This window comes from Roseovarius halophilus (ex Wu et al. 2025) (genome assembly GCF_047086965.1).
This window is the reverse complement of the sequence record NZ_JBKOTX010000028.1, coordinates 1-43,772: the sequence shown is the minus strand read 5'-3', so window position 1 is coordinate 43,772 and position 43,772 is coordinate 1. Positions and strand designations below refer to the sequence as shown.

45 protein-coding genes and 1 pseudogene are annotated in these 43,772 nt (G+C 64.2%); 22 read left to right on the top strand and 24 right to left on the bottom strand.

Going from position 1 to position 43,772, the window contains the following annotated elements:
- The 4 genes from odhB to ACH107_RS08195 form a co-directional block, all read left to right on the top strand.
- On the top strand, positions 1-740 hold a 740-nt coding region (gene odhB, locus ACH107_RS08210; protein WP_412505405.1), incomplete at its 5' end, for a 2-oxoglutarate dehydrogenase complex dihydrolipoyllysine-residue succinyltransferase.
- Positions 741-1,222: 482 nt separating this feature from the next.
- The gene (locus ACH107_RS08205) at positions 1,223-1,633 is read left to right on the top strand and encodes an MAPEG family protein (RefSeq protein WP_412505404.1); all 411 of its coding nucleotides are present in this window, start codon (positions 1,223-1,225) and stop codon (positions 1,631-1,633) included.
- A 246-nt stretch (positions 1,634-1,879) separates the two neighbouring features.
- Entirely contained in the window at positions 1,880-3,274 is a 1,395-nt protein-coding gene (lpdA, locus tag ACH107_RS08200) for a dihydrolipoyl dehydrogenase (RefSeq protein WP_412505403.1), read from the top strand.
- Between the two features lie 64 nt (positions 3,275-3,338).
- Complete coding sequence (locus ACH107_RS08195; protein ID WP_412505402.1) at positions 3,339-4,556, top strand: glycosyltransferase; 1,218 nt, start codon at positions 3,339-3,341, stop codon at positions 4,554-4,556.
- A gap of 23 nt (positions 4,557-4,579) precedes the next feature.
- On the opposite strand, the gene ACH107_RS08190 is transcribed toward ACH107_RS08195, so the two are convergent.
- The 3 genes from ACH107_RS08190 to ACH107_RS08180 are packed head-to-tail and all read right to left on the bottom strand — an operon-like array spanning position 4,580 to position 6,911.
- Entirely contained in the window at positions 4,580-5,335 is a 756-nt protein-coding gene (locus ACH107_RS08190) for a lysophospholipid acyltransferase family protein (protein ID WP_412505401.1), read from the bottom strand.
- The gene (locus tag ACH107_RS08185) at positions 5,332-6,237 is read right to left on the bottom strand and encodes a cell division protein FtsX (protein WP_412505400.1); all 906 of its coding nucleotides are present in this window, start codon (positions 6,235-6,237) and stop codon (positions 5,332-5,334) included. Before ACH107_RS08185 ends, ACH107_RS08190 begins: the two co-directional genes overlap by 4 nt.
- Complete coding sequence (locus ACH107_RS08180) at positions 6,234-6,911, bottom strand: cell division ATP-binding protein FtsE (RefSeq protein ID WP_412505399.1); 678 nt, start codon at positions 6,909-6,911, stop codon at positions 6,234-6,236. The genes ACH107_RS08185 and ACH107_RS08180 overlap by 4 nt, the downstream gene beginning before the upstream one ends.
- A gap of 159 nt (positions 6,912-7,070) precedes the next feature.
- On the opposite strand from ACH107_RS08180, the gene ACH107_RS08175 reads away from it, so the two are divergent.
- The 5 genes from ACH107_RS08175 to ACH107_RS08155 all read left to right on the top strand — a co-directional run bounded on the left by ACH107_RS08175 (position 7,071) and on the right by ACH107_RS08155 (position 10,581).
- Positions 7,071-7,862, top strand: a complete 792-nt coding sequence (locus ACH107_RS08175; RefSeq protein WP_412505398.1) for a zinc-ribbon domain-containing protein — start codon at positions 7,071-7,073, stop codon at positions 7,860-7,862.
- Positions 7,863-8,105: 243 nt separating this feature from the next.
- Positions 8,106-8,804 carry a glycine betaine ABC transporter substrate-binding protein gene (locus ACH107_RS08170; RefSeq protein ID WP_412505407.1) on the top strand — a complete coding sequence of 233 codons (699 nt, stop codon included), beginning with the start codon at positions 8,106-8,108 and terminating at the stop codon, positions 8,802-8,804.
- A complete protein-coding gene (locus tag ACH107_RS08165; protein WP_412505397.1) occupies positions 8,797-9,192 on the top strand; it encodes a hypothetical protein in 396 nt (131 codons plus the stop codon). The genes ACH107_RS08170 and ACH107_RS08165 overlap by 8 nt, the downstream gene beginning before the upstream one ends.
- 12 nt (positions 9,193-9,204) lie before the next feature.
- Positions 9,205-10,449 (top strand): ABC transporter permease subunit, encoded by a 1,245-nt coding sequence (locus ACH107_RS08160; RefSeq protein WP_412505396.1) that lies wholly within the window; start codon positions 9,205-9,207, stop codon positions 10,447-10,449.
- A 9-nt stretch (positions 10,450-10,458) separates the two neighbouring features.
- Positions 10,459-10,581: a hypothetical protein gene (locus ACH107_RS08155; RefSeq protein WP_412505395.1), complete on the top strand. Its 123-nt coding sequence runs from the start codon at positions 10,459-10,461 to the stop codon at positions 10,579-10,581.
- Positions 10,582-10,587: 6 nt separating this feature from the next.
- Here ACH107_RS08155 and ACH107_RS08150 read toward each other — a convergent pair whose 3' ends face one another.
- The 5 genes from ACH107_RS08150 to argH form a co-directional block, all read right to left on the bottom strand.
- On the bottom strand, positions 10,588-13,149 hold the full coding sequence (locus ACH107_RS08150) for a TIGR02302 family protein (protein WP_412505394.1): 2,562 nt from the start codon (positions 13,147-13,149) through the stop codon (positions 10,588-10,590).
- A 70-nt stretch (positions 13,150-13,219) separates the two neighbouring features.
- On the bottom strand, positions 13,220-14,485 hold the full coding sequence (gene lysA, locus ACH107_RS08145; RefSeq protein WP_412505393.1) for a diaminopimelate decarboxylase: 1,266 nt from the start codon (positions 14,483-14,485) through the stop codon (positions 13,220-13,222).
- Positions 14,486-14,592: 107 nt separating this feature from the next.
- Positions 14,593-14,898 (bottom strand): DUF2834 domain-containing protein, encoded by a 306-nt coding sequence (locus tag ACH107_RS08140; RefSeq protein WP_412505392.1) that lies wholly within the window; start codon positions 14,896-14,898, stop codon positions 14,593-14,595.
- Positions 14,895-15,074: an argininosuccinate lyase gene (locus tag ACH107_RS08135; RefSeq protein WP_412505391.1), complete on the bottom strand. Its 180-nt coding sequence runs from the start codon at positions 15,072-15,074 to the stop codon at positions 14,895-14,897. Before ACH107_RS08135 ends, ACH107_RS08140 begins: the two co-directional genes overlap by 4 nt.
- Positions 15,071-16,462: an argininosuccinate lyase gene (argH, locus tag ACH107_RS08130; protein ID WP_412505390.1), complete on the bottom strand. Its 1,392-nt coding sequence runs from the start codon at positions 16,460-16,462 to the stop codon at positions 15,071-15,073. Before argH ends, ACH107_RS08135 begins: the two co-directional genes overlap by 4 nt.
- 25 nt (positions 16,463-16,487) lie before the next feature.
- Here argH and ACH107_RS08125 point away from each other — a divergent pair, with 25 nt between their 5' ends.
- From ACH107_RS08125 to ACH107_RS08075, 11 genes are all read left to right on the top strand, one after another.
- Positions 16,488-17,054: a TlpA family protein disulfide reductase gene (locus ACH107_RS08125; RefSeq protein ID WP_412505389.1), complete on the top strand. Its 567-nt coding sequence runs from the start codon at positions 16,488-16,490 to the stop codon at positions 17,052-17,054.
- 254 nt (positions 17,055-17,308) lie between these two features.
- Complete coding sequence (ttcA, locus tag ACH107_RS08120; RefSeq protein WP_412505388.1) at positions 17,309-18,178, top strand: tRNA 2-thiocytidine(32) synthetase TtcA; 870 nt, start codon at positions 17,309-17,311, stop codon at positions 18,176-18,178.
- Between the two features lie 54 nt (positions 18,179-18,232).
- Positions 18,233-19,750 carry an EAL domain-containing protein gene (locus ACH107_RS08115; RefSeq protein ID WP_412505387.1) on the top strand — a complete coding sequence of 506 codons (1,518 nt, stop codon included), beginning with the start codon at positions 18,233-18,235 and terminating at the stop codon, positions 19,748-19,750.
- A 122-nt stretch (positions 19,751-19,872) separates the two neighbouring features.
- Positions 19,873-21,693: a membrane protein insertase YidC gene (yidC, locus tag ACH107_RS08110; protein ID WP_412505386.1), complete on the top strand. Its 1,821-nt coding sequence runs from the start codon at positions 19,873-19,875 to the stop codon at positions 21,691-21,693.
- On the top strand, positions 21,693-22,436 hold the full coding sequence (locus ACH107_RS08105; RefSeq protein WP_412505385.1) for an MOSC domain-containing protein: 744 nt from the start codon (positions 21,693-21,695) through the stop codon (positions 22,434-22,436). Before yidC ends, ACH107_RS08105 begins: the two co-directional genes overlap by 1 nt.
- The gene (gene yihA, locus ACH107_RS08100; RefSeq protein WP_412505384.1) at positions 22,436-23,086 is read left to right on the top strand and encodes a ribosome biogenesis GTP-binding protein YihA/YsxC; all 651 of its coding nucleotides are present in this window, start codon (positions 22,436-22,438) and stop codon (positions 23,084-23,086) included. Before ACH107_RS08105 ends, yihA begins: the two co-directional genes overlap by 1 nt.
- 79 nt (positions 23,087-23,165) lie before the next feature.
- Entirely contained in the window at positions 23,166-24,029 is an 864-nt protein-coding gene (gene argB / locus ACH107_RS08095) for an acetylglutamate kinase (protein ID WP_412505383.1), read from the top strand.
- A gap of 61 nt (positions 24,030-24,090) precedes the next feature.
- A complete protein-coding gene (locus ACH107_RS08090) occupies positions 24,091-24,885 on the top strand; it encodes a sterol desaturase family protein (RefSeq protein ID WP_412505382.1) in 795 nt (264 codons plus the stop codon).
- The gene (locus ACH107_RS08085; protein ID WP_412505381.1) at positions 24,882-25,523 is read left to right on the top strand and encodes a ferredoxin; all 642 of its coding nucleotides are present in this window, start codon (positions 24,882-24,884) and stop codon (positions 25,521-25,523) included. Before ACH107_RS08090 ends, ACH107_RS08085 begins: the two co-directional genes overlap by 4 nt.
- Before the next feature lie 14 nt (positions 25,524-25,537).
- The gene (locus ACH107_RS08080) at positions 25,538-26,011 is read left to right on the top strand and encodes a SixA phosphatase family protein (protein WP_412505380.1); all 474 of its coding nucleotides are present in this window, start codon (positions 25,538-25,540) and stop codon (positions 26,009-26,011) included.
- A gap of 10 nt (positions 26,012-26,021) precedes the next feature.
- The gene (locus tag ACH107_RS08075; RefSeq protein WP_412505379.1) at positions 26,022-27,140 is read left to right on the top strand and encodes an acetoin utilization protein AcuC; all 1,119 of its coding nucleotides are present in this window, start codon (positions 26,022-26,024) and stop codon (positions 27,138-27,140) included.
- Between the two features lie 65 nt (positions 27,141-27,205).
- Here the strand turns inward: ACH107_RS08075 and ACH107_RS08070 are convergent, their stop codons facing one another.
- The 8 genes from ACH107_RS08070 to crcB form a co-directional block, all read right to left on the bottom strand.
- Positions 27,206-27,955: an amino acid ABC transporter ATP-binding protein gene (locus tag ACH107_RS08070; RefSeq protein ID WP_412505406.1), complete on the bottom strand. Its 750-nt coding sequence runs from the start codon at positions 27,953-27,955 to the stop codon at positions 27,206-27,208.
- Between the two features lie 49 nt (positions 27,956-28,004).
- Positions 28,005-29,297 carry an amino acid ABC transporter permease gene (locus tag ACH107_RS08065; RefSeq protein ID WP_412505378.1) on the bottom strand — a complete coding sequence of 431 codons (1,293 nt, stop codon included), beginning with the start codon at positions 29,295-29,297 and terminating at the stop codon, positions 28,005-28,007.
- A 1-nt stretch (position 29,298) separates the two neighbouring features.
- Positions 29,299-30,513: an amino acid ABC transporter permease gene (locus tag ACH107_RS08060; protein ID WP_412505377.1), complete on the bottom strand. Its 1,215-nt coding sequence runs from the start codon at positions 30,511-30,513 to the stop codon at positions 29,299-29,301.
- Positions 30,514-30,631: 118 nt separating this feature from the next.
- Positions 30,632-31,651, bottom strand: coding sequence for an amino acid ABC transporter substrate-binding protein (locus tag ACH107_RS08055; RefSeq protein ID WP_412505376.1), 1,020 nt, complete (start codon positions 31,649-31,651; stop codon positions 30,632-30,634).
- Between the two features lie 240 nt (positions 31,652-31,891).
- Positions 31,892-32,602: an ATP12 family chaperone protein gene (locus tag ACH107_RS08050; protein ID WP_412505375.1), complete on the bottom strand. Its 711-nt coding sequence runs from the start codon at positions 32,600-32,602 to the stop codon at positions 31,892-31,894.
- Positions 32,599-33,282 (bottom strand): HAD-IA family hydrolase, encoded by a 684-nt coding sequence (locus ACH107_RS08045; protein WP_412505374.1) that lies wholly within the window; start codon positions 33,280-33,282, stop codon positions 32,599-32,601. The genes ACH107_RS08050 and ACH107_RS08045 overlap by 4 nt, the downstream gene beginning before the upstream one ends.
- Positions 33,279-34,322 carry an RluA family pseudouridine synthase gene (locus tag ACH107_RS08040; protein ID WP_412505373.1) on the bottom strand — a complete coding sequence of 348 codons (1,044 nt, stop codon included), beginning with the start codon at positions 34,320-34,322 and terminating at the stop codon, positions 33,279-33,281. Before ACH107_RS08040 ends, ACH107_RS08045 begins: the two co-directional genes overlap by 4 nt.
- Complete coding sequence (gene crcB / locus ACH107_RS08035; RefSeq protein WP_412505372.1) at positions 34,319-34,696, bottom strand: fluoride efflux transporter CrcB; 378 nt, start codon at positions 34,694-34,696, stop codon at positions 34,319-34,321. Before crcB ends, ACH107_RS08040 begins: the two co-directional genes overlap by 4 nt.
- Positions 34,697-34,868: 172 nt before the next feature.
- Between crcB and ACH107_RS08030 the strand changes: the two genes are divergently transcribed.
- Positions 34,869-36,131, top strand: a complete 1,263-nt coding sequence (locus tag ACH107_RS08030) for a glycerate kinase (protein WP_412505371.1) — start codon at positions 34,869-34,871, stop codon at positions 36,129-36,131.
- A 90-nt stretch (positions 36,132-36,221) separates the two neighbouring features.
- On the opposite strand, the gene ACH107_RS08025 is transcribed toward ACH107_RS08030, so the two are convergent.
- From ACH107_RS08025 to petA, 6 genes are all read right to left on the bottom strand, one after another.
- Positions 36,222-37,562 carry a UDP-glucose dehydrogenase family protein gene (locus ACH107_RS08025; protein WP_412505370.1) on the bottom strand — a complete coding sequence of 447 codons (1,341 nt, stop codon included), beginning with the start codon at positions 37,560-37,562 and terminating at the stop codon, positions 36,222-36,224.
- Between the two features lie 241 nt (positions 37,563-37,803).
- Positions 37,804-38,376 carry a cob(I)yrinic acid a,c-diamide adenosyltransferase gene (locus ACH107_RS08020; protein ID WP_412505369.1) on the bottom strand — a complete coding sequence of 191 codons (573 nt, stop codon included), beginning with the start codon at positions 38,374-38,376 and terminating at the stop codon, positions 37,804-37,806.
- Positions 38,377-38,380: 4 nt separating this feature from the next.
- Complete coding sequence (locus ACH107_RS08015; protein WP_412505368.1) at positions 38,381-38,584, bottom strand: twin transmembrane helix small protein; 204 nt, start codon at positions 38,582-38,584, stop codon at positions 38,381-38,383.
- 145 nt (positions 38,585-38,729) lie between these two features.
- Positions 38,730-39,518: a cytochrome c1 gene (locus ACH107_RS08010; protein ID WP_412505367.1), complete on the bottom strand. Its 789-nt coding sequence runs from the start codon at positions 39,516-39,518 to the stop codon at positions 38,730-38,732.
- A gap of 17 nt (positions 39,519-39,535) precedes the next feature.
- Positions 39,536-40,858 (bottom strand): cytochrome b, encoded by a 1,323-nt coding sequence (petB, locus tag ACH107_RS08005; protein WP_412505366.1) that lies wholly within the window; start codon positions 40,856-40,858, stop codon positions 39,536-39,538.
- Between the two features lie 14 nt (positions 40,859-40,872).
- Positions 40,873-41,436 carry a ubiquinol-cytochrome c reductase iron-sulfur subunit gene (petA, locus tag ACH107_RS08000; protein ID WP_412505365.1) on the bottom strand — a complete coding sequence of 188 codons (564 nt, stop codon included), beginning with the start codon at positions 41,434-41,436 and terminating at the stop codon, positions 40,873-40,875.
- Positions 41,437-41,655: 219 nt separating this feature from the next.
- Between petA and ACH107_RS07995 the strand changes: the two genes are divergently transcribed.
- Positions 41,656-42,333: an outer membrane protein gene (locus tag ACH107_RS07995; RefSeq protein WP_412505364.1), complete on the top strand. Its 678-nt coding sequence runs from the start codon at positions 41,656-41,658 to the stop codon at positions 42,331-42,333.
- Positions 42,334-42,359: 26 nt separating this feature from the next.
- Here the strand turns inward: ACH107_RS07995 and mtaB are convergent, their stop codons facing one another.
- Both mtaB and ACH107_RS07985 read right to left on the bottom strand, forming a co-directional pair.
- Positions 42,360-43,616: a tRNA (N(6)-L-threonylcarbamoyladenosine(37)-C(2))-methylthiotransferase MtaB gene (gene mtaB, locus ACH107_RS07990; protein ID WP_412505363.1), complete on the bottom strand. Its 1,257-nt coding sequence runs from the start codon at positions 43,614-43,616 to the stop codon at positions 42,360-42,362.
- Positions 43,613-43,772: pseudogene (locus tag ACH107_RS07985) on the bottom strand (diaminopimelate epimerase); the annotation flags it as partial. The gene mtaB and the pseudogene ACH107_RS07985, both read right to left, overlap by 4 nt.

The following is a 43,772-nucleotide window of genomic DNA, read 5'->3' as shown; positions in this document are numbered from 1 at the left end:
CGGCGCAGGCGCCCCGCGCCCCGGTCAGCGCCGACGATGCCGCGCGCGAGGAACGGGTCAAGATGACCCGCCTGCGCCAGACCATCGCCAAGCGCCTGAAGGACAGCCAGAACACCGCCGCCATGCTGACCACCTACAACGAGGTGGACATGACCGCGGTGATGGAGCTGCGCAACACTCACAAGGACGAGTTCCTGAAAAAGCACGGCGTCAAGCTGGGCTTCATGTCCTTCTTCACCAAGGCCTGCTGCCACGCGCTCAAGGAGGTGCCCGAGGTCAACGCCGAGATCGACGGCACCGACATCGTCTACAAGAACTTCGTGCACATGGGCATCGCCACCGGCACGCCCACCGGGCTCGTGGTGCCGGTGATCCGCGACGCGGATTCGATGGGCTTCGCCGCCATCGAGAAGTCCATCGCCGAGAAAGGCGAACGCGCGCGCGACAACAAGCTGTCGATGGCCGAAATGCAGGGCGGCACCTTCACCATCTCCAACGGCGGCGTCTACGGCTCGCTGATGAGCTCGCCCATCCTCAACCCGCCGCAATCGGGCATCCTCGGCATGCACAAGATCCAGCAGCGCCCGATGGTCGTGAACGGCGAGATCAAGGCCCGCCCGATGATGTACCTGGCGCTTTCCTACGACCACCGCATCGTCGACGGCAAGGGCGCGGTCACCTTCCTCGTCCGCGTCAAGGACGCGCTGGAAGACCCGCGGCGGTTGCTGATGGATTTGTAAGGAAAAATTCAGTGAACGGTTCTGTGGACTTAGTGATGGAGCGTTGGCGCTTTCAGGAGCGCCAATGTTTATATGTTATTTCAGCCGCCGGAGCCGCAGTCGGATATGCTCTTTTAGCATTTGATGACACTGCATCGTTGAGAAGTACCAGACTAATCCTGTGCGCGCTATGCGTTTGGGCCGCGTCTATGTTTTGCGGTTTAAAACTTCTTTCGCTTTTGAATGTATCTCAACGAATGTCACTCGCAGCATTGCGGCTCAATTTGAGTGCCGACCAACAGAAAACAGCGGATCGTTTTTTTGAACGTGAGGACAAGAAGATTGGCAAAAAGATCGGCTGCTATCGAAACCTTCAGATTACATTTCTAATTATAGGTGCACTTGTTTATGTGCCCTCAATCATCGACATGCCGGCGGCGCTTGGCTTTCAAGCAGAGACCGCAGAAACACTCCGATCAAGCAGAGACCGCAGAAACACTCCGATGACCCCCGAACTCACCGCCCTCACCCTCGCCACGCTGCTGCAGGTGGTGCAGTACGTTCTCATGGCCGTGCCCGCCAATCTCGAACTCGGCGTCGGCAAGACGCTCAGCCCGCGCGATCCCGACAGGCTGGGCAAGCCGCTGATCGAACAGGTCAGCCCCGGCACCGGCCGCCTCTTCCGCGCGCTCGACAACCATTTCGAGGGGCTGATCCTGTTCTCCATCGCCTGCCTGGTTCTCACCCTCTCGGATCAGTCCACGCCCTTCACCGCCGCCATGGGCTGGACCTATCTCGCCGCCCGCGTGCTCTACGTCCCGGCCTATTACTTCGGGCTCACGCCGTGGCGCTCGCTGGTCTGGGCCACCGGCTTCGCGGCCACCACCCTCATGCTGCTGGCCGCGCTGGCATGACCGCCCGGCCCCGGCATCTACCCGGGCGGGCGGGTCCGCGTGCAGCCCATGCTTCTTCTCGGCCGAAATACCCCGGGGGGGTCGCCCGGCACGGGCGACGGGGGCAGCGCCCCCATCCCCCGGCGGCCACCTGCTTGACCCGCGCGGCCTTTCCGGCCCACCCTTGGCAGGACCCGATCGGCACCGCCGCGTTACAGATGCAAAACCGACGCACTACCGACGTCCAGAATCGAAGGAAAACACCACATGGCCAACTATGACGTCATCGTAATCGGCTCCGGCCCCGGGGGCTACGTCGCCGCCATCCGCTGCGCCCAGCTCGGGCTCAGGACCGCCTGCGTCGAGGGCCGCGAGACGCTGGGCGGCACCTGCCTCAACGTGGGCTGCATCCCCTCCAAGGCGCTGCTGCACGCCACTCACCAGCTGCACGAGGCCGAGCACAATTTCGCCAAGATGGGCCTCAAGGGCAAGGCGCCGTCGGTGGATTGGAAGCAGATGCTCACCTACAAGGACGACACGATCGGCCAGAACACCAAGGGCATCGAATTCCTGTTCAAAAAGAACAAGGTGGACTGGATCAAGGGCTGGGGATCGATCCCCGCGGCCGGCAAGGTGAAGGTGGGCGACGAAACCCACGAGGCCAAGAACATCATCATCGCCACCGGCTCGGAGGCGTCGGGCATTCCGGGCGCCCACGTCGAAATCGACGAGAAGATCGTCGTCACCTCCACCGGAGCGCTTGAGCTTGCCAAGGTACCCAAGAAGATGGTCGTCGTCGGCGCGGGCGTCATCGGGCTCGAACTGGGCTCGGTCTATGCCCGGCTGGGAACCGAGGTGACGGTGGTGGAATATCTTGACGTGATCACCCCCGGCATGGATGGCGAAGTGCAGAAGAATTTCCAGAAAATTCTCAAGAAACAGGGGCTTGATTTCGTCATGGGCGCCGCCGTCCAATCCGTCGAAACACTCAAGACCAAGGCCAAGGTCAATTACAGGCTGCGCAAGGATGACAGCGACCACCAGCTCGATGCCGACGTTGTGCTGGTCGCAACCGGGCGCAAGCCCTATACCGACGGGCTCGGGCTCGCCGCGCTCGGGGTCGAGATGTCCAAGGGTGGCCAGATCAAGACCGATGGTCACTGGCAGACCAGCGTCAAGGGCGTCTATGCCATCGGCGACTGCATCGACGGCCCCATGCTGGCCCACAAGGCCGAGGACGAGGGCATGGCCGCCGCCGAGGTCATCGCCGGCAAGGCGGGCCACGTGAATTACGGCGTCATCCCGGGGGTCATCTACACCCATCCCGAGGTCGCCAATGTCGGCAAGACCGAGGAGGAGCTGAAGGACGAGGGCCGCGCCTACAAGGTCGGCAAGTTCGCCTTCATGGGCAACGGCCGGGCGAAGGCCAATTTCGCCGCCGACGGCTTCGTGAAACTGCTTGCGGACAAGGAAACCGACCGTATCCTCGGCGCGCATATCATCGGGCCGATGGCGGGCGACCTGATCCACGAGGTCTGCGTCGCCATGGAATTCGGCGCCGCGGCCGAGGACCTCGCCCTCACCTGTCACGCGCACCCCACGTATTCCGAGGCGGTGCGCGAGGCTGCCCTTGCTTGCGGGGACGGCCCGATCCACAGCTGACACCGCCACGCGGGGCGCGGCCGGCACGCCCGCCCCGCGCGCCATCCTGTCCGGAGCCCTAAAGATGACCGCCACCGACAGCGCGCCGCGGCTTCTGATCATCGCCCCCGCGCCGGTCGTCGAGCAGGCCGGACGCATCACGCTAGATACGAAATTCATTGAGGGGATGAAGCGGCATTGCGCGCTCTGGCCGGGGCCGGTGACCTGCTTGCTGCGGCGCGGCGCCGAAAGCATCACCTTCGGCGCCGAAACCAGCCACCACGAACTTCCCTTCGATCTGGACATACTGGACGCGGACGAACGCATCGGGCCTGAGCGCCTGCGCGGGAACGACATCGTCCTGTGCAGCGCGGACGATCACAGCAACCTGCACCTCGCCGGGCTGGCGCGCGCGACCGGGACACAAGTTGTCTTCGCAATCGAGTATATCCTTGAAACACGGCTGCAGATCGCCTGGCTCGACCGTGGACGCGGCCCGGTACGGCGGCTGCGGTCGATGCTGTGGAATATCGCGCAGGAGCGGCGGCGGCGGCGTGCGATCCGTGCCGCGGCGGGGCTGCAAAGCAACGGTTACCCGGCGTATCGCCTTTACGGGCCCCTGTCGGGCGACAGCATGGTCTATCTCGACAATCGCATGACACCGGATCTGTTCTGCGATGCCGACGCCATGCAGGCCCGCCATGACAGGCTGGCATCGGGCGCGCCGCTGCGGCTGGTCTATTCGGGCAGGCTGGAACCGATGAAGGGCGTGCAGGATCTCGTCCCGGTGGCCAAGGGGCTGGCGGACCGCGATGTCGACTTCACGCTCGACATATTCGGCACGGGCAGCCTTTCCGGGGTCCTGGGGCGGCAAATCGACACGATGAACCTGTCCGATCGCGTGCGGCTGCACGATCCGGTGGATTTCGAAAGCGCGCTGGTCCCGTGGACCGCCGCCAATGCCGACATCTACCTGTGTTGTCACAAGCAGTCCGATCCGTCCTGCACCTACATCGAAAGCATGGGATGCGGCATTGCCGTTGCCGGGTACGGTAACCGGATGTGGCGCGACTTGTGCGACCGTTCCGGCGCGGGCCGATCTGTCCCGCTCAATGACGTGGCCGCGATGGTCCGCTGCCTCGACACTCTGGACAAGGACAGGCAGGCGCTGTCGGCCTGCTGCGACCGGGCGATCACGTTTGCCCGAGCGCACGCGTTTGACGATGAATTCGCGCGCCGAATGCAGCATTTGCGCCAAGTTGCGGGTGCGCCGCCGCTACCGGACGTTACCGTATCATCCTGAGCCCCGCGCGCGGCGGATCGACGTCACGGCCGCTCAGTCCCGCATCGGCTATCCACCTTGAACCCCGCCTCGTGCATCAGCCGGGTTGAGGCCGTCTCGACCTCTGACTCGAGCTCGCCCATGAAAGCTTTCTTGTCCCGGCCGGCGGGGATCGGTGGCAGGAACTCGACGACCGCCAGCCCCGGCTTGCGCAGGATGCCCTTGCGCGGCCAGAAAACGCCCACATTCGTGGCCACCGGCACGCAATCCTGTCCCAGTTCCTCGTACAGGACGCCGGACCCCACCTTGTAGGGTGCCTCGACACCCGGGGCGATGCGCGTTCCCTGCGGATAGATGATCAACTGTCCCGGCTGCTGGCGCCCCTTGGCCACGTCCCTGACCATCCGCTTGATGGCGGCGCTGCGCTTTCCCCTGTCCACGGGCACGCACCCGATCTTCAACGCGTATTGCCCGATCACCGGGGCCCACATCAGCTCGCGCTTCATGATGAACTTGCCCGCCGGAACCGCGCCGAAGATCAGGATAATGTCGAGAAAGGACTGATGCTTGGCCGCGATAAGCACCTCGTCGGTGGGGGCCGTGCCGCGTACCTCTGTCCGCAGTCCGACCATCCAGCGCGCGGTCCAGCGGACCCACCGGCACCACGCATGACAGGCAGCCAAGGCACCCCGGCGGCTGAAGACCGCCCACGGGAAGAAAATGAGGCCGATGATCGCCATCATCGCGTAGATTTGAACCACGAACAGTACCGACCGCCCCCATTGAAACGCGTGGCTCATGGCATGTCTCGCAGGGTTTTTCGCGCGGCCGACCGCGTGGCCCAGAAAGCCACGATCCCGGCAAGGGGCGGCACGGCCAGCGGCCAGAGCCAATGCCACCCGCGAAAGCCGAGCCCCGTCAGGAAGCCGCCCTCGGGCTGCGCGGGCGGCAACAAAAGGATCGCAACAGAGCCGGCTGCCACCCCGGCCAGCGCCCCCGCCAGTGCCCGCAGCGTGAAGCGCCGCACGAAGGCGCGCACGATATAGGCGTCTTGCGCCCCCACGAGCCGCAGCACACCGATCACCTGCACGTTCGCGGCCAAGGCGGCATTGGCCGCCAGCGTGATCATAGCCGCGACAGCGCCCCCGATCAGCAACAGGGAAACGACGCCAAGCAGGCGCAGGCGTTCGGCGGCACGCACAAGCGGGCGCCGCCAGCGGGTGTGATCATCCAGAACCGCGCCCGGCACTTCCGCGGCAAGGCGCAGGCGCAGCCCTTCGGCGTCGAACCCGGCGCCTTCCTCGATCACCTCGACAAGGCGCGGAATGGGCAGCGTGTCCACCGGCAGGTCGGGGCCGAACCACGGCGCCAGCAGGGCGCGCTGCTCGGCGTCGGTAAGCGCGCGGGCACTGGCCACGCCCGGGGTCGTTTCCAGCACCTTCAGCGCCGCCTCGGTTTGCGCGGCAAGCTGACCCTCGGGCGCCGATATCCGGATCGTCGAGGCGCGTGCAAGTTCGTTGCCCCAGCGATCCGCCAACCGTCCCGCCGCCAGAGAGAGCGCCAACGCGAAAACCGCCAGAAAGGCCATCGCGCCCGCGCTGAACGTCGTCAGCCACGCGGTGAACCCCGTCGGGGGCACGACGCGCCCGGCCTGCGCGTCACCCGCCAGGAACTCGGCCAGTGCCGCCAGCGCGCCCCTCAAAGATCAGCCCCCGCCAACTGCACCCGCCGGTTCGAGATGCGCAAGACGCGCGCCTGCACATGGGCCTTTGCGGCCCGGATGAGCGCGAGGTCATGCGTGGCGATCATCACGGTCTTGCCCATGCGGTTCAACTCGACAAGCAAGCGCATCAGCCGCTGCGACATGTCCCAGTCCACGTTGCCGGTGGGTTCATCTGCCAGCACCACGTCTGGCGACATGATGACGGCCCGCGCCAGAGCGGCACGCTGACGTTCACCGCCCGACAGTTCCGGTGGCAAGGCATCGGCGCGCGCGGCCAGGCCGACCCAGGCCGTCAACTCGCGCAGGTTCGCGTCCTCGGCCAGCAGGTGTCGGCCCGAAACCATCAGCGGCAGCGCGATGTTCTCCGACACCGGCAGGTGATCAAGGAACTGGCAATCCTGATGCACCACGCCGATCCGCTGCCGTGACAGCGCGATATCGTCCCGCGCCATGTCCCGCACGTCGCGGCCGAACAACCGTACCTGACCCGCAGTCGGCATCAACGCGCCGTAGCACAGCTTGAGGAAAGTGGTTTTCCCGGCGCCGGACGGCCCGGTCAGGAAATGGAACGACCCGGGTGCCAGCTCAAGCGATATCTCGCTCAGCAGTTCGCCCCCGCCATAGCTGTACGCGACGTTATCCAGCTCGATCACGGCCAATCCCCGATGCCCTCATGTCTTACATGCCTCAGGCAACGGCCATGTGCAATCGTTCACCCGGACAATGGCTTTCCCCTTTTCCCGTTGCGGATTTCCGCTTATGCTCGGGCAAATCGCGGGGCAACGCGGCAGCGACAGTCAGCAGGTGGCAGGATGAGGCTCATTTGCCCGAATTGCGGGGCACAATACGAAGTTCCCGACGAGGTCATCCCGGCCGCGGGACGCGATGTTCAATGCTCGAATTGCGGCGACACCTGGTTTCAGCACCACCCCGATCAAGCGCCCGCCCCCGTGGATGACGATGCCGACACGTACGAAGCGCCCGCCACGTCCGACGAAACCCCCGCCGCCGAGACCGTCGAGGGGGAGGACGCCGTCGAAGACGCAGAACAATCCGGCCCACGTCGCCTGGACCCGGCGGTCGCGGATGTCTTGCGGGAAGAGGCCGAACGCGAACAGCAGGCGCGCGCCGCCGACAGTGACAGCGGTCTTGAAACACAACCTGACCTCGGCCTCGAGGACAACGACGAAAGAACACGTCAGGCGCGCGCACGCATGGCACGCCTCAGGGGCCAACCCGAAGAAGACGGTGCGGAAAAACAGCCGCAAGAAGAAATCGACCCGGGATCACGGCGCAACCTGCTGCCCGATATCGAGGAGATAAATTCCTCGCTGGAGTCGAATTCGGGCCGCCGCGATCCGGGGCTGACCTCCGCGCAGGCCAACGCCGCTTCCACCGAGGCAGAGACTGGCTCCGGTTTTCGACAGGGTTTCCTGCTCGCAATCGTCATCGCGCTCGTTTTGCTGCTGCTTTACCGCTTCGCCCCGGTCATCGCGGCCCGCATCCCCGGCACCGAAGCTGCGATGGCCGGCTACGTCGACACCATAAACGCCGCCCGCGCGACACTGAGCGCCCTTGTATCGGACATGTTGAACGGAAATTGACAGGAGCGGCACATCCGCCCCTGACGACATGATGACTGACCCGGACACGCCGCTCATGCCGCAAGGGGAAGTGGGAAACCGCTGATTGCCGGTCGGGCACATCAAAAACAGTTTGCTCTTACTTTGCAAAATTTTTATTGATTTATCAGTCAATAAAAATTCCGCAAGGACGGAGAAAGAACGAGGTCCTTGTCCACGGGTCTGGCGGCGATCTGCATCGCCAGCCCCGCGCTCGCCACTGGCATGGGCGCGACAGACGAACCGATCCGCCTTGCCGTCAACGAATGGACGGGTCAGCACGTCACGACCCATGTCGCGGGCGGCATGCTCGAAGCAGCAGGCTATGACGTGGAATATGTCACTGCCGGCGTGATGAACCAGTTCCAGGCCCTCGCCGATGGCGACATCCACGCGACACTCGAAATCTGGTCCTCCAATGTCTCAGACGAATACGCGCGCCAGCTCGAGGCCGGCAACCTCGACGAGATCGGCGACCTGGGCCTCGAAGCCAAGGAAGGCACCGCCTACCCCGCCCACGTGGCCGAGATTTGTCCCAGCCTGCCCGAATGGCAGGCGCTGAAGGATTGCGCGATGAAATTCGCTACCGCCGATACCGTCCCGCAAGGCCGACTGGTGGATTACCCCGCCGAATGGGGCACACCGGGCGCCGACCGCATGGCGGGGCTGGACCTGCCGTTCCGGGCGGTCCCGGCCGGATCATCGGCAGCGTCAACCCCGCCGACCTTGCCACCGCGCTGCAGGCCGAAGAGGCATGACCGCCCCCGCAAAAAACGGCGGCACGAACACCGCCGCCACGCGGTCGAGCCGGGGCGCGCGGGCGGCAATGGCCGTACTGTCGGTCGGTGCCGCCTGCCTGCTGCTGGCGCCGGTGCTGCCGTGGCTGGTGAAATGGCCCGACGCGTGGGCCGTGCCTGTGACTGACTGGATCGGCAGCGGCGCCACCTGGCTGCTTGACCTCATCAAGCCGGTGGCACGGTTCTTTGCCCTGCTGCTGGCGTATTCGATGAACGGGGTCAACGCGCTCTTCAACGGCATTCCGTGGCCGCTGATGATCGGGGGCATCACCGCGCTCGGCTGGTTCATTGGCGGGCTGCGGATGGCCGCGCTCGGGCTTGCCGGTCTCGGCTTCATCGTCGCGTCAGGCTATTGGTCGGAAAGCATGAACACGCTCGCGCTGGTCACCGTCTCGGTCCCGCTGGCACTGGCCGCCGGGGGCGCGGCGGGCATCCTCGCCAACGAGGTCCCCCGCGTGAAATCGACGATCCAGACCGTGATGGACGTCATGCAGACGGTGCCGACCTTCGCCTAGCTCACGCCGCTGTTGCTGCTTTTCGGGTTCGGGCCGGTGGTGGGCCTGATCGCCTCGAGGATCACGTTGCGGGCCATTGGCGGCGCCACGCGGCTGCAACAGCTCCTCCTCGTGGAAATCCCCTCGGCCAAGACGCAGATCATGGTCGGCGTCAACCAGTGCCTGATGGCCGCGCTGTCGATGGTCATCATCGCCGCCGTGATCGGCGGCTTCGACGATATCGGCTGGGAGGTCCTGCTGACCATGCGCAAGGCACAGTTCGGGCAAAGCCTGCTGGCCGGGCTCGTGATCGTTGCCTTCGCCATCATCATCGACCGCATGAGCGGTCATCTCGCCCGCGAGCGCGCCCTGCACGACCCGCGCGTCGCGCTCGGGATGATCGGGGCCGCGATGCTGGTCACCGTCGTCTTGCCGACCGGTCCCGGTGCCGGGTCGGGCGATGCGCTGCTGCAACCGCTGGCCGACGCCGTGGACCGCGGCCTCGGCGCGTTCACGTCCAGCCACGGCGCCGCGCTCGACGGGATCAAGGAGGGCGCGATGTTCTACGGCCTGCTGCCGCTGCGGATCGGGCTTGATGACGCGGTGCTCCCTTTCACGTGGGGTATCCAGTGGACACAAAACATGACCCTCGTTCTGTTCGCCACTGCCGCTGTTGCCGCGTTCGCCGTCGCCCGCGCGGGACGTGTTACGCAGGGCCTGCTTCTGGTAATCGGCGCCGGCGTGGTTGAAACCGGAATCGCCGAGTTGCCCTGGCCCTTCGTGCTGATCGGCGCGGGCGCCATCGGCTGGGTCGCGGGCGGACTCAAGCTGGCGCTGTTCGCGATCTTGATGCTGGCATCGCTTCTCGTCAGCAGTCTGTGGCAGGAAGCGCTGCTGTGGCTCTACCTCGCGGGCGCCGCGGTACTGACCTGCGCAGGGATCTGCGGGGTCATCGGGCTGCTCTGCGCGGTCTATCCAGTGGCATGGCGCGTGGTGCGGCCGGTCTGCGACATGCTGCAGACCATACCGCTTTTCGTGTTCCTGATCCCCGTCCTCATGTTCTTCCAGATAGGCGAGTTCTCCGTCTTCCTCGCCATCTGCCGCTATGCCGTGGTGCCGATGATCCGCTACACGCGACACGGGCTTGTCTCGACGCCCGAAGACATGATCGAAGCGGCCGTCGCGTGTGGCGCGACCGAACGTCAGATGATGCTTGAAATCCGCGCGCCCTACGCCACGCCCGCGATCCTGTCGGGGTTGAACCAGACGATCCTTTAGGCCTTTGCCATGCTGGTCATCGCGGCGCTGATCGGCACCACGGGCCTTGGACAGTCAATCTATCTCGCGCCCGTGGTCGCCAGGCTCGTACAGGGTTTTGCCACGGAAAGGCGCAGCAAGCTCGGGTTGTGAGCCCGCTCAGAACCTCTCCAGCAACCGCTTGAGGTACTCCAGCTCCACGTCGGGCCGCTCGCCATCACCCGAGCGGCGGCGGATCTCGTCCAGCAGTTCGCGCGCGCGCCGGTAAACGTCCTCGCCCTGCAGCAGGTTCTCTTGCGTGCCGACGCGCCCGCCCTGACCCGGTGTGCGGCCTAGCGGATCGGATTGCCGATCGCCAAACTGGCCCATTGCCTGCCCTTGCCCACCCTGGCCTTGCCGTTCCGCCATGGCCTCGCCAAGGTTGCGCATCCCGTCGCGCAACGCTTCCATTGCGCGCGATTGCTGGTCGATCGCCCCGGACAGATCGTCGTCGCGCAGCGCCTCCTCGGCGCCCCGCATCGCGCGATCCGCCCTGTCGAGAGACTCGCGCGCGGAGCGGCCCGCCTCGCTGCCCGCGCCGGGCAGGTTGCCGCGCTGGTTTTCCAGACGGCGGCGCAATTCCTGCTGCCTGTCGGCAAGGGATCCCGCGCCGCGCCCGGCCTGTTCACCGCCCTGACCGGGTTGCGCGCCTTCTCCGTCGCCTTGCTGGCCGCGACCTTGCTGGCCCTCGTGGCTCTCACCACGACCTGCGCCGCCGTTGCGGCCCTCGTTACCCTGAGATTGCCCCGACCGGGCGCCCGGGTTGAACTGTTCCTGCAGGTCGCGGAAGGCCTGATCCGACAGGCCCTGTTGATCGCGAAGCGTTTCCGCAAGCCCTTCCATCGCCTGCTGACCGGGTGATTGGCCTTGCTGGCCCTGCCCCTCGGTCACACGCATGTTCTCCATCATCTGCTGGAATTCCTGCAGCGCCTGTTGCGCCTCGGCGAAGCGGCCCTGCTCCATCAATTCCTGGATGCGGTCCATCATCGCCTGCAGGTCCTGCTGGGTCATCCGCATCTCGTTCTGCGCATTTTCCTGCTCGCCCTGATCCTGAGCGCCCTCGCGCTGCGCCTGCCGGGATTTCTGCCTGAGGTAATCCTGCGTGGCGTCGCGCAACTCCTGCATGAGCCGGGCGATTTCCTCCTCGCTGGCCCCGTTCTTCATCGCTTCGCTCAGGCGTTCCTGCGCCGCGCGCATCCGTTCCAGCGCGTCGCCGATATCGCCATCCTCCAGCAACACGGCCAGGTCCCACAATGCGACGGCGACCTCATCTCGCGCCTCGCGCGTCAGGCTGTCATGGCGCACCAGCGTCTCAAGGCGCCGCAGGATCGCGCGAAACCGCAGGTAAGATGTCTCCGATCGGAAAAGACCCGGGTCGGGCTCGTATGAAATCGCGCGCATCACCTGTGTCACGCGATGCGCGTTTTCCCGCGACCAAAGAAGATCACGCCGTTGTTCGATCACGGCGGCGGCAAGCGGATCGAAGAAGCGCCGCGCGGGCAATGTCATCTCGTGGGATTCGCTGGTCCCCGTCTGGCCCGCGGCATCCTGCACGCTGAGCTCCAGTGTGACGGGCAGATGGGCCCAGGCGTGGCGCGACAGGTTCTCGACCAGCGTTTCGGTGAACGCCGCCCGGTCGCCGGTGATCGGCATCGGCAGGTCCAGAACGATGCGGTCACGCGGTTCAGGCTCTATGGCAAGACCGTGATCGCGTTCGATCCTGTCGGCATCCAGCCGGAAGGTTGCAGTGCCCCCCGTCACCCCGTAATCGTCCGACGCGTCGAAGGTCCGGCTCATCTGTCCGTCAAATGTGGTTTCGGTTGGCGCGTCGGTCAGCGCCACGCGCGGCGGCAAATCGCGGCTCGCGATCACGTCCCACGCCGCGCCTCCGGCGCCGTCGATGCGCAGGGTTCCCCCCTTGGCAATTTCGAACCGGCGCACATCCTTGCTTTCCGGCACTGTATCCACCGGCCGGCCCGATACTGTCTCGAAAACGCCCAGTTGGCCGTTGTTGCCGTACAGGCGGATGGTCACGCGGCTACCGACGGGCGCTGTAATCGTGCCGGGCTGATCGTTGAGGTAAAGGCTCGGCCGCCCGGTATAGGCAGGTGGCTCGATCCAGCCTTCCCATGCCGGTCCTCCGGCCACGGCGGTACCGCCTCCCGGCACCATGCCCCCGATCGTTCCGGCGCGCCAGACCGACCCGAACAGCAACGAGACCACGAGGGCCAGAAGCGCCACGTAACGCAGACCGAACGGATCGCGGTGCGCCAGCCTGAGGTCCGGCCCGACGGGCCCGGCGCTTGCGGCGCGCTCGGCCATGCGGGACTGGTATGCCCTCCAGAGTGATTCCGACACCGCGTCGCCGGCACCTACGGCCTGCACATCACCGAGCGCAGTTAGCGGGCGCCCGGGAAGACGGGCATCCATCCGCGCCATGGCTTCGTCGCGGCCGGGCCATCGGAAATGGCGCGCGCCCCGAACTAGCAGAACCAGGCCCAGAAGAGCCGTGATGAGCATGACCGCCCAGACGATCTCCACGCGGACCACGCCCTGTACGCCGATCATCGACAGCGCGGCGACCGTGGCGATAAGTGTCCAAAGTGGCCAGAAACACCTCGCCAGTCGCTCGACTGCCAGACCTGCCCACGTCAAGGCCAGCGACCGCTTCACCCGTCTCATGGCGGGGTCGGGAGAGTGCGAACGCCCTGTCATGCTCCATCCAGTTGCCGCGCGTAGTGCGCCCGACATGTCATACCCATGGCGGGATGGTATCGCGATTTATTATTTCGTCAAATGTCGGGCGCGCCCTGATGACGGCGAATTGATCTTCCTTGACAAGGACCTCGGGAATTAACGGCCGGGTGTTGTATTCGCTCGCCATCACAGCGCCATAGGCGCCGGCACTGCGAAACGCCACCAGATCACCCTCCGCGACCGACGGCAGCCTGCGCGCGCGCGCGAAGGTGTCGCCCGATTCGCAGACCGGCCCGACGACGTCGTAAGCGCGCTGCTCGGTTCCGGGCGCCGTTTCCGCCACGGGGATGATGTCGTGATACGCATCGTACATGGCCGGCCGGATCAGGTCGTTCATCGCCGCGTCGAGGATCAGGAAATCCCGGTCCTCGCCGACCTTTTCATAAATCACTTCCGACACGAGGATGCCTGCATTGCCGACAACGAGCCTGCCCGGCTCGATCTCGACCTCGCAGCCCAGATGGCCGACCGTCTCGCTGATCAAACCACCATACTCAGTGGGCAGGGGCGGCGCCTCGTTGCCGCGGGTATACGGGATGCCCAGCCCCCCGCCCAGATCGAGCCGGCGAATATCATGCCCGTCCGCGCGCAAAACCCCCGTCAATTCCGCGACTTTCTCATACGCGGCCCTGAAGGGCGCCAGATCGGTCAACTGGCTGCCGATGTGAACGTCGATCCCCACCACGCGCAGCCCCGGCAGCCGGGCCGCCTCCGCATAGACGTCGCGCGCCCGCGTGATCGGAATGCCGAACTTGTTCTCGCTCTTGCCGGTGGCGATCTTCGCATGGGTCCTGGCATCGACGTCCGGGTTCACGCGGATGGTCACCGGCGCGCACATCCCCATTTCCCGCGCCACGCCGCTCAACGCGCGCAGCTCCGGTTCGCTTTCGACATTGAATTGCCGGATGCCGCCCGCAAGCGCCTGCGCCATCTCGGCCCGGGTCTTGCCGACACCGGCAAAGACGATCCTCTCGCCGGGCACGCCCGCTGCCTTCGCCCGCGCGTATTCCCCACCCGAAACCACGTCCATGCCGGCCCCCAGCCCGGCAAGCGTTTTCAGGATCGCCTGGTTGCTTGCCGCCTTCATCGCGTAGCAGACAAGGTGATCGAGCCCGGCCAGCGCCTCGTCGAACAGCCGGAAATGCCGGGTCAGCGTGGCGGTGGAATAGCAATAGAACGGCGTACCGACTTGCGCCGCGATCTCGGCGATGGCGACATCCTCGGCATGAAGCGCGCCGTCACGATAAAGGAAATGATCCATGGTTCCGCGTCCTCTGGCTTGTCGCATGCCGTGTCACCGCGCATCGCGGTTGAACTCCCGGGCACGGCCCCGGCTTCTTCTCGGCCGAAATACCCCGCTCCGCCGGCTCAGTCCCGCATGGACCGCAGGAACAGGTAGAGCGGCAGGCCACAGCTCACGCCGATCCCGAATGTCGCGGGGATCGCGATGAGCCCCAGCCAGGCGCGGCGCGCGGCACATTCCGCGACGATCCACACCGTAAGGGCCACCGCCGCAATGGTCAGGTCCCAGACAAGGCCGCTGGTCGCCGCGTTTGCATGCCATGCCTCGACCATGCCGGCAAGGTCGATCCCGTTGTCACGAAACCATGTCACGAACCAGCTCATCGGGTGGATGGCGCCCCAGACCGCCAGTGCAAGCCAGACCACCCTCACAGCGACGTCCCCACGTGCACGCTGACATTGCCGCTCACCCAGTCGGTTCCGACCGCGCCGTCGACCCCGCGCTCGCTCGCGCCCACGGTGGTGTTGACCGACGGCCGCACGGGGTCCCCGTCAACGCCGCATGCCGCCACCATTGCCACCGCCGCGATCCCGGTTACCCATCTCATTTCAGCATCTCCTTCCAGCGTGCGACCTGTTCCCGTACCCGTCGAGGCGCCGTGCCGCCATGGCTGACACGCGACGCGACCGAGTTGTGCACACCGAGTACGTCGAAAACCTCCGCCCGGATTTCCGCATGGACCGATTGCATGTCCTCGAGGCTGAGCTCCGGCAGGTCACAGCCGCGTTGTTCGGCCATCGCCACGAGGCTGCCGGTCACGTGATGCGCCTCGCGGAACGGCATGTCGAGCACCCGCACCAGCCAGTCGGCCAGGTCGGTCGCGGTGGAAAAACCCGTCGCGGCGGCGGCCTCCAGCGCGTCGCGGTTGGCTTGCATGTCGCGCGCCATGCCCGCCATCGCGGCAAGGCTCAGCAACCAGTTGTCAGCCGCGTCGAAGACCTGCTCCTTGTCTTCCTGCATGTCCTTGGAATAGGCCAGCGGCAGCCCCTTCATCACCGTCATCAGCGCCACGTTCGCCCCGAAGACGCGCCCGATCTTCGCGCGGATCAGCTCGGCCGCGTCGGGGTTCTTCTTCTGCGGCATGATGCTCGACCCGGTGGAGAACCTGTCGCTCAGCGTCACGAACCGGAACTGCGCCGAGGACCAGATCACCAGCTCCTCGGACAGCCGGCTGAGATGCATGGCCGAAATGCTTGCCACGCTCAGGAATTCCAGCGCGAAGTCCCGGTCGCTCACCGCGTCCAGGCTGTTCGGGCACGGCCGGTCGAAGCCGAGATCGCGCGCCGTCATGTCGCGGTCGATCGGAAAGGACGTGCCCGCCAGTGCCGCCGCGCCAAGGGGGCATTCGTTCATGCGCTTGCGGGCATCCCGCACGCGGCCCATGTCACGGCCGAACATCTCGACATAGGCCATCATGTGATGGCCCCATGTCACCGGCTGGGCAACCTGCAGATGAGTGAAGCCCGGCATGACCCAGTCTGCCCCGGCCTCGGCCTGGTCAAGCAGCGCGCCGATCAAGGCCCTCAGCCCCGCCTCTGCCGCGTCGAGCTGGTCGCGCACCCACAGCCTGAAATCGGTCGCCACTTGGTCGTTGCGGCTGCGGCCCGTGTGCAGCCGACCGGCCGGGTCGCCGATGATCGCTTTCAGCCGCGCCTCCACGTTCATGTGAATATCCTCGAGCGCGGCGGAAAACTCGAAACTGCCATCCTCGATCTCTGACAAGACCGTGAGCAGCCCTTCCCTCATCGCCTCGGCATCCGTATTACTGACAATGCCCGTCGCAGCGAGCATCGCGGCATGGGCCCTCGATCCGGCGATGTCCTGCGCCGCCAGTCGCTTGTCGAACCCGATGGAGGCATTAATTGCCTCCATGACGGCATCCGGCCCGGCGGCAAAGCGGCCGCCCCACATCTGGTTCGAGGTTGTCGTGGTCATGTCTCACACCCGTCCGGAGGGATTTATGAAAATAATTCGGTCCGCCGTTCTTTATATGGCCCTAGCGCTTGGTGCAAATGCCGCCTTCGCCGACATCGCCGCTCTCGAGGCGCTGCGCGAGGGCGACATGAAGAAACTGACCTTTCACAGCGCACCGAAGCCCGTCAGCGAAACGCCGTTCGAAACCGTCGACGGCAGCTCCATGACGTTGGACGCGTATCGTGGCAAGGTCGTTCTGGTGAATTTCTGGGCCACGTGGTGCGCGCCCTGCCGCAAGGAAATGCCGATGCTGTCGGACTTGCAAAGGGACCTGGGCGGCGAGTCGTTCGAGGTCGTCACGCTCGCCACAGGGCGCAACGCCCCCCCGGCGATGAAGAAGTTCTTCGACGAAATCGGTGTGGACAACCTGCCGCTTCACCGCGACCCGAAAAGCCAGGTCGCCCGCGAAATGGGGGTGCTGGGCCTTCCCGTCACCGTCCTGCTCGATCGTGACGGACGCGAGATTGCCCGGCTGCAGGGCGACGCGCACTGGAATTCCGAGAGCGCAGGTCAAATCGTGAATGCCCTGATCGCCGGGGACGACGGCGATTGACAACCTAGGGCCGTCGCGCATCGGCGGCGGGTCCGCGATCGGGTCTCCGGCGCCGGGCGCCCCGGGCTCATGCAAGGCTTTCAAGCACCCGCATGCACCCGCAATCCGGGGCCAGCCGGGGCTTGGAGTTGACGAGTGGGCGCAACGGCGTGGTACCGACACGCCGCCGACCTCGGGAAATCGCCGTCGCGTTGATCGGGTTAACACCCCTCGCGGGCCTTGCCCGGCGGACACAACTCGGCTAGGGCGATCCCATGCTGGACGACCCCGATCACATCCACCCGCTCTTCGCCGGCGCCCCTGCAAGCACCGAGTTCAAGAAGCTGCGAAAGCGCATCGTGCGCCAGACACGCGATGCGGTGGATCAATACGGCATGATCGAGAAGGGCGCGAAGTGGCTCGTCTGCCTGTCCGGCGGCAAGGACAGCTACACCTTGCTGGCAGTCCTGCATGAGCTGAAATGGCGCGGCCTCCTGCCGGTGGAGCTTCTGGCCTGCAATCTCGATCAGGGTCAGCCGGGCTTTCCCGCCACGGTACTGCCAGAGTTCCTGAAAGAGCGCGGCGTGCCGCATCGGATCGAATACCAGGACACCTATTCCGTCGTCGTCAACAAGGTGCCGCAAGGGCGCACCTATTGCGCTCTCTGCTCACGGCTGAGGCGCGGGCATCTTTACAGGATCGCGCGAGAGGAGGGATGCTCGGCGGTGGTGCTGGGGCACCATCGCGACGACATTCTGGAAACCTTCTTCATGAACCTGTTCCACGGTGGGCGCCTTGCGACGATGCCACCCAAGCTGGTCAACGAGGAAGGCGATCTATTCGTCTACCGCCCGCTGGCCCACGTTGCTGAGGCCGATTGCGAACGTTTTGCCAAGTCTCTGCAGTACCCGATCATCCCCTGTGACCTATGCGGCAGCCAGGACGGGCTGCAGCGTCAGCAGGTCAAGCAGATCCTCGACGGGTGGGAGGCCAACGCACCGGGGCGCAGGCAGGTCATGTTCCGTGCCCTGATGAACGCCCGGCCGTCCCACCTGCTCGACCCGAAGCTGTTCGATTTCGCCGCTCTGACCACGGCCACCGCCGGGTCGGGACCCGAGGAACCGGAAATGCCGCAACTGCGTTAACAGGCTGTTCAGGGACATGCTGTACGTTCGCCGGACAGTGACGAGTTCAGCATCATGTACCGGCCATTTCACAAACTTGTCCATCACCTGCGCGGTCGTGTTCACACGGCGCTCACCGGCCCGCACGTCCTGGCATTTCTGCCGGCCCTCGTGCTTGTCAGTTATTGGTTCGGCGGGGAACCTATGTTGATCGTAACAGCCCTGGGTTTTCCCGGGTTGCTGCTCGTGTCAGGTCGCGCGGGGCGGCATACGCCGGATATAGAAACGCCAATGCCGCTTGCGCCGCATGCCACCGACAGGCGGGGCCTTGATCAATTCATTGACGCCGCTCTAGGCAAAACGTCGTACCGGGTAGCCGATCTTGCCCTCTTCCTGATCATGCCGGACAGCGCAGGCAACATTCGGGCGCGCTTCGGGCAGAGGGCCGCGGAAACGGTGCTTCAACGCGTCCGCAGCCGCGTGGCGCAGGACATCAGACGCCGTGACGCGGTTTTGCGACTGGAACATGACAAGATCGCCGTCGTCATCACGAGCCAAGAGCCGATCTGCAAACAAGCTGCGCAAGACATGGCGCAACGTCTTTGCTCCGGCTGCGAGGGGCCGATCCTCCTCGGAGGCGCCATCATCAAGCCGGACATCGTCGTGGGTTTCTCCCGACACTCCGCGCTGGACGCTCCGTGCGGCGCGGACATCACGCAGGCCGCTTTGAAGGTACTCGAAAACGGAGCGAGGACGCGCGAGCCAACCGCGTCCCGGCGTCACGTTCGTGAAAGCGAAGTCGGTAGTGCGACTGACACCACGGCAAGGCGCGGGCCGCATCGCCAGTCGAGGGCCACATCGTGCATGCCGTGGTTTCAGCCACTGATTTCCAACGACACAGGGCAGGTCAGCGGCGTCGAGGTCGTCATCCGGCCCATTGATGCATCTTTTCCCGACATCACCGATGAAAACCGCGCGACTGTCGGGCAGCAAACGGATGAGTTCGCATCAAAGGTATTCGAAACGCTTGCCGCGTGGGGATTGGCGGGCGTGGAGATTCCTCGCGCCGTCTTGCGGATCACCCGGCGGGACCTCGATGACCCGACGCTGGCCGACCGGCTGGCCTGGGAAGCTGATCGTCACTGCATGAGCCCGAACCGGCTCGTGGTGCTACCCCCTGAGGCCCCCGCCAAGGGCTTGTGCGACGAAAACGCACGCAACCTTCAACGACTGGGCGAGCACGGATTCGGGATCCAACTGACCAATCTTGAACCGGGACAGGCTGAAGCCGCGTTCATCCACCATTTCGACGCGCGTTACCTCAGGATCCGCCGCTGCCTTGTTTCGAGGATAGACATCGATGCGGCGAAACAGCGACTGATGTCGGAAAAGGTTATCCTGTCAAGCGAAATGGGGCTCGTGACCGTCGCGGCCGGAGTGGTGAGCGCCGGAGAACATGCCATGCTTGCCCAGCTAGGATGCGACCACGTTCAAGGCGCCGGTATCGCACGCCCAATGCCAGCCGTCGACATCCCTGAATGGTGCCGCCTGCACGCCGCGCGCCTTGAGGAAACGCCACGCATATGCCGGTAAGCGGTCCAGCCTGCGGCACCGGATGCGCGCCAGTGACCTGAATCCATAATCTCCCCTTGACCTTTTGGCTCTCACTCTGTTGAACCCCTCGCACATGGGAATAATGGAAACGGCCATCGGCGATGGATGATCAGAACAAGAACCTCATACTTGCGACAGCGCTAAGCTTCATCGTCATCCTTATCTGGTTCGTTCTATTTCCGCCACCGGAGGAAACAGCCGTAGATCAATCCGCCCCGGCCACATCCCAGGACCAGACGGCCGGGTCCCCGACTGCCACCGCCGATGCTTCGGCGACGGAAACCGGTACCGAAACCGCGGACACGCCGGATGCCCCAAGGCTGCCCGTCGATACGCCGAGCGTTGAAGGATCGATTTCGCTCACGGGTGGCCGGATCGATCAACTGTCCCTGAAGAACTATCGCGAGACGCCCGCCCCCGGCTCCGAGATCGTGCAATTGCTTTCGCCGGTCGGCACGGAGGCGCCCTATTACGCCCTTTATGGCTGGGCCCCGGGTTCTGGCCTGACCGTCGACGACGTGCCGGGGGCAAACACGCGATGGACCGTAGAGTCAGGCGACAAGCTGACTCCGGACAGCCCCGTTTCACTCGTCTGGGATAACGGTAACGGCCTTGTATTCCGCCGCACGATCAGCGTTGACGAGGATTTTCTTTTCACGGTCGCCCAATCTGTCGAAAACAAAACCCAAACGCCGCGCGCCCTGGCCCCGTACGGCATACTCGCGCGTCACGGCGAGCCCGATAACATGAAGAACTTCTTCATCCTCCACGAGGGGCTGATCTCGATGGCGGACGGCCAGCTCGCCGAAACGAACTATGACGATGTCGCGGATTACGAATTCAACCCGCGCGAAGGCGCACCGGCCGAGGTCACGCAGATCACCGAAAGCGGCTGGACCGGTTTCACCGACCACTACTGGATGACCACGCTGATCCCTGGTGATCGTGCCTTCAAGGCGGTCAACAAGTACGACCCGCGCCGCAACATCTACCAGACGGAAACCGTTCTGCCCACGCAGACTGTCGCGCCTGATGCAACCTACGAGGTCCAAACCCGGCTCTTTGCAGGTGCCAAGGAATGGGAAACCATCCGCAACTACCAGAACGAGAAAGGTGTTGACCGTTTCCTCGACTCGATCGACTGGGGCTGGTTCTTCTTTCTGACAAAGCCGATCTTCGCCGTGCTTCACTGGTTCAACGTGACATTGGCCTCTATGGGCATCGCGGGCTCCATGGGGTGGGCGATCATCGGGTTGACGCTGCTCATCAAGGCATTGCTCTTGCCGCTTGCCTTCAAGTCTTACGTCTCGATGGCGAAGATGAAAGAGCTCCAGCCGCAAATGGAGAAAATCAAGGAAGCGGCGGGAGACGATCGCCAGAAGCTCCAGAAGGAAATGATGGAGCTGTACAAGCGTGAAAAGGTCAACCCGGCCTCGGGCTGTCTGCCGATCCTGCTTCAAATCCCGATCTTCTTCTCGCTCTACAAGGTGATCTTCGTCACGCTGGAGCTGCGCCACGCGCCGTGGATCGGCTGGATCAAGGACCTTTCCGCGCCCGATCCGTCCTCCATCTACAATCTTTGGGGCCTCTTGCCCTGGGCCGCGCCCGAGCCCGGCTCGATCATGGCGTTGATATTCATCGGCATCCTGCCGCTTCTGCTGGGCGTCTCGATGTGGCTGCAACAAAAGCTCAACCCGGCCCCGACAGACCCCACTCAGCAGATGATCTTCGCCTGGATGCCCTGGGTCTTCATGTTCATGCTGGGCAGCTTCGCGAGCGGGCTGGTCATTTACTGGATTTCCAACAACGTGATCACTTTCACCCAACAATACCTGATCATGCGCAGCCAAGGGTACAGACCGGACGTGTTCGGGAACATCAAATCGAGCTTCAAGCGCAAATCAGGTCAGGATGAAAAGTGATGGCGCATCTGGCGGCACTCTGGCGGCACCCGATAAAGGGGCACGGGCGTGAGCCGCTTGAGTCCGTCACCCTCACGGCAGGCCAGACCATGCCGTGGGACAGGCGGTGGGCCGTCGCCCATGACGCCGCCCGTATCACGGGTGATACATGGGCGCCCTCGGTCAACTTCTCCCGCGGGGCCAAGGTGGCAGCCCTGATGGCAATCGAAGCGCGCTGCGACGAATCCAGCGGCAAGGTGACCTTGACGCATCCGGACCTCGCGCCGCTCACCTTTGATCCGGATCACGAGGATGAGGCTTTTCTCGACTGGATACGCCCGGTCATGCCGCCCGAGCGCGCGCAATCGGCCCGGATACATCGCGTCGAAGGGCGCGGCATGACCGATACCGATTACCCGTCCGTCAGCGTTATCAACCTTGCCTCGAACGCCGACCTTTCGGAAAAGACCGGCAGGGAGGTCTCCTCCCGACGCTGGCGCTGCAACCTGCACCTTGACGGGCTTGAACCGTGGGCCGAATTTGACTGGGTCGGACGCACGCTTCGAATTGGCGAGGCGGAAATCACCGTGCACGAACGCATCCTGCGCTGTCCGGCGACGACGGCCAACCCCGAGACGGGCCAACGAGACCTCGACACGCTCGAGGCGCTTAAGACCCATTTCGGCCATCAGGATTTCGGCGTCTACGCCGAGGTCACGCGGGGCGGACGTGTCACCTTGGGTGATGCCGCTCGGCTGATCTGATGGCGCTGCCCTTCCCGATTTCCGATGCGCCCGATCCCGCCGCGGCAGAAGCCGGGCGGAAATTGTTTGCCGGCCCGGTAGATTTTCTCAAGGGGGTCGTCGCCATGTCCGGCCTGCCGCCCGCAGACCGGGCCGAGGTCTGCTTCGCGGGCCGATCGAACGTGGGCAAGTCCACTCTCATCAATGCGCTCACCGGCCGCAAATCACTCGCCCGGGCCTCGAACACTCCGGGCCGCACGCAGGAAATAAATTTCTTCACCATGGGCGACAGCCATTACCTTGTCGATCTTCCGGGCTATGGCTACGCCAATGCGCCGTTGAAAAAGGTCGAGCAATGGCAAGCGTTGCTCCGACAGTACCTGTCGGGCCGGCCGAACTTGCGCCGCGCCTTCGTCCTGATCGATGCGCGGCACGGCATCAAACCCGTGGACGAGGAGATCATGAGCCTGCTCGACGCCGCCGCGGTGACGTTCCAGTGCGTGCTGACCAAGGCCGACAAGACCAAGGGCAAGAGCCGCGACGACATGCTGGCGCAGGTACAGGGCAGACTGGCCACTCACCCGGCTGCATTTCCGGAAATAATCCTGACATCGAGCGAAAAGGGCGACGGCCTGTCCACCCTGCGCGCGACCATCGCCGATCTCGCCTGACAGCAGCACGCAGACATCGGAATGGTACTTGAAGCGGACACGGATTGAATGGATAAGACGTGGCCAACAAGGCAATGACATGAAGACACGCACCATGAATCGCGACTGGATCGCCACGGCCCGCACCCTTTCGGAAGCGCTGCCCTACCTGCAGCGCTATGATGACGCAATCATTGTTATCAAGCTTGGCGGTCACGCCATGGGCAGCGACGAAGCAATGGAGACGTTCGCACGCGACGTGGTGCTGATGCGACAGGTCGGCGTGAACCCGGTCATCGTTCATGGCGGCGGCCCCATGATCAACGAGATGCTCGACAAGCTCGACATCAGATCGGATTTCGTGAACGGCAAGCGCGTGACCGATGCCGCGACGATGGACGTGGTTGAAATGGTTCTCTCCGGTCGTGTCAACAAACGCATCGTGCAAGCCATAAACCGTCAGGGCGGACGTGCCGTCGGGTTGTCGGGCAAGGACGCGGCCCTGATAACCTGCGACGCGGCCGACCCGGCGCTAGGATTTGTCGGCAGCCCGGCGGAAATAGACCCGCGCATCCTGCATACGCTTTTCAAGGACGACGCGATCCCGGTGATCGCGCCGCTCGGCGCGGGACGCGACGGCGAGACCTTCAATATCAACGGCGATACGGCCGCCGGCGCGATCGCCGCGGCCCTGACCGCAGACCGTCTGCTGCTGCTTACGGATATCGACGGCGTGCGCGACACGGCTGGCGGTGTCGTTACCGATCTTACCGCCGACCAGATCCGGGAAATGACGCGCGACGGGATCATCGCGGGTGGCATGATCCCCAAGACCGAGACCGCCCTTGCCGCGATAGAGGGCGGCGTGCGCGCCGTTGTCATCCTTGACGGCCGGGCCCCCAATGCAACGCTGCTGGAATTGTTCACCGATCACGGCGCCGGCTCGATTATCCGCCCTCGGTAAAGTTCGCGTGAGGACATCGGCGTGACTTGCGGGCAGGCCGAAACGGGTTACCTTTCGTCTCATGGAAAACGAAGCCATAATCCGCGTTGGCGTGTTTCTCGGGCTGTTCGCCCTCTTCGCCACGATCGAGGCACTGCTGCCGCGGCGTCAAAGATCGCAGCCGCGCCGGACACGCTGGTTTACCAACTGGTCGATCGTGATCATCGATACGATCGCCTTGCGACTTCTCGCGATTGTCCTGCCGCTGCTCGCGGTTGGCGCTGCTTTCGACGCGGGCGAACAGGGGTGGGGGCTGTTCAATCGTGTCGATATTGCCCCGTGGTTGGCTATCGTCCTGACAATACTGGTCTTTGATCTGGCCATTTGGGCGCAGCACCTCGTGACGCACAAGGTACCGTTCCTGTGGCGTATTCACCGCGTGCACCACGCGGACCGGGACATGGACGTGACCACGGCGATACGATTTCACCCGGTAGAAATCGCGCTGTCCATGCTGATCAAGATCGGGCTGGTCTACATGCTCGGGGCACCCGCGCTCGGGGTGATCCTTTTCGAGATTATCCTGAACGGGACCGCGATGTTCAACCATGCGAACATCCGCCTGCCGGCATCGCTGGACGCGGCCATACGGCAGGTTCTGGTCACGCCCGACATGCATCGGGTACACCATTCGGTGCACCGGCACGAACATGACAGCAACTACGGCTTCGCCCTGTCCATATGGGACCGGGTTTTCGGCACCTACATTCCACAACCGGAAAAGGGGCACGACCAGATGACGACCGGCCTCGACTGGCAGGACGATCGCCCGTCAAGGCTGGGCTGGTCTTTGGCCCTGCCCTTCCGCAGAAAATGAAACTGGCAGAAATAGAAACAACCGTGCGCCAGAATCAACTCGATGTCATGGGCGCGCTCCACCCGTCGGGAGAGGAGGCACCAGATGGCGCGCGGACCATCGTGTTGCTGGGGCCATTGGAGCCCGGCTTCTGGCCAAGCTTCTGCGCTACGCCCGAATACAATGACGGGCATGCCGACCCGCTTGATCGCTGGTCACGCCGCGTGATCGGCATGCTGGCAGACCAGCTCGGGGCAATGCCCCTGTTCCCTTTTGGCGGACCGCCTTATTGGCCTTTCGTCCGGTGGGCGCTTGCCAGCGGGCGGGCGCAGGTTTCCCCGGTCGGCCTGCTGGTGCATGATAGGGCCGGGCTGATGGTATCTTATCGCGGCGCCCTCGCCTTCACGTCAAAGATCAACGTCCCGCCCGCACCACCAAGCCCGTGCATCACCTGTCAGGATCAGCCCTGCCGCACGGCATGCCCCGTGGGCGCGCTCACGCCCGACAGATACGATATGAAGGCCTGCAAGGCGGATCTGGATCGTCCCGGCAATGACTGCATGGCAACAGGGTGCGCGGCCCGTCGCGCTTGCCCCGTCAGCCGCGCTCATGGCAGGCTTGAGGCGCAATCCGCCTTTCACATGAGCGCCTTCAAATGAAACGTCTCATTCTCATGCGCCATGCCAAATCCAGCTGGGATGGCCCGGTGCTGGCAGACCACGACAGGCCCCTGAACGGTCGTGGGCGACTGTCGGCAAAGGCAGTTGGCGACTGGCTGAGAAGCTGCGGTTACATTCCGGATCAGGCATTCGTTTCCACATCCAAGCGAACGCGTGAAACATTCGCAAGGTTGAAACTGCCCTGCGATACAGAATTTCTGGAAGACCTCTATCATGCCACGCCGCCGGAAATACTTGCCTGCCTGCGGCAGGCATCGGGGGATACGGTCCTGTTGATCGGGCACAATCCCGGGATCGCGGAACTCGCGCAATGTCTGCCCTCGGACAAACCCTCGCACGGACGGTTTCTTGATTTTCCAACCTGCGCCACGCTGGTAACGGATTTCGACGTCCAAGACTGGCAGGCGGTACAGACCGGCACCGCCGCGTCTTTGAACTTCGTGATCCCGCGTGAACTGACGGGCTGAGTCACGGCACGTGCTTGATCGTCCGGTCTTCATAGGCTCCGAAATCTACCGCGGCTCCAGCTATGGGCCACGCCACCCGTTGAGCATTCCGCGCGTGTCCACGGTGATCGACCTGTGCCGCGCGATGGATTGGCTGCCGCGCCGGCAGTATTTCAACAGTCCGCGCGCAAAGCCTGCTGCGCTCCGCTCTTTTCACACCGAGCGGTACATTCGGTCCTTGCAACACGCCGAGATCGACGGCGCGGTAGACACCTGCACGCGCGACCGTCATGGGTTGGGGACGCTGTCCAACCCGGTTTTCCCCGAAATGTTTCGTCGCCCGGCAACGGCAGCGGGTGGCTCCCTCCTCGGCGCCGAATTGCTGGCCGGCGGCGGCGTCGTCTACAATCCCGGCGGTGGAACGCATCACGGGATGGCCGACAGCGCGGCAGGTTTCTGTTATCTCAACGACCCGGTGCTGGCCCTCAAGGCGTTTCTGTCGCAGGGACATGACCGGGTCGCATATGTCGATATCGACGCCCATCACTGCGATGGCGTGGCCGCGGCCTTCCACGGGGACGCGCGCGTTCTGATGATCTCGACACATGAAGAAAAGCGATGGCCCTTTACCGGGACACTTGAGGATCGGGCCGGCAGCCATGCAATCAACCTGCCACTGCCACGCGGCACGCATGACGACGGTTTTGCGATGGTCGCCAACGAAGTGATACTGCCCGCACTTCAGGCTTGGGGCCCTGCGGCGATCGTTCTGCAATGCGGGGCTGACGGCGTCGCCGAAGACCCGCTTGCACGCCTGACGCTTTCCAACAACGCGCACTGGTTCCTCGTCGCGGCCCTCAAGCCGCTGGCCCCCCGGTTGCTGGTTCTGGGCGGCGGCGGCTATAACCCTTGGACAGTCGGGCGGCTGTGGGCCGGGGTCTGGGCCACGCTCACCGATCACGAGATCCCGGGGCAGTTGCCGGAAAGGGCCCGGGCCGTGCTGGGCGACCTGAGCTGGTCACGCAGGAAGGGCCGCCGACCAGACCACTTGATTAACACGATGCGCGATGCCCCCCGGCACGGCCCCATCCCCGACAATTTGCGCGGCCGCGTCAAGACACTCAAGGCGCGCCAACAAAGCTGGGTCTGAACCGATGACTGACTGGGTCTGCGGCGCCAGCAAGGCGCCACGCCGGGGCCGCATGGCGCGTGTGATCAATGCCCGAGAATCTGGCTGAGGAACAGCTTCGTCCGGTCGCTCTTGGGATTGTTGAAGAATTCTTCCGGCTCGTTCTGCTCGACGATTTGGCCCTGATCCATGAAGATAACACGGTTGGCCACCTGCCGCGCGAACCCCATCTCGTGAGTGACGCAAAGCATTGTCATGCCTTCCTCCGCCAGCTCGATCATGGTGTCGAGCACCTCCTTGATCATCTCGGGATCGAGCGCCGATGTCGGTTCGTCGAACAGCATGATCCGCGGCCTCATGCAAAGCGACCGGGCGATCGCCACACGCTGCTGCTGCCCCCCGGAAAGCTGACCGGGGTACTTGTGCGCCTGGTCCGGAATCTTGACCTTTTCGAGGAAATGCATCGCCGTGTCCTCGGCTTCCCGCTTCGGCGTCTTGCGGACCCAAATGGGCGCCAGCGTGCAGTTTTCCAGAATGGTCAGATGCGGAAACAGGTTGAAGTGCTGGAACACCATGCCGACTTCCGACCTGATCCGGTCGATATTCTTGAGGTCGTTCGACAAAAGCGTTCCATCCACCGTGATTGACCCGCGCTGATGCTCTTCAAGCGCGTTTATGCAGCGGATCAAGGTGGACTTCCCGGAACCCGACGGTCCGGCGATCACGATCCTTTCTCCACGATGCACCGTCAGGTCGACGTCGCGCAGAACATGGAAACTGCCGAACCACTTGTTCATGTTCTCGATCTGGATGGCGACCTCGTCCGAGACCTTCATCGCTGCCGTTTTTTCCATCTGTGCCGTTTCAGCCATAGCCTAGGTCTCCTTAACGATGATCCGTGGTCAACTGACGCTCAAGCCACTGTGAATATTGGGATATGCCGTAGCAGACCACGAAGAACAGCAGCGCCGCGAAGCCGAACAGCTCCCAGTACACGCCGTTCCATTCGGTCGACGCCAGCACCGGGCCACGGATCATGCCGACAAGGTCGAACATCGAGATGATCGAGACAAGCGTCGTGTCCTTGAACAGCCCGACAGCCACGTTCACGATCCCGGGGATCGAGATCTTGAGAGCCTGCGGCAGGATGATCAGGCGCATGGACTGGGCATAGTCCAGCCCCAGACTGTCGGCCGCCTCGTATTGTCCGCTCGGCAGGGCGGAAAGACCGCCGCGGATCACCTCCGCGATGTAGGCCGACGCGAAGGCGGTGATCATGATGATGACCCGAACGATCAGGTCGAAATTCGTTCCCGGCGGCAGGAAATATGCCAGCACGACGTTCGCCACGAAAAGCAGCGTGATCAGCGGCACGCCGCGGATGAACTCGATGAAGACCACGCATATCCACTTGATAATCGGCATGTCGGACTGACGGCCGAGGGCCAGAGCGATGCCGATGGGGATGGACAGCGACACACAGACCGTTCCCAGAATGAGGTTCAGCATGAACCCCCCGATCTGGCGGCTTTCGACCACGGGCGTGGACAAGACGCCCTCGACCGGGACGAAGCCGCTCAACCACCAGAATACACCGGTGGCCGCGATGCCTCCGAAAAAGGCGAGAATGAAACTCTGCGCGACGTAACGGCGATAGACAAGATAACCGACGACGATCCCCAGAAGCGCAAAAGCCGGCACCAGAAGCGACCCGCCCCAAATCAGCCAGTAGGCGACAAACGGGTAAAGCCCGGTGAAATAGAGCATCTGTCGGGGGAAGATCTTGTAAAAAAGCACCGGCGCGATCGCGACGAACAACAGGATGAAGGCCAGCGTGACGCGCCAGTACAATTCGTCGGGATACTGGAACCCGAACAACAATTGGTTCCAACGCTCGGTCAGGACGGCAAAGCAGCCGCCGACCTCGCCTTGCAGGATCTCCCGGCAAGCACGGATCGACGGCGCGTCCCAGATACCGTTGAGTATCCAGGGCAAAATCCATGAAACGAGCGCATAAACGCAGTAGATCGCAGCGAGAGTAAGCAGCCCGTTGAAAACACTGGAAAAGAGGTTTTCACGCATCCATTTCACGACACCCGTTTCGGCCGCTGGCGGCGTCTGTTCGGGCAGCATCGTGTCGCGGACGAAGGCGACGGAGTGTTCGTGCGTATCACTCATGTCACCTCTCCTTCAACTTGATCGCGTTGTTGTAGATATTCATCAGCGCGGAAATCGACAGGCTGATCGTCAGGTAGAAAAGCATCAGCAGAAGGATCGTCTCGATCGCGCGCCCTGTCTGGTTCAGCGTGATGCCGCCAAGCGTGCCCGTGAGGTCCATGTACCCGACAGCGATCGCGAGGGAACTGTTCTTGGTGATGTTGAGATAATGCGAAATGAGCGGCGGAATGATGACCCGCAGCGCCTGCGGCAGAACGACCAGGTTCATGATGCGGCGGGGCCGTAGGCCAAGCGATGCAGCGGCCTCGGTCTGGCCCTTTGACACCGAAAGGATGCCCGCGCGCACGTTCTCGGCAATGAACGCGCCCGTGTAGATGGCAAGGGCAAACCACAGCGCGATGAGCGACCCCAGAATCTGTATCCCGCCCGAGAAGTTGAACCCGCCGAGTTCCGGATATTCGAGGCTGATCGGTTGGCCGAGCAAGAAGTGGACGACAATGGCCGGCAGCAGCAGGATCAGGACGGAGGGCCAGCCCATGGGGAGCAGTTTGCCCGTGTCGTAAAGAAGCTTCGTGGCATACCGTCGATATGCGAACATACTGATGATCGACGCGATGAATACGCCAAGCACGACCCACCCCATCGGTTCGAACAACGGTTTGGGTACGTAGACACCGCGGTTCGTGAACGCGAACGACCCCAGAAACATCGTCGTGTCGGGATCATCGCCGCGGAAAGCGCGAGGCGCCGGCATCACGGCGGTCATGATTGTGAAGATGATGATGATCCAGATGAGCACAGGCACGTTGCGGAACGCTTCCACGTATACCGCCATCAGCTTGCGGACCAGCCAGTTGTTCGACAGCCGCAAGACCCCTGCGGCAACCCCGATCAACGTGGCGGTCAGGCATGCCAGCAACGACACGAGCAAGGTGTTCATAACCCCCACGATCGTCGCGCGCCAGTGCGATGACCGGCTGTCATAGTCGATGAGCGTCTGGTTGATGTCATAGCTCGACGGTTCCGACAGGAACCCGTACGAAATCGTCAGGCCCGCTTCGCGCAGGTTCTGCGCGAGGTTTGACCCCAGCCAGGCAAAAGCCGCAACAAGCAGCACGAGCGCGATGAACTGGAACGTATAGGCGCGATACCGCGTGTCATAGACAAGCATCGACAGCCGGAACGACTCCTTGGGGGGGTCGGTCAGTGTAGTCATCTGGGAGGGTCCCCGTATTCCGGCCCCGGTTTTTATCTAGCGCGTCAGGGGCGTGGGCCGGTTTATATATCCGGATGCGATGAGGGCGCGGGACAGGCCCGCGCCCTTTCTGGTGCTTTTAGCGGAAAGGCGGCGAGTACATCAGGCCGCCATCGGTCCATTGCGCGTTGAGCCCGCGCGCGAGGCCGATCGGGGTGTTCTCGCCGATATGCTTCTCGAACAGCTCGCCGTAGTTGCCGCCCGTCTGGATCGCGCGAACCGCCCAGTCGGCATCGAGGCCGATCATCTCGCCCAGATTGCCCTCGGTCCCGAGAATACGGTTCACTTCGGGCTTGTCTGTCGGGCTTGCCGCCATTTCCTCGATGTTGGCGCTCGTGATGCCGTATTCCTCGGCGGCGATCAGCGCGTTGAGGGTCCAGCGAACGACATCGCCCCACTCGTTGTCGCCATGACGCACGAGCGGTCCGAGCGGCTCCTTCGAGACGGTTTCAGGCAGGATGACGTGATCGTTCGGGTTCTCAAAGGCAGCCCGCGTCGCGGCAAGGCCAGAGCGGTCCGTGGTGTAGACGTCACACGCACCCGCAAGGTACTGTTGCTGCGCCTCGGCATTCGTCTCGATCGGGACCGGATCATAGTCCATGTTGTTGGCCCTGAAGTAATCGGCCAAGTTCAGTTCGGTCGTCGTGCCAGTCTGGATGCAAACGGTCGCACCGTCGAGTTCCTTGGCCGAGCTGACGCCGATGCCTTTCGGCACCATGAAGCCCTGACCGTCATAGTAGTTGATGCCGACGAACTCGAATTTCAGGTCGTTGTCACGGCTGAAGGTCCATGTGGTGTTGCGCGCCAGCATGTCGATTTCGCCGGATGCAAGGGCGGTGAACCGGGTCTTGCCCGTGGTGGGCACGAATTCGACGGCCTGAGGATCACCCAGAACAGCCGCGGCGACAGCGCGGCAAACGGCGACGTCGAAGCCATCCCATTCACCGTTTGCGTCGGGAGCTGCGAAGCCGACGAGACCGGTGGTCACGCCGCAGTTCAGCGTGCCGCGCGCCTTCACGTCATCCAGCGTAGCGGCAGCCGCACCACCGGCCGTCAGGCCAGCAACAGTCAGCGCGCCAATAAATACGGATCTTTTCATGTTTACCTCTTCCTGATTGTCCGCCGTCCCAGAGGGCGGTTCTTTCGGCCGTCCGAGGCCGGGTCGATACTTTAACCGGGAGGATATCTCCCTCAGTGATCGCAAGTTTGTGTGGATTCATCACGAAACGTCAAGACCCACGTCACCAAAAAGCATGGGTAATCGACCTGTTCCAGCGTGAATTGACAGTCGAATGACCTGCCTTCCGCGACGTCGGGTTTCGGCGCGCAAGGAGCAGGATTACCGACGCGAAAGATCGTGAAACTTCTTGGCGTTCATGAAGTCAGATTCTTTTCGCGCGGCGTGATCGCGCGCTTCTTCATCAAAACCCCAGAGCTCTGCCTGCCAAGTCTCGTCCACGCGCGATGCCTGCCACAATTCTTGCACCGGCCGGACATCGTGAACCGCCGCCAGACCGATGATCAATGACCCCGAAAGGCTGACCAAGTCGTGAACCGCGGTCAGGGCGAATATGTCCATGCCGTGAACCTCGGCGCTCAAGGCCCCGAGTGCCGCCTTGTTCTGGGGGTGGTGCATGACACCGACCACGGGCCGCAGGTGGGCACCGAATGTCATGGCCGCCCAGTCAAGCAGGGGATCCCACGCCCCGGCCTGTCGCTCGATCAAGCCGGCCGGCGCATCCGCGCGGTAGCACAGCAGGTCGGAATCGCCGTAATCCGCGATCATGTCCGCAACTTCGTCACGCTGATGCGCGACCTTGTCTATCGCGGCATTCGCGGCACGCGTGGCCGGCATGGCGTTCGGATCGATCTCGCCCTGCTGCGCGTCCCATTCAGCCGCGACCGCCTCGGCGAGTGCCCGCGTTGGCACGAGCAGTTGCGCCTTGGCCGGGGTTTTGACCGGGCGCCCATCGAGCGCCACGCCGAAACCGCTGGTTTCCTCGGTCACCTGTGCCGTGTCCCAGAACCGTTTCGCTTTCCATTCACTCATGCCGCACCCCGCCAATGGTTTTCCAGAAACTCCGGCAAGTCACGGAAATCCTCCAGCACATGGGCCGCCTCGTGCATGGCATCAGGCCCGTGATATCCCCAGCCCACGCCGATACCGGTGACGCCGGCGGCCCGTGCCATTTCCATGTCGTAACTCGTGTCACCGATCATCACGGCATTACCGCGCTCGATCCCGGTTTCGTCCATCGCCGCGTGCAGCATGGACGGGTGCGGTTTCGACGGGTGATGGTCGCTGACCTGCTGGGTCAGGAAAAGATGCCGTATTCCGTGCCCGTCCAGCAGCTTGTCGAGACCGCGGCGGGATTTGCCCGTGGCAATGCCAAGGATGTTCCCGGGCACGGCGTGCAACCCTTCCACGATCGCTTGTGCATGATCATACAGGGGCGACGACTCTGCCGCGCCCGCTTCCGAACGAAGCTGCACGTAGGCATCCTTGTACCAGTCAACCATGCGTCGGTGCATGGCCGGCGGCGTGTCCGGCGCCAAGCGCGGAATGGCCACGTCCAGCGACAAGCCGACAATGCGCAGGATCGCCGACCGCTCCGGAACTGGGACGCCCGCGGTTGCGAATGCATGCCGCATCGCGCCGACGATATCCCGTTGGCTATCGACCAGCGTGCCGTCCACATCGAAAACGATCAGGCGCAACGGCGCGGTCATGTTGTTTCCTCGAACGGATCGTCGGGCGCATCGGCGGGTTTCCATTGAAGCATTTCCCACGTCCGGGCCATGTGGTCCGGCAATGGCGCCATGAGACTCAAAACGGCCCCCGTCACGGGATGCGTCAAGGTAAGCGATCTCGCATGGAGGTGCAGCTTCCGGCTGATTTCACCGCCCAGCTGGGCCCCCCATCCGTCCCCCGGATTGTCCTGGCCGGAACCGCCGTACTTGCCGTCGCCCACGATCGGGTGTCCCAGTTCGGCCATGTGCGCCCGCAACTGGTGTGTGCGGCCCGTTACGGGGACCAACGCCACCCATGCGGTTCTCGTTCCGGCCGCCTCGATCACGGCGTAATCCGTCGTCGCGTGTTTCGCGTCCGGGGTCGTCTTTACTTCCGCAGGGTGCACGCAGCGCATTTTCTCGCCTTCGCCCTGCGCCCCGTGGCCGGGCGCCTTCATCAATCCATACTTGATCGTGCCCATACGTGGCGTCGGCACGCCGGCCACCGCAGCCCAGTATACCTTGCGGGTTTCACGGTGGCGGAACGCCTCGGTCAACGATTTGGCCACGCCACGCGTCCGCGCAAGAAGCAGAACGCCCGAGGTGTCCTTGTCGAGCCGGTGAACCAGCTTGGGCCTCTCGTCCAGCTCGAACCGCAAGGCATCCGCCAGACCGTCGACATGGCGCGTCTGGCCGCTACCGCCCTGTACCGGCAGGCCGGGTGGCTTGTTGAGCGCGATGATCTGGTCGTCCCGATAGATCACGGCGGCCCGGATCATGGACGCATCCGCCGAACTTATTTCCTGGCGCTGTCGCGGCGGTGCGCTTGAGGAATCGGGCAGCGGGGGCACGCGCACTTGCTGGCCGGGCGCCAAGCGGGTACTCGCTTTTACCCGGCCACCGTCAACGCGCAATTCACCCTTGCGGCACATCTTCTCGATGCGGCCCTGGGGCACAGACGGGAACTGCCGGCGCAGCCACCTGTCCAACCGCTGATCGCCGTCTGCCGCGTCAACATTGAGGATTTGCACGCCACTCATGCCCAGATCTCCCGCGCCAACCAGACACCAAGGCCGATTGCCATCAAGGACAGGCAGACAGAAAGCACCACGTACAGCCCGGCGGCGCCGATCTGCCCGCGCTCGTAAAGCATGAACGCCTCGAGCGAAAAGGTCGAAAAGGTCGTGAATCCGCCAAGCAGGCCGGTCATCATCAGCGGGCCGAGTTGCTGCATGTCGCGTTGAAACGCGAACACGACGAACGCGCCGATCAGGAACGAGCCCAGCACATTGACCCCCAGAGCGCCCAACGGAAACGCCGGGCCGGTCAGACGGGCCACGCCAAGCCCGGCCACGAACCGAAGTACCGCGCCTATCGCGCCGCCAAGGGCCACCTGAAGCAGTGTCATGATCATGCCGCGGTCTGTCGCGCGGGACCCGGCGATTGTCAAGCTGGGCGCGCTGATCCGCTGCGGCATGACATAGGGCGCGCGCATCCGGGCGGTGACGTGACGCGTCCGGATTGTTTCATGGCGCGCGCCCGCGCTAGGGTGTCCTCGATATCCCCAGTCAAGCAGGTTTCCGAATATGCAAGATCCAGAAACATTCCTGCGCAACCTTTTCGATCGCGCCGTCGCGGTTGCCGATCCCATGCAAAGCCTGCGACACGCCCTGCCCCCGCGTCCCGATGGCCGTCTTGTCGTGATCGGGGCCGGCAAGGCCAGCGCCCGGATGGCCGAGGCCGTGGAGGCGAGTTATGGCCCCTGCGAAGGGCTCGTGATTACGCGCTACGGGTATGCGCGCCCCTGCGCGGGCATCGAGATCGCCGAGGCCGCGCATCCTGTTCCCGACGCCGCCGGCATGGCCGCGACCCGGCGAATGCTTGATCTGGTCAGCGGACTTGGCCCAGAGGATATGGTGATTGCGCTTATCTCGGGCGGCGCCTCGGCGTTGCTGGTGCAGCCCGCGGGGGACATCACCCTTGCCGAGAAGCAGGCCGTGAACGAGGCGCTTCTGGCCTCGGGCGCGCCGATAGGCAAGATGAATATCGTTCGAAAACATCTCAGCAGGGTCAAGGGCGGGCAGCTGGCTGCCGCGGCCCACCCCGCCCGCATGCTGGCACTGATGATCTCGGATGTCCCCGGCGACGATCCGGCGATGATCGGCTCGGGTCCCACGGTGGGCGATGCCAGCAGCCCGGCGGATGCGCGCGCGATAATCGACAAGCATGCAATCTCGGTGCCGTCATCCGTCGCTGCCCTTCTGGCGGGCAGGTCCGGGGTCGTCGCGCCGGGCGACCCGCGCCTTTCGGCTGTTGAAAATGTCATCTATGCTGCGCCCTCCCAATCGTTGAGCGCCGCCGCGGAATTGGCGCGCGAAACCGGCTTGACCCCCCGCGTGCTCGGAGATTCCCTCGAAGGAGAAGCACGCGAGGTTGCGGCGGCCCATGCACGGCTGTCACGTGAGCTGCAGGACGGTCTGAAGCATGGCGACGCCCCCATTTTATTGTTGTCAGGCGGGGAACTTACCGTGACTCGTCAAGGGGATGGGCTGGGGGGGCCGAACGCGGAATACGCATTGGCGCTGGCGGTCGCGCTGGATGGGGCACCGGGCGTCCATGCCATCGCGTGCGATACCGACGGCGTGGATGGCGCGGCCGAGGTGGCTGGCGCCGTGATCGGCCCGGATACCCTGCGCAAGGCCGAAGCGGCGGGACGCAGCCCGTTGGCCTCGCTGGAGGAAAACGATGCTCACGGCTTTTTCTCGGCGATCGGCGACCAGGTGGTGACGGGCCCCACCTTGACCAACGTGAACGATTTCCGGGCGATCCTGATCGAACCGGCGGGATGACAGAACCCGCCGGACGGGGCGATTTTCCGGCCGCGGTAACGCGACGGCGACGCGTCGGCATCACGGCGGTGCGCCGGACACGCGGCGGCCCTAATCTGCGCGGGAGTCGGAGGTCCTGAAGAAACGCGCGCGGCCAACGCTGTCATATGCCTCGAAGCCGGCACGCCGCGCATCCCGGGGCGAATAGACGTTGCGCAGATCGGCCAGTCGCGGCCGGGCCATCTTGCGCGCCAGTCGTTTCAGGTCGAGCGCGCGGAACTCGTTCCACTCGGTCAGGATGACAAGCAGGTCCGCCTTGTGCGCGCATTTGTAGGCGTCGGAAAACCACGTGACGCCGGGCAACAGGGCCTCGCCCTCGCGGCGCCCCTGCGGATCACACACGCGCACCTTGGCCCCGCCGCCCACGAGCGCGGGAACAACGGTCAGCGACGGCGCCTCGCGCATGTCGTCGGTATTGGGCTTGAAGGTGACACCGAGAACCGCGATCGTCCGGCCGTTGAACGAGCCGTCGCAGAGGTCGCGCAGCTTTTCCACCATGCGCCGCTTGGTGGTGTCGTTGACCGCGATCACCTGTTCAGTGATTTCCATCGGCACCCCGTTGTCCTGCCCGATCCGGGCCAGCGCCCGGGTGTCCTTGGGAAAGCAGCTGCCACCATAGCCCGGCCCCGCGTGAAGGAACTTGTTGCCGATCCGGCCATCCAGCCCCATGCCGCGCGCCACCTGCTTGACGTCGGCGCCCGTGCGCTCGCACAGGGCGGCGATTTCGTTGACGAAGGTGATCTTGGTCGCGAGGAAGGCGTTGGCCGCGTACTTGATCATCTCGGCGCTTTCCAGGTCCGTGACGATGATCGGGAACTCGCGCAGATAGAGCGGCCGATAGATATCGGCCATGACTTCGCCGGCGCGGTCGGTTTGCACGCCGACGACCACGCGATCGGGTTTCATGAAATCGTCGATGGCCGCGCCCTCGCGCAGGAACTCGGGGTTCGAGGCCACGTCGAAATCAAGCGCCGGGTTGGCCTTTTTCACGGTCTGCTTGACCTGCCGGTTGGTGCCGACCGGCACGGTCGACTTGGTCACGATCACGATGTAATCGCGGGCGATGCGCGCGATCTCGTCGGCGGCGGCCATCACGTAGGTCAGGTCGGCGTGTCCGTCCCCGCGCCGCGTGGGCGTGCCGACGGCGATGAAAACCGCCTCGGCCCCGTCGAGCGCGGCGGCCAGATCGGCGGTGAAGCGCAGGCGCCCGGCCGCGACGTTGCGGGCCATGACCTGATCGAGGCCCGGCTCGTAGATCGGCACCTCGCCACGTTCCAGCATCGCGATCTTGTCCGGGTTCTTGTCCACGCAGACGACGTCATGCCCGAAATCCGAAAAGCACACCCCGGAAACAAGCCCGACATACCCCGTGCCGATCATCGCGATTTTCATGCTGCGGCTCCTTGCCTGCCCCGGGTGCGTAATGCGGCCTCGGGCGGGCCGCGTCAATGCCGGGCAACAGGCGTCGCTCAGTCTGGCCGCGCGGCGTCGGGCGTGATCCCGTGCCGCACGGCGCGTTCACCAGACAATGCCCCTTGCGAAGGCATCCCGGTGCGCCGACCCCGCAGCCGTTAGCGTCCACGGATGCGCACGGCGCGCCCCGGCCGCCGCTACCGCTGGTTGAGGCGCAGGCTCAGCGGTTCGCGCCCGGTACCCAGAGAACGTCGTCGCGGCCCGAATCGTTTGCCATGCGGGCCGCCACGAAGAACCAGTCGCTGAGACGGTTCAGGTAGGTCACGGCCGCCGGGTTCACACCCTCGACGGTTGCCAGTTCCACGACCAGCCGTTCGGCGCGGCGCGACACGGTGCGGCACTGGTGCAGGTACGCGGCGAGCGCGCTGCCACCGGGCAGGATGAAGCTGCGCAGCGGTTCCAGCATGGCGTTCATCGCGTCGATCTCGGATTCGAGCCGGTCGACCTGCCCCTGCGAGATGCGCAGCGGGGTATATTCGGCCTCGTGATCCTTTTCCATCTCCGGACGGCACAGGTCGGCCCCGATATCGAAAAGGTCATTCTGGATACGCGACAATGCGCTGTCGGTCTCGCCGTCGGCATGCAACCGCGCGAGGCCGACTGTCGCGTTCAGCTCGTCGGTTGTGCCGTAGGCGGTCACGCGCATGGAGTGCTTGGCCACGCGTGCACCGTTACCAAGCGCGGTTTCCCCGGCATCGCCGGTCTTCGTGTAGATCTTGTTGAGTACGACCATGTGTTCAGCCCCCGGACCTAAACCAAATGAAAAACAGGATCAGCAATACCGCGACGAACTGCGCCACGAGGCGCCATTTCATCATGCGGTTAGATTTCTTTGCCGATTCGACATCGCCCTTGCCGAAATGGCTGATCCCGACGGCAAGGATCACGACAACCGCCAGCATGGCGGCAGCGACCATCAGGAATACGGGATCGTTCATCATGTTGACGGCCCTTTCATGCGTGTGCCCCTTGGCGATCTAGGCGCGGACACGGCGAAGGCGAACACGAATTCGGCGCGCCTGCCGCTTGTCACGCGAAACCCCCGCCGTCGGGCGGGGGTCCGTGGGATCGCCGGTCGCGGGCGTGTCAGTCTGTCTTCTTGCCCTTGATCGGCGCCCAGAGGCGCTTGTTCGTCAGGTAGAGCAGGACGGACAGGACCGTGAGGAAGATCACGCCCGTCAGGCCGGCATGCTTGCGGTCCATCATCTTGGGTTCGGCCGCCCACATCAGGAAGGCCGCGACATCCTCTGACTCGCTGTGCATGTCGTTCTCGTGCCCGTCGGCATACTCGACATCCTCCCCGTAGAGCGGCGGCGCCATCGCGATCCATCCGCCGGGGAAGGCGGTGTTCTCGTAGAGCGTCACGCCGGCTTCCTCCTTGGTCTCGCCGGTGTAGCCGGTCAGCAGCGACACGATGTATTCCGGGCCGCCCATCCCCTTGAAGAGTTGGTTGAGCCCCGTGCCGTAGGGCCCGTGGAACCCGGCCCGCGCCTTGGCCATCAGGCTGAGGTCGGGCGCGTTCTCGAGATTCGAGCCCGGGAAATGATCCGTGGGCTTGGCCGGGCGGAAATCGTCCAGCTCCTCGTCGAACACCTCGTAGTTCTGTTCGGCATAGGCGCGGACCTGATCCGCCGGCAGGTTCGGCCCCCCCTCGTTGCCGAGCGTGCGGAGCGGCACGTAGTTGAGCCCGTGGCAGGCCGAGCAGACCTCGGTATATACCTGCAGGCCGCGTTGCAGCTGGTTCTGGTCGAACTTGCCGAACGGCCCCTCGAAGGAGAAGTCCACGTCCTCGACATGTCCGCCCTCTGCCGCCATGGCGCCGGTGCCGGAAAGGGTCAGGGCGGCCACCGCGGCTATCGCGAGTTTCTTCAGCATTATCCCGTAATCCTTTCTTACTCGGCCGGCGTGCCGGCTTTGCCGTAATGGGCGTTGAAATCGGCCTCGATCGTCTCGGGCTGGGCCGCCGGTTTCTCGATCACGCCCAGCAGGGGCAGGATGACGAGGAAATAGGCGAACCAGTAGGTCGATCCGATGAGCGATATGGTCGAGTACGGTGGCTCGGCCGGCATGGCGCCCGCCCACATCAGCACGATGAAATCCAGGACCAGAAGCGCGAACCACCACTTGAACATCGGACGGTACCGGCCCGAGCGGACGCCGGAGGTATCCAGCCACGGCGCGAGCGCCATCACCGCGATCGCGCCGAACATCGCCAGCACGCCGAAGAACTTGGCGTCGATGATGCCGCCGGTGATCCAGTTCGCCGCCATCACGACCCAGACATCCGAGGTGAAGGCGCGCAGGATCGCGTAGAATGGCAGGAAGTACCATTCGGGAACGATGTGCGCCGGCGTGACCAGCGGATCGGCCTCGATGTAGTTGTCGGGGTGGCCGAGGTAGTTCGGCATGAACCCGATAATGGCGAAGAAGACCGCCATGATGACGCCGAGGGCAAATAGATCCTTGATGACGAAGTAGGGCCAGAACGGCACGGTATCCTTCTTTGCCTCGGCCTTGGAGCCGCGGCGGACCTCGACGCCGGTCGGGTTGTTGTTGCCCGTCGTGTGGAAGGCCCAGATATGCACCGCCACCAGCGCCGCGATGACGAAGGGCAGCAGGTAGTGAAGCGAGAAGAAGCGGTTGAGCGTCGCGTTGTCCACCGCCGGCCCGCCGAGCAGCCATGTCTGGATCGGCTCGCCGATGAACGGGATCGCCCCGAACAGGCCGGTGATCACCGTGGCGCCCCAGAACGACATCTGCCCCCAGGGCAGCACGTAGCCCATGAAGGCCGTGCCCATCATCAGCAGGTAGATCAGCATCCCGATGATCCAGGTGATCTCGCGCGGGGCCTTGTAGGAGCCGTAATAGAGACCGCGGAAGATGTGCAGGTACACGGCGAGGAAGAACAGCGACGCGCCATTCATGTGCAGATAGCGGATGAAATGGCCACCGTTCACGTTGCGCATGATGTGTTCGATGCTGGCGAAGGCCATGTCGACATGCGGCGTGTAGTGCATCACCAGGACGATGCCGGTGATGATCTGCAGCGCGAGGCAAAAGGTCAGGACGATCCCCCAGATCCACATCCAGTTGAGGTTCTTGGGCGTGGGAATCGTGAGAGTGTCGTAGAGCAGGCCCGCGATCGGCAGACGCCGATGCAGCCATCTCGCGCCACCAGATTGCGGCTCGTAGTGATCGTGCGGAATTCCGGACATGTGCGCGCTTCCTTCTATCCCAGTTTGATCGTCGACTCGTCGACGAATTCGGCCACCGGCACCGGCAGGTTCTCGGGTGCGGGCCCTTTGCGGATGCGCCCGGACGTGTCGTAGTGTGACCCGTGGCAGGGGCAGAACCAGCCGCCGAAATCGCCCGCGCCATTGCCGAGCGGCACACAGCCCAGATGCGTGCAGACACCCATCTGGACCAGCCATTCGCCGCTGTCGTCCATCGCGCGGTTCTCGTCGTTCGCGGGCACGTCACCGGCAATGTTGTCGTTGCGCGCGATCCCGTCGGGCAGGTCGGCCAAATCGACGGCACGCGCGGTTTCGATCTCGTCGGCGGTGCGGCGGCGGATGAAGACCGGCTTGCCCAGCCATTTGACCGTGATCTGCGACCCGGGCTGCACCCCGCCGACATCGACCCGGATCGAGCTGAGCGCCTGCACGTCGGCGGACGGGTTCATCTGGTTGACCAGCGGCCAGACAGCGGCCCCTGCGGTTACGGCACCTGCGCCAGCTGTGGCATAGTAGAGGAAATCCCTCCGGGTGCCTTCGTGATCATCTGCGTGGGACACGAGGTATTCTCCATTTTCAAAGCCGGTGACGGCCTCAGGCGGGTTTCGAACCGATGACTCCCGGTCCTTTCCAGCACGCTATTTAGCGGGGCTTGCCAAGTCAGTCCAGTACGCAATGCCCCCGATTCAGTCAGGGCGCCCATCTGTCGCGCTTGTGAGGAGACTTTTTCATGTGTAGGTGCTACCAGTCCGCAAAGTTTCAACAAGCAGGCCCGATCAATGTTTCACACCGTGAAAACCGCCGCCGCCCTGCTGGCAATGACCGCCGCACCGGCCGCTGCAGAAATGGAATTGAGCCTCTACCTTGGCGCACAGGCTGTCAGCGACAGCACCGGCAGCGGCACGCGCCCCGACGGCACCGCCTTCAGCCGGAATTTCGACTGGGAGGGCAATCCCTTCGATGCCCCGATCTACTATGGCGGCCGCGCCATCTGGTGGACGCAGGGCGATATCGGCTTCGGGCTGGAGGGCACGCATACCAAGGCCTATGCCAGCGACGCGGACCTTGGCGCCATCGGATTTGACCGGCTGGAGCTGTCGGACGGGCACAACATCATCACCGCCAACGTGATGAAACGCTGGCCCGACGCCTTCGGCAAAGGGCGGTTCACGCCGTACCTGGGCGCGGGCCTTGGCGTGGCGATTCCGCATGTGGACATCCTCGTGACGGGGGCCACGAACCGCACCTTCGACTACGAGGCGACGGGCCCCGCCGCGCGCGGTATTGCCGGCATGAAATACGCCCTGACCGAGGACTGGGCCATTTTCGGCGAATACCAGATCACGTGGTCGGACAACGACATCACGATCGACCCGGACCCGGCGCAGGCGCCGGGCAACCTGGACACCGAGATCGTGACCCACGCGTTGAACATCGGCATCAGCTACAGTTTCTGAACCGGGCCGCCGGGGCGGACAGCCGCTCAGGCGACCAGACGGGTCTCGTCCGCGCCGGTGATTCGGGCGAGCGTAATCTCCCCTTCCGCGCGGGGGGCGGCGAAGCCCACCTCGGTGAACTGCTCGGTCCGGCCCATGTGCGGATTTTCCATCAGGACACGGTGCTCGCGCCCGATCTGTGCCGCGAGGTGGGCCGCCACCCGGGCCGCCCCCTTTTCCCGCAGCCGTGCCGCGCGTTCCTTGACCGCGGCGCCGTTCACCTGCGGCATCCGCGCCGCGGGCGTGCCGGGCCGGGCGCTGTAGGGGAAGACATGCAGCCATGTCAGGTGGCATTCATCCACCAGCCGCATCGAGTTCTCGAAATGCGCCTCGGTCTCGGTCGGGAAGCCCGCGATGATGTCGGCGCCGAAGGTCATGTCCGGACGCAGGGCGCGCGCCTGCTCGGCGAAGCGGATCGCGTCGTCGCGCCCGTGGCGGCGCTTCATGCGCTTGAGGATCAGGTCATCGCCATGTTGCAGCGACAGGTGCAGGTGCGGCATCAGGCGCGGCTCGGTCGCGATGGCCTGCATCAGGTTCTCGTCCACCTCGATCGAATCGATCGAGGAAATGCGCAGCCGCGGCAGGTCGGGCACCAGCTTGAGGATGCGCATTACCAGATCGCCCAGTTTCGGCTGCGCCGGCAGATCGGCTCCCCAGCTTGTGAGGTCCACGCCGGTCAGCACCACCTCGTTGAAGCCCTTGCCGACCAGCCGCTTGATCTGGTCGACGACCACGCCGGCCGGCACGCTGCGCGAATTGCCCCGGCCATAGGGAATGATGCAGAATGTGCAGCGATGATCGCAGCCGTTCTGGACCTGCACGTAGGCGCGCGAGCGGGTGCCGAACCCGTCGATCAGGTGACCCGCGGTCTCGGTCACCGACATGATGTCGTCCACGCGGACCTTCTCGGTTTCGCCGATGAAATCGCCGGCCAGCCCGGCCCATGTATCGGCCTGCATCTTCTCGGTGTTGCCGATGACGGCATCGACCTCGGCCATCGCGCTGAACGTCCCGGGCTCGGTCTGGGCCGCGCAGCCGGTCACGATCACCCGCGCGTCGGGGTTCTCGCGCCTCAGCCGCCGGATTTCCTGCCGCGCCTTGCGCACGGCCTCGGATGTCACGGCGCAGGTATTGACCACCACGGCGTTGTCCAGCCCGGCCTCGGCCGACAATTCGCGCATGGCCTCGGTCTCGTAGGCATTGAGCCGGCAGCCAAGCGTGGTGAAAACGGGGGCGCGGGTCACGTCACGGAATCCATGAACTGCCGCGTCAGAACGCCGTCGCACACGTGCATGGTCGGGCCGGTCATCCAGACGCCGTCCTCCCGCCACGCGACCGCCAGTGTGCCGCCGTCCAGATCGACGCGCACGTCGCGCCCGGTCAGCCCGCGCCGCGCCGCC

What these genes read in the sequence shown, in the direction of transcription:
- ACH107_RS08205 (WP_412505404.1), top strand. Translation starts at nt 1,223, where the DNA reads ATGACCCCCGAACTCACCGCCCTCACCCTCGCCACGCTGCTGCAGGTG.
- lpdA (WP_412505403.1), top strand. Translation starts at nt 1,880, where the DNA reads ATGGCCAACTATGACGTCATCGTAATCGGCTCCGGCCCCGGGGGCTAC.
- ACH107_RS08195 (WP_412505402.1), top strand. Translation starts at nt 3,339, where the DNA reads ATGACCGCCACCGACAGCGCGCCGCGGCTTCTGATCATCGCCCCCGCG.
- ACH107_RS08190 (WP_412505401.1), bottom strand. Translation starts at nt 5,335, where the DNA reads ATGAGCCACGCGTTTCAATGGGGGCGGTCGGTACTGTTCGTGGTTCAA.
- ACH107_RS08175 (WP_412505398.1), top strand. Translation starts at nt 7,071, where the DNA reads ATGAGGCTCATTTGCCCGAATTGCGGGGCACAATACGAAGTTCCCGAC.
- ACH107_RS08170 (WP_412505407.1), top strand. Translation starts at nt 8,106, where the DNA reads ATGGGCGCGACAGACGAACCGATCCGCCTTGCCGTCAACGAATGGACG.
- ACH107_RS08155 (WP_412505395.1), top strand. Translation starts at nt 10,459, where the DNA reads ATGCTGGTCATCGCGGCGCTGATCGGCACCACGGGCCTTGGACAGTCA.
- ACH107_RS08150 (WP_412505394.1), bottom strand. Translation starts at nt 13,149, where the DNA reads ATGAGACGGGTGAAGCGGTCGCTGGCCTTGACGTGGGCAGGTCTGGCA.
- lysA (WP_412505393.1), bottom strand. Translation starts at nt 14,485, where the DNA reads ATGGATCATTTCCTTTATCGTGACGGCGCGCTTCATGCCGAGGATGTC.
- ACH107_RS08135 (WP_412505391.1), bottom strand. Translation starts at nt 15,074, where the DNA reads ATGAGATGGGTAACCGGGATCGCGGCGGTGGCAATGGTGGCGGCATGC.
- argH (WP_412505390.1), bottom strand. Translation starts at nt 16,462, where the DNA reads ATGACCACGACAACCTCGAACCAGATGTGGGGCGGCCGCTTTGCCGCC.
- ACH107_RS08125 (WP_412505389.1), top strand. Translation starts at nt 16,488, where the DNA reads ATGAAAATAATTCGGTCCGCCGTTCTTTATATGGCCCTAGCGCTTGGT.
- ttcA (WP_412505388.1), top strand. Translation starts at nt 17,309, where the DNA reads ATGCTGGACGACCCCGATCACATCCACCCGCTCTTCGCCGGCGCCCCT.
- ACH107_RS08115 (WP_412505387.1), top strand. Translation starts at nt 18,233, where the DNA reads ATGTACCGGCCATTTCACAAACTTGTCCATCACCTGCGCGGTCGTGTT.
- yidC (WP_412505386.1), top strand. Translation starts at nt 19,873, where the DNA reads ATGGATGATCAGAACAAGAACCTCATACTTGCGACAGCGCTAAGCTTC.
- ACH107_RS08105 (WP_412505385.1), top strand. Translation starts at nt 21,693, where the DNA reads ATGGCGCATCTGGCGGCACTCTGGCGGCACCCGATAAAGGGGCACGGG.
- yihA (WP_412505384.1), top strand. Translation starts at nt 22,436, where the DNA reads ATGGCGCTGCCCTTCCCGATTTCCGATGCGCCCGATCCCGCCGCGGCA.
- argB (WP_412505383.1), top strand. Translation starts at nt 23,166, where the DNA reads ATGAAGACACGCACCATGAATCGCGACTGGATCGCCACGGCCCGCACC.
- ACH107_RS08090 (WP_412505382.1), top strand. Translation starts at nt 24,091, where the DNA reads ATGGAAAACGAAGCCATAATCCGCGTTGGCGTGTTTCTCGGGCTGTTC.
- ACH107_RS08085 (WP_412505381.1), top strand. Translation starts at nt 24,882, where the DNA reads ATGAAACTGGCAGAAATAGAAACAACCGTGCGCCAGAATCAACTCGAT.
- ACH107_RS08080 (WP_412505380.1), top strand. Translation starts at nt 25,538, where the DNA reads ATGCGCCATGCCAAATCCAGCTGGGATGGCCCGGTGCTGGCAGACCAC.
- ACH107_RS08070 (WP_412505406.1), bottom strand. Translation starts at nt 27,955, where the DNA reads ATGAAGGTCTCGGACGAGGTCGCCATCCAGATCGAGAACATGAACAAG.
- ACH107_RS08065 (WP_412505378.1), bottom strand. Translation starts at nt 29,297, where the DNA reads ATGAGTGATACGCACGAACACTCCGTCGCCTTCGTCCGCGACACGATG.
- ACH107_RS08060 (WP_412505377.1), bottom strand. Translation starts at nt 30,513, where the DNA reads ATGACTACACTGACCGACCCCCCCAAGGAGTCGTTCCGGCTGTCGATG.
- ACH107_RS08055 (WP_412505376.1), bottom strand. Translation starts at nt 31,651, where the DNA reads ATGAAAAGATCCGTATTTATTGGCGCGCTGACTGTTGCTGGCCTGACG.
- ACH107_RS08050 (WP_412505375.1), bottom strand. Translation starts at nt 32,602, where the DNA reads ATGAGTGAATGGAAAGCGAAACGGTTCTGGGACACGGCACAGGTGACC.
- ACH107_RS08045 (WP_412505374.1), bottom strand. Translation starts at nt 33,282, where the DNA reads ATGACCGCGCCGTTGCGCCTGATCGTTTTCGATGTGGACGGCACGCTG.
- ACH107_RS08040 (WP_412505373.1), bottom strand. Translation starts at nt 34,322, where the DNA reads ATGAGTGGCGTGCAAATCCTCAATGTTGACGCGGCAGACGGCGATCAG.
- crcB (WP_412505372.1), bottom strand. Translation starts at nt 34,696, where the DNA reads ATGATCATGACACTGCTTCAGGTGGCCCTTGGCGGCGCGATAGGCGCG.
- ACH107_RS08030 (WP_412505371.1), top strand. Translation starts at nt 34,869, where the DNA reads ATGCAAGATCCAGAAACATTCCTGCGCAACCTTTTCGATCGCGCCGTC.
- ACH107_RS08025 (WP_412505370.1), bottom strand. Translation starts at nt 37,562, where the DNA reads ATGAAAATCGCGATGATCGGCACGGGGTATGTCGGGCTTGTTTCCGGG.
- ACH107_RS08020 (WP_412505369.1), bottom strand. Translation starts at nt 38,376, where the DNA reads ATGGTCGTACTCAACAAGATCTACACGAAGACCGGCGATGCCGGGGAA.
- ACH107_RS08015 (WP_412505368.1), bottom strand. Translation starts at nt 38,584, where the DNA reads ATGATGAACGATCCCGTATTCCTGATGGTCGCTGCCGCCATGCTGGCG.
- ACH107_RS08010 (WP_412505367.1), bottom strand. Translation starts at nt 39,518, where the DNA reads ATGCTGAAGAAACTCGCGATAGCCGCGGTGGCCGCCCTGACCCTTTCC.
- petB (WP_412505366.1), bottom strand. Translation starts at nt 40,858, where the DNA reads ATGTCCGGAATTCCGCACGATCACTACGAGCCGCAATCTGGTGGCGCG.
- ACH107_RS07995 (WP_412505364.1), top strand. Translation starts at nt 41,656, where the DNA reads ATGTTTCACACCGTGAAAACCGCCGCCGCCCTGCTGGCAATGACCGCC.